The organism is Pararhizobium polonicum (assembly GCF_001687365.1).
Classification (GTDB): domain Bacteria; phylum Pseudomonadota; class Alphaproteobacteria; order Rhizobiales; family Rhizobiaceae; genus Pararhizobium; species Pararhizobium polonicum.
Window position 1 is genome coordinate 57,175 of the sequence record NZ_LGLV01000021.1, and the last position, 57,671, is coordinate 114,845.

General features: G+C 62.4%; 50 protein-coding genes (2 of these 50 only partly in view). 34 read left to right on the forward strand and 16 right to left on the reverse strand.

The genetic code is table 11. From position 1 onward, the window contains the following. From ADU59_RS27615 to ADU59_RS27635, 5 genes are all read left to right on the forward strand, one after another. A protein-coding gene (locus tag ADU59_RS27615) for an aldo/keto reductase (protein ID WP_068958729.1) crosses the window boundary here: on the forward strand, positions 1-551 show its 3' portion. The gene continues 445 nt to the left of window position 1, outside the view; only the last 551 of its 996 coding nucleotides appear in the window; its start codon lies beyond the left edge, outside the window; its stop codon occupies positions 549-551. A gap of 12 nt (positions 552-563) precedes the next feature. After that, positions 564-2,312, forward strand: a complete 1,749-nt coding sequence (locus ADU59_RS27620) for a glycerol-3-phosphate dehydrogenase/oxidase (RefSeq protein ID WP_068958731.1) — start codon at positions 564-566, stop codon at positions 2,310-2,312. Next, positions 2,285-3,127: a class I fructose-bisphosphate aldolase gene (locus ADU59_RS27625; RefSeq protein WP_068958733.1), complete on the forward strand. Its 843-nt coding sequence runs from the start codon at positions 2,285-2,287 to the stop codon at positions 3,125-3,127. The genes ADU59_RS27620 and ADU59_RS27625 overlap by 28 nt, the downstream gene beginning before the upstream one ends. A 152-nt stretch (positions 3,128-3,279) precedes the next feature. Next, a complete protein-coding gene (locus tag ADU59_RS27630) occupies positions 3,280-4,809 on the forward strand; it encodes an FGGY-family carbohydrate kinase (protein ID WP_068958735.1) in 1,530 nt (509 codons plus the stop codon). Positions 4,810-4,925: 116 nt separating this feature from the next. Further along, positions 4,926-5,408: an anthrone oxygenase family protein gene (locus ADU59_RS27635; RefSeq protein ID WP_068958737.1), complete on the forward strand. Its 483-nt coding sequence runs from the start codon at positions 4,926-4,928 to the stop codon at positions 5,406-5,408. 9 nt (positions 5,409-5,417) lie between these two features. On the opposite strand, the gene ADU59_RS27640 is transcribed toward ADU59_RS27635, so the two are convergent. After that, entirely contained in the window at positions 5,418-6,644 is a 1,227-nt protein-coding gene (locus ADU59_RS27640) for an ROK family transcriptional regulator (protein WP_068958740.1), read from the reverse strand. Between the two features lie 234 nt (positions 6,645-6,878). Here ADU59_RS27640 and ADU59_RS27645 point away from each other — a divergent pair, with 234 nt between their 5' ends. From ADU59_RS27645 to ADU59_RS27680, 8 genes are all read left to right on the forward strand, one after another. Continuing rightward, complete coding sequence (locus tag ADU59_RS27645; protein ID WP_068958742.1) at positions 6,879-8,117, forward strand: extracellular solute-binding protein; 1,239 nt, start codon at positions 6,879-6,881, stop codon at positions 8,115-8,117. Between the two features lie 102 nt (positions 8,118-8,219). Next, on the forward strand, positions 8,220-9,104 hold the full coding sequence (locus ADU59_RS27650) for a carbohydrate ABC transporter permease (RefSeq protein ID WP_068958744.1): 885 nt from the start codon (positions 8,220-8,222) through the stop codon (positions 9,102-9,104). After that, positions 9,104-9,949, forward strand: coding sequence for a carbohydrate ABC transporter permease (locus ADU59_RS27655; RefSeq protein ID WP_068958746.1), 846 nt, complete (start codon positions 9,104-9,106; stop codon positions 9,947-9,949). Before ADU59_RS27650 ends, ADU59_RS27655 begins: the two co-directional genes overlap by 1 nt. 2 nt (positions 9,950-9,951) lie before the next feature. Beyond that, positions 9,952-10,971, forward strand: coding sequence for an SIS domain-containing protein (locus ADU59_RS27660; protein ID WP_425332063.1), 1,020 nt, complete (start codon positions 9,952-9,954; stop codon positions 10,969-10,971). Between the two features lies 1 nt (position 10,972). Then, positions 10,973-11,908 (forward strand): PfkB family carbohydrate kinase, encoded by a 936-nt coding sequence (locus tag ADU59_RS27665; RefSeq protein WP_068958749.1) that lies wholly within the window; start codon positions 10,973-10,975, stop codon positions 11,906-11,908. Then, positions 11,905-12,984: an ABC transporter ATP-binding protein gene (locus tag ADU59_RS27670; protein WP_068958751.1), complete on the forward strand. Its 1,080-nt coding sequence runs from the start codon at positions 11,905-11,907 to the stop codon at positions 12,982-12,984. Before ADU59_RS27665 ends, ADU59_RS27670 begins: the two co-directional genes overlap by 4 nt. A 69-nt stretch (positions 12,985-13,053) precedes the next feature. Continuing rightward, positions 13,054-14,148, forward strand: a complete 1,095-nt coding sequence (locus ADU59_RS27675) for a glycosyltransferase family 4 protein (RefSeq protein WP_068958753.1) — start codon at positions 13,054-13,056, stop codon at positions 14,146-14,148. Between the two features lies 1 nt (position 14,149). Beyond that, positions 14,150-14,905 carry a polysaccharide deacetylase family protein gene (locus ADU59_RS27680; protein ID WP_068958755.1) on the forward strand — a complete coding sequence of 252 codons (756 nt, stop codon included), beginning with the start codon at positions 14,150-14,152 and terminating at the stop codon, positions 14,903-14,905. A gap of 22 nt (positions 14,906-14,927) precedes the next feature. Here the strand turns inward: ADU59_RS27680 and ADU59_RS27685 are convergent, their stop codons facing one another. Beyond that, a complete protein-coding gene (locus ADU59_RS27685) occupies positions 14,928-15,758 on the reverse strand; it encodes an MBL fold metallo-hydrolase (protein WP_068958757.1) in 831 nt (276 codons plus the stop codon). Positions 15,759-15,987: 229 nt separating this feature from the next. On the opposite strand from ADU59_RS27685, the gene ADU59_RS27690 reads away from it, so the two are divergent. Further along, positions 15,988-17,778, forward strand: a complete 1,791-nt coding sequence (locus ADU59_RS27690; RefSeq protein WP_158515774.1) for a metallophosphoesterase family protein — start codon at positions 15,988-15,990, stop codon at positions 17,776-17,778. A gap of 36 nt (positions 17,779-17,814) precedes the next feature. Here the strand turns inward: ADU59_RS27690 and ADU59_RS27695 are convergent, their stop codons facing one another. From ADU59_RS27695 to ADU59_RS27705, 3 genes are all read right to left on the reverse strand, one after another. Further along, complete coding sequence (locus ADU59_RS27695) at positions 17,815-18,276, reverse strand: cyclic nucleotide-binding domain-containing protein (protein WP_068958839.1); 462 nt, start codon at positions 18,274-18,276, stop codon at positions 17,815-17,817. Between the two features lie 123 nt (positions 18,277-18,399). Next, a complete protein-coding gene (locus ADU59_RS27700) occupies positions 18,400-21,117 on the reverse strand; it encodes an ABC transporter transmembrane domain-containing protein (RefSeq protein WP_068958761.1) in 2,718 nt (905 codons plus the stop codon). Positions 21,118-21,125: 8 nt separating this feature from the next. Next, a complete protein-coding gene (locus ADU59_RS27705; RefSeq protein ID WP_068958763.1) occupies positions 21,126-21,725 on the reverse strand; it encodes a hypothetical protein in 600 nt (199 codons plus the stop codon). Between the two features lie 38 nt (positions 21,726-21,763). Between ADU59_RS27705 and ADU59_RS27710 the strand changes: the two genes are divergently transcribed. Then, on the forward strand, positions 21,764-22,441 hold the full coding sequence (locus ADU59_RS27710; protein ID WP_068958765.1) for a hypothetical protein: 678 nt from the start codon (positions 21,764-21,766) through the stop codon (positions 22,439-22,441). 7 nt (positions 22,442-22,448) lie between these two features. Here the strand turns inward: ADU59_RS27710 and ADU59_RS27715 are convergent, their stop codons facing one another. The 8 genes from ADU59_RS27715 to ADU59_RS27750 form a co-directional block, all read right to left on the reverse strand. Beyond that, complete coding sequence (locus ADU59_RS27715; protein WP_068958841.1) at positions 22,449-23,591, reverse strand: glycosyltransferase family protein; 1,143 nt, start codon at positions 23,589-23,591, stop codon at positions 22,449-22,451. Continuing rightward, positions 23,588-24,835: a glycosyltransferase gene (locus ADU59_RS27720; protein WP_068958767.1), complete on the reverse strand. Its 1,248-nt coding sequence runs from the start codon at positions 24,833-24,835 to the stop codon at positions 23,588-23,590. Before ADU59_RS27720 ends, ADU59_RS27715 begins: the two co-directional genes overlap by 4 nt. Positions 24,836-24,842: 7 nt before the next feature. Further along, the gene (locus ADU59_RS27725) at positions 24,843-26,051 is read right to left on the reverse strand and encodes a glycosyltransferase family protein (RefSeq protein ID WP_068958769.1); all 1,209 of its coding nucleotides are present in this window, start codon (positions 26,049-26,051) and stop codon (positions 24,843-24,845) included. Between the two features lie 72 nt (positions 26,052-26,123). Then, positions 26,124-27,299: an ABC transporter permease gene (locus tag ADU59_RS27730; RefSeq protein WP_068958771.1), complete on the reverse strand. Its 1,176-nt coding sequence runs from the start codon at positions 27,297-27,299 to the stop codon at positions 26,124-26,126. Next, on the reverse strand, positions 27,296-28,294 hold the full coding sequence (locus tag ADU59_RS27735) for an ABC transporter permease (RefSeq protein ID WP_068958773.1): 999 nt from the start codon (positions 28,292-28,294) through the stop codon (positions 27,296-27,298). The genes ADU59_RS27730 and ADU59_RS27735 overlap by 4 nt, the downstream gene beginning before the upstream one ends. A gap of 2 nt (positions 28,295-28,296) precedes the next feature. Next, on the reverse strand, positions 28,297-30,198 hold the full coding sequence (locus ADU59_RS27740) for an ABC transporter substrate-binding protein (RefSeq protein ID WP_068958775.1): 1,902 nt from the start codon (positions 30,196-30,198) through the stop codon (positions 28,297-28,299). Next, positions 30,195-32,096: an ABC transporter ATP-binding protein gene (locus ADU59_RS27745; protein WP_068958777.1), complete on the reverse strand. Its 1,902-nt coding sequence runs from the start codon at positions 32,094-32,096 to the stop codon at positions 30,195-30,197. Before ADU59_RS27745 ends, ADU59_RS27740 begins: the two co-directional genes overlap by 4 nt. A 259-nt stretch (positions 32,097-32,355) precedes the next feature. Continuing rightward, positions 32,356-33,705 (reverse strand): adenylate/guanylate cyclase domain-containing protein, encoded by a 1,350-nt coding sequence (locus ADU59_RS27750; RefSeq protein WP_068958779.1) that lies wholly within the window; start codon positions 33,703-33,705, stop codon positions 32,356-32,358. Between the two features lie 266 nt (positions 33,706-33,971). Between ADU59_RS27750 and ADU59_RS27755 the strand changes: the two genes are divergently transcribed. Next, positions 33,972-35,315, forward strand: a complete 1,344-nt coding sequence (locus ADU59_RS27755; protein WP_099050958.1) for a nucleotide sugar dehydrogenase — start codon at positions 33,972-33,974, stop codon at positions 35,313-35,315. On the opposite strand, the gene ADU59_RS27760 is transcribed toward ADU59_RS27755, so the two are convergent. Continuing rightward, on the reverse strand, positions 35,305-36,471 hold the full coding sequence (locus ADU59_RS27760; protein WP_068958784.1) for a DUF3095 domain-containing protein: 1,167 nt from the start codon (positions 36,469-36,471) through the stop codon (positions 35,305-35,307). The genes ADU59_RS27755 and ADU59_RS27760 overlap by 11 nt on opposite strands. 220 nt (positions 36,472-36,691) lie before the next feature. Here ADU59_RS27760 and ADU59_RS27765 point away from each other — a divergent pair, with 220 nt between their 5' ends. Next, complete coding sequence (locus tag ADU59_RS27765) at positions 36,692-37,174, forward strand: class I SAM-dependent methyltransferase (RefSeq protein ID WP_068958786.1); 483 nt, start codon at positions 36,692-36,694, stop codon at positions 37,172-37,174. Positions 37,175-37,214: 40 nt separating this feature from the next. Here the strand turns inward: ADU59_RS27765 and ADU59_RS27770 are convergent, their stop codons facing one another. Then, complete coding sequence (locus tag ADU59_RS27770; protein WP_068958788.1) at positions 37,215-38,078, reverse strand: FkbM family methyltransferase; 864 nt, start codon at positions 38,076-38,078, stop codon at positions 37,215-37,217. Between the two features lie 300 nt (positions 38,079-38,378). Here ADU59_RS27770 and ADU59_RS27775 point away from each other — a divergent pair, with 300 nt between their 5' ends. From ADU59_RS27775 to ADU59_RS27830, 12 genes are all read left to right on the forward strand, one after another. Beyond that, positions 38,379-39,344: a sugar-binding transcriptional regulator gene (locus ADU59_RS27775; RefSeq protein ID WP_068958790.1), complete on the forward strand. Its 966-nt coding sequence runs from the start codon at positions 38,379-38,381 to the stop codon at positions 39,342-39,344. A gap of 200 nt (positions 39,345-39,544) precedes the next feature. Continuing rightward, positions 39,545-40,981, forward strand: a complete 1,437-nt coding sequence (locus ADU59_RS27780) for an extracellular solute-binding protein (RefSeq protein ID WP_068958793.1) — start codon at positions 39,545-39,547, stop codon at positions 40,979-40,981. 164 nt (positions 40,982-41,145) lie between these two features. Then, positions 41,146-42,069, forward strand: a complete 924-nt coding sequence (locus ADU59_RS27785; protein WP_068958795.1) for a carbohydrate ABC transporter permease — start codon at positions 41,146-41,148, stop codon at positions 42,067-42,069. Positions 42,070-42,080: 11 nt separating this feature from the next. Then, positions 42,081-42,938 carry a carbohydrate ABC transporter permease gene (locus ADU59_RS27790; RefSeq protein ID WP_068958797.1) on the forward strand — a complete coding sequence of 286 codons (858 nt, stop codon included), beginning with the start codon at positions 42,081-42,083 and terminating at the stop codon, positions 42,936-42,938. Between the two features lie 3 nt (positions 42,939-42,941). Continuing rightward, positions 42,942-44,060, forward strand: a complete 1,119-nt coding sequence (locus tag ADU59_RS27795) for an ABC transporter ATP-binding protein (RefSeq protein WP_068958799.1) — start codon at positions 42,942-42,944, stop codon at positions 44,058-44,060. Beyond that, a complete protein-coding gene (locus ADU59_RS27800) occupies positions 44,057-45,181 on the forward strand; it encodes an ABC transporter ATP-binding protein (RefSeq protein ID WP_068958801.1) in 1,125 nt (374 codons plus the stop codon). Before ADU59_RS27795 ends, ADU59_RS27800 begins: the two co-directional genes overlap by 4 nt. Then, positions 45,181-46,743 carry an FGGY-family carbohydrate kinase gene (locus ADU59_RS27805; protein WP_068958803.1) on the forward strand — a complete coding sequence of 521 codons (1,563 nt, stop codon included), beginning with the start codon at positions 45,181-45,183 and terminating at the stop codon, positions 46,741-46,743. The genes ADU59_RS27800 and ADU59_RS27805 overlap by 1 nt, the downstream gene beginning before the upstream one ends. Positions 46,744-46,753: 10 nt before the next feature. Then, positions 46,754-47,791: a 2-hydroxyacid dehydrogenase gene (locus ADU59_RS27810; protein WP_068958805.1), complete on the forward strand. Its 1,038-nt coding sequence runs from the start codon at positions 46,754-46,756 to the stop codon at positions 47,789-47,791. 10 nt (positions 47,792-47,801) lie between these two features. Next, a complete protein-coding gene (locus tag ADU59_RS27815) occupies positions 47,802-48,458 on the forward strand; it encodes a class II aldolase/adducin family protein (RefSeq protein WP_068958807.1) in 657 nt (218 codons plus the stop codon). 40 nt (positions 48,459-48,498) lie between these two features. Beyond that, positions 48,499-49,554: a class II aldolase/adducin family protein gene (locus ADU59_RS27820; protein WP_068958809.1), complete on the forward strand. Its 1,056-nt coding sequence runs from the start codon at positions 48,499-48,501 to the stop codon at positions 49,552-49,554. Continuing rightward, the gene (locus ADU59_RS27825) at positions 49,551-50,840 is read left to right on the forward strand and encodes an FGGY-family carbohydrate kinase (protein WP_068958811.1); all 1,290 of its coding nucleotides are present in this window, start codon (positions 49,551-49,553) and stop codon (positions 50,838-50,840) included. Before ADU59_RS27820 ends, ADU59_RS27825 begins: the two co-directional genes overlap by 4 nt. 26 nt (positions 50,841-50,866) lie before the next feature. After that, positions 50,867-51,715, forward strand: a complete 849-nt coding sequence (locus ADU59_RS27830; protein WP_068958843.1) for a TIGR01459 family HAD-type hydrolase — start codon at positions 50,867-50,869, stop codon at positions 51,713-51,715. Here ADU59_RS27830 and ADU59_RS27835 read toward each other — a convergent pair whose 3' ends face one another. Further along, positions 51,716-53,458 (reverse strand): chemotaxis protein, encoded by a 1,743-nt coding sequence (locus ADU59_RS27835; RefSeq protein WP_068958813.1) that lies wholly within the window; start codon positions 53,456-53,458, stop codon positions 51,716-51,718. Positions 53,459-53,806: 348 nt separating this feature from the next. On the opposite strand from ADU59_RS27835, the gene ADU59_RS27840 reads away from it, so the two are divergent. The 5 genes from ADU59_RS27840 to ADU59_RS27860 form a co-directional block, all read left to right on the forward strand. Then, positions 53,807-54,136, forward strand: a complete 330-nt coding sequence (locus tag ADU59_RS27840) for a hypothetical protein (protein WP_068958815.1) — start codon at positions 53,807-53,809, stop codon at positions 54,134-54,136. Continuing rightward, a complete protein-coding gene (locus ADU59_RS27845) occupies positions 54,133-54,501 on the forward strand; it encodes a response regulator (protein WP_068958818.1) in 369 nt (122 codons plus the stop codon). The genes ADU59_RS27840 and ADU59_RS27845 overlap by 4 nt, the downstream gene beginning before the upstream one ends. Then, on the forward strand, positions 54,498-56,555 hold the full coding sequence (locus ADU59_RS27850; protein WP_068958820.1) for a chemotaxis protein CheA: 2,058 nt from the start codon (positions 54,498-54,500) through the stop codon (positions 56,553-56,555). The genes ADU59_RS27845 and ADU59_RS27850 overlap by 4 nt, the downstream gene beginning before the upstream one ends. Beyond that, the gene (locus ADU59_RS27855; RefSeq protein WP_068958822.1) at positions 56,552-57,058 is read left to right on the forward strand and encodes a chemotaxis protein CheW; all 507 of its coding nucleotides are present in this window, start codon (positions 56,552-56,554) and stop codon (positions 57,056-57,058) included. The genes ADU59_RS27850 and ADU59_RS27855 overlap by 4 nt, the downstream gene beginning before the upstream one ends. 58 nt (positions 57,059-57,116) lie before the next feature. Continuing rightward, positions 57,117-57,671, forward strand: part of the annotated coding region (locus ADU59_RS27860; protein ID WP_139093236.1) for an MCP four helix bundle domain-containing protein (this coding region is incomplete at its 3' end). The annotated region continues 371 nt past the right edge of the window; 555 of its 926 annotated nt are in view.

The following is a 57,671-nucleotide window of genomic DNA, read 5'->3' on the forward strand; positions in this document are numbered from 1 at the left end:
CGATGCGGGCGCTGGAAGACCTGCGCACATCCGGCAAGATCCGGGCGATCGGGGCGAGCAATGTCAGCCGCGAGGAGCTTGATGCCTATATTGCGGTTGGTGGTCTCGATGCGATCCAGGAGCGGTTTAGCATGATCGACCGGGAGATCGAGGTGGATCTCCTGCCGCTGACCCGAGCCAACGGCATTGCGACGCTCAGCTATTCGTCGCTGGCGCTGGGGCTTCTGTCCGGCACGATCGGTCCGGACCGGGTGTTTTCCGGCGACGACCAGCGCAAGGATAACCCGCGCTTTTCTGTGGGGAACCGGGAGAAGGCCACGGCCCTTGCCGACGCCATCCGGCCGGTCGCGGACAAACACGGTGCCAGCATTGCCCAGACCGTGATTGCCTGGACGCTGGCCCAGCCCGGCGTCACCTTTGCGCTCTGCGGCGCGCGCAATCCGGCACAGGCGATCGACAATGCGCGGGCCGGAACCATCCGGCTGGATGCGGCCGACCTTGCCGCCATCGATACGGCCATAGCGGCGAAACTGACTGATATGGACAGGTAGCGGATCGCCATCATGAAACGTGAAGAGATATTGGACGGGCTCCGCCAGAGCCCGAAGGTGGATGTGTGCGTCATCGGCGGCGGCATCAACGGCATCAGCGTCTTTCGGGAGCTGGCGCTGCAGGGGCTGAAGGTGCTGCTGGTCGAGAAGCACGACTATTGCTCCGGTGCCAGCTCGGCCCTGTCGCGCATGGTGCATGGCGGGCTTCGCTACCTGGAAAACGGCGAGTTCAAGCTGGTGCAGGAATCGCTGGTCGAGCGCGACCGGCTGTTGCGCAACGCGCCGCATTATGTCGCGCCGCTGCCGACGACGGTGCCGGTCTTCGATATCTTCACCGGCCTTGGCAATGGCATCGTCCGGTTCTTAGGGCTCAGCCGCCGCCCGAGCCGGCGCGGTGCTGTCGCCATCAAGGTGGGGCTCAGCATCTACGATTTCCTGACGCGCACGCGGGCACTGATGCCGCGCCACCAGTTTCGCGGCCGACGCACGACGCTGACCAAATGGCCGGCGCTCAATCCGGATATCAAGAGTTCCGCCACTTATTTCGACGCCTGGGTGAGCCATCCGGAGCGGCTCGGCATCGAACTCTTGCAGGATGGTCTTGCCGCGACCTTGGGGGCCGCGGCGCTGAATTATGCGGAACTGCACCGGATGGACGACGGCCGGTATCGCATCGAGGATCGCATCGGCGGCACCGTGGTTTTCGTCGAGCCGAAGCTGATCATCAATGCCACCGGCGGCTGGATCGACATTGCCAACGAAACCCTGTTTGCGCCGGAGATGCGGCCGGCACCGCTGATGGGCGGCACCAAGGGATCGCATCTGATCATCGACAATGACGCGCTGCGCGCGGCTCTCGCCGATCACATGATCTATTACGAGAACGAGGACGGGCGGATCTGTATCCTCTTTCCCTATCTCGGCAAGGTGCTGGTCGGCTCCACCGATATCCGCGTCGACGATCCCGAAAGCGTGCGCTGCGAGGCGGATGAACGCGATTACATCCTGCAATCGCTGGCCTTCGTGCTGCCGGATATCGCCATCCGGCCAGAGGACATTGTCTTTCAGTTTTCCGGTGTGCGGCCGCTGCCTGCCAGCACCGACAGTTTTACCGGCCGCATTCCGCGTGATCATTTCTGCACGGTCGTGGAGTCCAGGGACGGCGGGCCGCCGGTGCTGTGCATGATCGGCGGCAAGTGGACGACATTCCGGTCCTTCGGGGAAATGGCAGCGGATATGGCGCTGGAACGGCTTGGCAGGTCGCGCCGTGTCGGGACCGCGGAGCGGCCGATCGGCGGCGGGCGGGCGTTTCCCTCTGATCGGGCCGCATGGATATCGCATCTGGCCGCTGCGATCGGTCTGTCCACCGGGCGCGTGGCCACGCTTTTCGGTCGCTACGGCACGGATGCCGAAGCCGTTGCCGGCTTCATCACCGCGGGCCTTGATGCATCGATGCCGCATGCCGGTTACTCGGCGCGCGAATTGCAGTTCCTGATCCGGGTCGAAGCCGTCGAACATCTCGATGACCTGCTGTTGCGGCGCACGACGCTGGCCGTCTCGGGCGAACTCTCGCTCGATATGATGGACGCGGTGCTCGACCTTCTGGCGCAGGAAAAGCACTGGACACCGGCGCAGCGCGCCGGCGAGCGCGACCGTTTCCTCACCCTTCTCAACGAACGCCACGGCGTCGATGAACACATGCTTTCCGCAAGGAACGAACCAAGGAGCACAGAATGCGACACAACAGCAAAGTCCGGATGAACCGGCTGTTCGGCAATGGCCGCTGCCTCGACGTGGCGATCGATCACGGCGTCTGCAACGAGCCGTCTTTCCTCAACGGCCTGGAGGATATTCAGGCAGTGGTCAGATCGCTGGTTTCTGCCGGACCGGATGCGATCCAGATGAATTACGGCCAGGCGGATCTCTTGCAGGACGTGCCCGGCAAGGACAAGCCGGCGCTGGTGATGCGCATCGATATGGGCAATCCCTATAACCGCATTCGCCACCGCGACATGTGGGCGGTGCTGCAGAACGAGGCCGAGCCGCTGATCGGCGCGCTCGAGATGGATGCGGCCTGCGTCGTCGTCAACCTGTTCATGCTGCCGGACGAGCCGGACCTGTTTCGCCAGTGCGTGCAGAACATTTCCCGGGTGCGGGCCGATTGCGACAAATATGGCATGCCGCTGATGATCGAGCCGCTGGTGATGCAGCCGGTGACAGAGAAGGGTGGTTATATGGTCGATGGCGATGCCGACAAGATCGTCACGCTGACGCGGCTTGCCCGCGAGATGGGCGCCGATATCGTCAAGGCCGATCCGACCGACAATGCGGAGGATTTCCACCGGGTCGTGGAAGCGGCGCGCTGCCCGGTTCTGGTGCGCGGCGGCGGCAAGGAGGATCTGCGCGCCGTGTTCGACAAATCCGCGGCCTTGATGGGGCAGGGCGCAATGGGCATGGTCTACGGGCGCAACATCTATCAGCATGCCAATCCGAGTGCCGTGGTGCGCGGGCTGATGGCGATCATCCATGAGAACGCAAGCGGCGAAGAGGCTTTTGCGATTTATCAGCAGGGCTGATCGAGGCGAGGAGCGGGCGGCAAATTCAGAGCTCGCCGCCCCCTCATCCGGCCCCGCGGGCCACCTTCTCCCCGGCGGGGAGAAGAGGACATAAGGCCTGGGCTTTCTGCCCGAACCGCGCAAAACTGTCAGAACCTTGGGAGGGGTTCAGAATGAAGCAATATCTTTTGGGGCTCGATGCCGGAAACACCGTCATCAAGGCGGTGATTTTCGATCGGGCGGGCAACGAAATCGCCTATGCCTGCGAGGAGGGACACAGCCGCATGCCGAGCCCGGGGCATGTCGAGCGCGGGCTCGACGAGTTGTGGGCGAATGCGCGGCAGGTTATCCGCGCCTGCATCGAAAAGGCCAAGATCCAGCCGGAGGAGATCGCGGCGATCGGTTGCGCCGGGCATGGCAACGGCCTCTATGCGCTCGACCGCGACGGCGCTCCGCTGCTCGGCATTCAGTCGCTCGATACACGGGCGTCCGGGCTGGTGGATGAATGGCGGGAGCAGGGCGTCGGCGAGCGGACCTATCCGATTGCCCGCCAGCGTCCGTGGCCATCGCAGACGCCGACCTTGCTCGCCTGGCTGAAACGTCACCGGCCGGAGCAGTTCAGCCGCATCGGCACAGTGTTCTTCTCCAAGGATTTCATCGTCAACCGCCTGACCGGCGAGCGTGTCAGCGAAGTGTCCGACATGTCGGGTGCCGGTCTGCTGGATCTTGCAACCCGCCGCTACGACAGGGCGTTGATGGAGGCTTATGGTCTTGGCGATTGCATGGACCTCCTGCCACCGCTGATCGAAAGCGCCGATATCGCCGGCACAGTCACGGAAGAGGTGGCGGCGCAAACCGGGCTTGCCGCCGGTACGCCCGTGGTCGGCGGGCTGTTCGACGTCGTCGCCTCGGCGCTCGGCTCTGGCGTCACGCGCACCGGCAGCGCCTCGGTCATTGCCGGTACCTGGAGCATCAATCAGGTCATCATCGACAGTCCCGACCTCGAGGGACCGGTCTTCATGGCCTCGACTTTCGACCGCAGCCGCTACATGGCGATGGAAAACAGCGCTACCTCGGCTGCCAATCTCGAATGGCTAGTCAAGGAGTTCTTCGAAGGCGAGCATGCGGAGGGCGTCTCGCCCTTCGATGCCTGCTGTGCACTGGCAGGCGCAATCGAGCCTGCGGCGGACGATCCGCTCTACCATCCGTATCTCTACGGCGCCCAGCAGGACGGCCATGCGCGGGCCGGTTTCTACGGTATTGCCGGTTGGCACACCAAGGGGCATCTGGTTCGCGCGCTGCTCGAAGGCGTCGCCTTCGGCCACCGGGCGCATATCGAGACGATCCGCAATGCCGGTGCCGTCTTCAACGAAGCGGTGCTGTCGGGCGGCGGGTCGCGCAGCCTGATCTGGCCACAGATCTTCGCTGATGTGCTGGGGGTGCCGGTCTCCGTTGCACGGTCGCGTGAAACGGGCGCGCTGGGAGCAGCCATCGCGGCCGGGACCGGCGTCGGCATCTTCTCCGATTTCGGGGAGGGCGCGGCGGCGATGGTGCGCACGGAGCGGTTCTATCGCCCGGATATCTCGCTTGAGCGCCACTACGCCCGGCGATACGGTCTCTATCGGGATATCGCCGATGCCATGGCGCCGCTGTGGCGGCGTCTGACGGCGGAACCGGGAGCGGCCACTCATCACCAATCTTGACGGCCGCGATGAAAGTCTGACGAATGGCGGTTTCCAGATGCGCAGCGGGTCGCTGCGCGTCTTGTCAGACGATCTGTACGAAACGGCTGCGGCCGGTACCCGGAGGGATTGACAGGATGGCTACGCTTTTTCCCTTGCTGATCTTTTCGGCGGCGCTCGGTGCCGGCATCAATGCCGGCCTGTTCTTCATCTTCTCCGTCTGCATCATGGGCGCGCTCGGACGTCTACCCGCCGAGCAGGGCATCGCCGCCATGCAGGCGATCAACGTGGTGATCCTCAATCCGCTGTTCCTGCTGGTCTTCATGGGAACGGCGGTTCTGTCGCTGGTTCTTGTGGCCGGCGGGTTCGTCTATGGCGGCCCGGCGCGTCTGTATCTGATCGCCGGCGGGCTGCTTTTCCTTGCCGGCACGATGCTGGTGACGATGGTGTTCAACGTGCCGATGAACAATGCGCTTGAGGCGCTGCAACCCGGCAGCGAAGAGGCCACCCGCCTGTGGTCATCGACCTATCTTGTCGACTGGGTGCGGTGGAATCATCTGCGGACGCTGTCGTCCATCGGCGCGCTCGGCTGTTTCATCATGGCGTTTCGCGCAGCCTGACCGGCTGTATTAACCGATGGCGTTGGCCCGGGTCTTCAGGATGGCGGAAAACCGCGGGTCGAAGGCGCGGCTGATCGGTTCGGCGGCGGCTCCGAGCGCAACGGACCATGGATCGGTCATTCCCAGCTGCAGGCGCGGCGCGGACCGGTCCGGGCGGTCGGCGATCGACGGCAGCAGTGGAGGAATGGCCTCGAACAGCTTGCGGGTGAGGATCTCCGGCCCGCTGGAACACAGGATGACGGTCTGCGGATCGAAGATCGTCTCGATCAGCTGTACGCCCCAGCGCAATTCTTCAGCGGCGTCATCGATCCATGACGCAACCGCCGGATCGTCCTTGTTCACCAATACATTCAGCCGCTCATGCAGGCCCGGCTCGGCCGGATCGGCGCCGAGGTGCTGGTAGAGCGAGGCGAGCGAGGCGCGGTGTTCGAGCGACGCCTGCGCCGGGCGCCGGGCGCTGGGCGGCAAAAGCACCATGCCGATTTCGCCGGCATTGCCGTTGCCACCTGCGTAGAGTTCACCGTTGAGGATCAGCCCGGCGCCGATGCCGTAGCCGATATAGAGGCAGACGGCGTGATCGATGCCATGGGCGGCGCCGACCATGCGCTCGGCGGTGGCGCAGGCAGAGGCGTCGTTCTGCAGGGCGACTTCCAGTCCGGTTCCGGCGGCGAGCGTTTCCAGCAGGGGAAAATTCTGCCAGGCGGCCATCATCCACGGATCGTCATGATCGATGGCAAGGCCGAACGGCCCTGGCATGGCGACGCCGAGGCCGACAAGCCGCTTTTCCGCTTGGTCGGCGATGCCGGCAAGTTCGGTCCGGGTGTGTTCGATGAGGTCGAGAATGACCTTGGCGCCATGGGCGGGGCCACCCGGCGGCAGGTTCGCCTGGGCGCGCACCAAAACGGTGCCGACGAGATCGACAGCGATTGCGCGGGTGACGTGCCGGTCGATTTGCAGGCCGATGGCAAAGGCGCCGTCCGGGACCAGCCGGTAGGGGGTCGAGGGCTGGCCGCGGCCGTTGCGCACGGCTGCCAGCGACACCACCAGCCCATCCTGTTCCAGATCTTCGATGATGTTGGATACCGTCTGCTTGGTGAGCTTCGTCGCCCGGGCGAGATCGGCGCGCGACAGCTGTCCGTTCAGCCGCAGCGCATCGATCATGACGCGGCGGTTGTGGGCGCTCGTGCCTTCCTGATTGGTGCCGCTCTTGGCCCGGATCGGCCGCATCTCGTTCATCCCGCAAATTCCTCTTGACACTATTAGAATATTGAAGAAGAAATAAGTCAATGCAATTGACTTAATGAAGGAGCCGCAGAGCTCCAAGGGAACGAAACGGCCGGAGATCACTCCTAGTGGCCGTGCGAGACTTCGACAAGGCATGCCGGACACCGCTCTTGCGCGGTGTGCGGAACGGTGTGTGTCGCTGCACGCCGACTAGACGATCGCTGTCCATCACTGAGAGGGAAAGACATGTTGAAATCCAGACGCAATGCGCTGATCGGCGCCACCTTGATCGGTGCCTTCTTTGCCACCAACGCCTATGCCGAAACGACGCTCAACGCGTTGTTCATGGCGCAGGCCGCCTATAGCGAGGCGGATGTCCGCGCCATGACGGAGGCCTTTTCCAAGGCCAATCCGGACGTCAAGGTCAATCTCGAATTCGTGCCTTACGAAGGCCTGCACGACAAGACCGTGCTGGCGCAGGGATCGGGCGGGGGCTACGATGTGGTTCTGTTCGACGTGATCTGGCCGGCCGAATATGCCAGCAACAAGGTTCTGGTCGATGTTACCCCGCGCATCACCGAGGATATGAAGAAGGGTGTTCTGCCCGGCGCCTGGACGACGGTTCAGTATGACGGCGCCTCTTATGGCATGCCGTGGATCCTCGACACGAAATACCTGTTCTACAACAAGGAAATCCTCGAGAAGGCCGGCATCAAGACGCCGCCGAAGACCTGGGACGAGCTGGCCGAACAGGCCAAGACCATCAAGGACAAGGGCCTGCTCGCCACGCCGATCGCCTGGAGCTGGTCGCAGGCGGAAGCCGCGGTCTGCGATTACACCACGCTGGTCAGTGCCTATGGCGGCGATTTCCTCAAGGACGGCAAGCCCGACTTCCAGACCGGGGGCGGCCTCGATGCGCTGAAATACATGGTGTCGAGCTACACCTCCGGCATCTCCAACCCGAACTCCAAGGAATTCCTCGAAGAGGACGTCCGCAAGCTGTTCGAGAATGGCGAGGCCGCCTTCGCGCTGAACTGGACCTATATGTACAATCTCGCCAATGCCGGCCCGGACAGCAAGGTTGCCGGCAAGGTCGGTGTCGTGCCGGCGCCGGGCGTTGCCGGCAAGAGCGAGGTTTCGGCTGTGAACGGCTCGATGGGCCTCGGCATCACCGCGACCAGCAAGCATCCGGACGAAGCGTGGAACTACATCACCTTCATGACCTCGCAGGCGGTACAGAACCAGTATGCCAAGCTCAGCCTGCCGATCTGGGCATCGTCCTACGAGGACCCGGCCGTCAGCAAGGATCAGGAAGAGCTGATCGGTGCCGCCAAGCAATCGTTGGCAGCCATGTATCCGCGCCCGACGACGCCGAAATATCAGGAGCTTTCGGTGGCCTTGCAGCAGGCGATCCAGGAAGCGCTGCTCGGCCAGACCAGCCCGGAAGACGCGCTGAAGACCGCCGCCGAGAACAGCGGTCTCTAAAGCGCCGGGGTTCGCCCCTTCGCCTCCTATCCACCGATCTCCGGGCGGCGCCCTGCTGCCCGGACCCTTGCATCCCAGTTTGTTTTCAGGAAAAGTGACCCCATGTCCGGGACCTCGATGACCACACGCGCATGGCTCCTGATGCTGCCATTGCTCGCCGTCATGATCGCGGTCATCGGCTGGCCGCTTGCCGATACGATCGGGCTTTCGTTCACCGATGCCAAGCTTGTCGGCACGGCCGGGAACTTCGTCGGCATCGACAATTACGTGAAGACGATTTCCGGATCGAATTTCCAGCGCACGCTCATCACCACCACGCAATTTGCCGTCATCTCCGTCTTTGCCGAAATGGTCCTCGGCGTGCTCGCCGCCCTTCTTCTCAATCAGAAATTTTACGGCCGCACCCTGCTGCGCGGGCTGATGATCCTGCCCTGGGCGCTGCCGACCGTGGTCAATGCGACGCTCTGGCGGCTGATCTACAATCCGGAATATGGCGCGCTGAACGCGGCGCTGACGCAGATCGGCATGCTCGATGCCTACCGCTCGTGGCTGGGAGAACCCGGCACGGCGCTGGCCTCGCTGATCGTTGCCGATTGCTGGAAGAATTTTCCGCTGGTGGCGCTGATCGCGCTTGCCGCGTTGCAGGCCGTGCCGCGCGATATCACCGCCGCGTCGCTGGTCGATGGTGCCGGTCCGTTCGCGCGCTTTCGCTTTGTCATCCTGCCCTATCTTGCTGGTCCGCTGGTGGTGGCGCTGGTGCTGCGCACGATCGAGGCGTTCAAGGTGTTCGATATCATCTGGGTGATGACCCGGGGCGGGCCGGCCAACAGCACGCGCACCTTGTCGATCCTCGTCTATCAGGAGGCGTTCTCCTTCCAGAGAGCCGGATCGGGCGCATCGCTCGCGCTGATCGTCACGCTTCTGGTGGCCGTGCTGGCCGCCGCCTATGCGGCGCTCGTGCGGCGGAGCGCGGGGAGTACGGCCTGATGGAACGCCGCAGTTTTGTCTTCTCGTTCTTCATCCACGCCTGCGCGCTGCTGCTTGCCGCCGTCATCCTGGCGCCGCTTCTGTGGCTGTTCGTCATGAGCATCTCGCCGGCGGCCGATCTAACGGCCAAGCCGCTGAGCTGGTGGCCGCGGACGATGGATTTCTCGCGCTATGGCGTGCTGCTTTCCAGTGTCGAGAACAGTGCGGGCGCGGCCTTCGTCGCGTCGCTGGTCAACAGCATCGTTGTTGCCGGTATGGCGACTGTCGCGGCGCTGGCCCTTGCCATTCCGGCGGCCTGGGCCGTGTCGCGCACGCCGTCGATCGGCTGGTCGCTCTATATGGTGATCGCCACCTACATGCTGCCGCCGGTGGCATTGGCGGTGCCGCTTTATTTCGGCCTGTCGCATCTTGGCCTGCTCAACAACGTCTTCGGGCTGGCGCTGGTCTATCTCACCATTCTGGCCCCCTTCACCACCTGGCTGATGAAATCCGGCTTCGATGCCATCCCCAGGGAGATCGAGGCGGCGGCGATGATGGACGGTGCCGGGCTGTTTGCGACGCTGCGGATCATTACCCTGCCGCTGGCAGCCCCCGTGATGGCGACTTCGGCGCTGTTTGCCTTCCTGCTGGCCTGGGATGAATTTTTCTATGCGCTGCTGTTTACCTCCGACCTGCGCGCCAAGACGCTGACCGTCGCCATCGCCGATCTCGCCGGTGGCCGTGTTTCCGATTATGGACTGATCGCAACCGCGGGCGTGCTTGCCGCCCTGCCGCCCGTGGTGATCGGCCTTGTCATGCAACGAGCCCTGATTTCCGGGCTCACCAGCGGCGGCGTCAAGGGGTGACCATGACTGTTTCACAAGACAACCGACCGGCCGGGCTTCTGGCCATCGATCGCGAAATGGCGCGGCAGAATGCCGATGCCATCGCTTCCTTCCATGACAATGCCGAACGGGCGGCAGTCGTTGCCGCCTCGCTGCGGGAAAACGGACAGGTGCTGCTGCTCGGCATGGGCGGCTCGCACGCGGTCAACCGGGCGGTCGAACCGCTGTACCGGGATCTTGGCATAGAGGCGATCGCGGTGACCTTGTCCGAGCAACTCAGCGCGCCGCTTTCGATCCATGGGCGTACTGTTCTCATCACGTCGCAATCCGGCGAAAGCGCCGAGGTGATCCGCTGGTTTTCCGAAACCGGCGGCACGGAGGACACGTTTGGCCTGACGCTGGAGGGTGGCTCGTCTCTGGCGCGGTCCGCTCCCTCCCTGGTCGGGGCAGGCGGCACGGAGCTGGCTTTTGCGGCAACGCGCAGCCTGACCGTGAGCTTCGCGTTGCATCTGGCGATCTTGTCGGCGCTTGGCGCGGCGCCCGAGCCGGCACTGGCTGTCCTGAAGACGCCGGTCTCCACCGATATTGCCCCGTCGCTGGCCGCCTTCGCGGATGTTGCAACCATCGTCACCTCGGGCCGCCGCCTGCAGGGGCTTGCCGAAGCGCTGGCGCTCGGGCTGACGGAGCTGTCGCGCTATCCCTGCTTTTCGCTGGAAGGGGGTCAGCTTCGGCATGGGCCGATGGAGATGCTGGGGCCGAAGATCGGGGTGGTTCTATTTCGCGGGGATGATGCGACGGCTGGTCTCGTCACGGTGATGGCGGAGTCGGTAGTGGAGACGGGGGCTCCCGTGGTCATTTTCGACGCATCGGGCAAGGCGCCCGTCGCGGGGGCGACGACGCTGACTTTTTCGCCCGCGACGGGTCTTGCCGCTGTTTTTTCGATGCTGCCGGTTGCCCAGCGCTTGATGATCGCCTTTGCCGAGGCCCGCGTCGAGAATGCCGGTACGCCGGTGCGTTCCACCAAGATCACCCGGAGCGAATGAGATGCGTCCGCTTGCGGTGATCGGAAACGTCAATGTCGACCTGATCCTCGGGCCGGCGGAGCCCTGGCCGAAGGCCGGCACGGAGATCATTGTCGATCACGACGAATTGCGGGTCGGTGGCTCGGCGGGAAACGCGGCCCTTGCCTGGGGCGCGCTCGGCGTCGATTTCGCCATCGCCGCCAATACCGGTACCGACGAGTTCGGCCGCTGGCTGCGCGAATCCTTCGCTCACCGCGCTGAAAAATGGCCGATCCGCCCCGAGGGAACGACGCTCTCGGTCGGCATCACCCATCCGGACGGCGAGCGGACATTCTTCACCACGCGCGGACATCTGCCGCGTTTGTCGCTGGCCGATGTGCTTGCGGTTCTGGACGGTTCGCGCCTTTCGGGTGGCTTTGCATTGCTTTGCGGCTCTTTCCTCACCGACGATCTGGTGCGCGATTATCCCGCCCTGTTCGACTGGGCCGATAGTCACGGCATCACGCTGGCGCTCGATACCGGCTGGCCGCTCGATGGCTGGACGGAGGCGAACCGGCAGGCGACGCGCGGCTGGCTGTCGCGCTGTGGCTGCGCGCTTTTGAACGAGGTGGAATCAACAACGCTTTCCGGCCTGTCCGATCCGGTCGAGGCGGCGCGCGACATTCGGCGCCACATGCCGGATGGCGCTGTCGTCGTCGTCAAGCGCGGTCCCGAGGGGGCAATCGCCATTGGCGCCGATGGCACGCTGGTTTCCGCAGCCGCGCCTGCCGTGGAGGTTGTCGATACGATTGGCGCCGGTGACGTCTTCAACGCTGCATTTCTGGCAGCACTTGCCGATGGCAAGCCGCTTGCCGATTGCCTCAACGCGGGTACCGCTGTCGCCTCGCGGGCCATTTCCACACTTCCCCGCAGCTATGGCGGCCTGCTATCGGCCGCAACCGGAGAGGCCGCATCGTGAGCGCGCTCGAGATTGAGAATATCCGCAAGACCTATGGCACGGTCGAAACGCTGAAGGGCATCGACATCTCGCTGGAGAGCGGCGAATTCCTGGTCCTGCTCGGGTCGTCTGGCTGCGGCAAGTCGACCCTGCTCAATATCATTGCCGGGCTGGCCGAGGCATCGGGCGGCGACATCAGGATCGGCGGGCGTTCGATCCTCGGCGTGCATCCCAAGGACCGCGACATCGCCATGGTCTTCCAGTCCTATGCGCTCTATCCGAACCTGTCGGTTCACCGCAACATCGGCTTCGGGCTGGAAATGCGTAAGGTTCCGGCCGCCGAGCGGGAAAGGGCGGTGCTGGAGACGGCGAAACTGCTGCAGATCGAGAACCTGCTGGATCGCAAGCCGGGCCAGCTTTCCGGCGGCCAGCGCCAGCGTGTGGCAATCGGCCGGGCGCTGGTCCGCAAGCCGCAGGTCTTCCTTTTCGACGAGCCGCTGTCCAATCTGGACGCCAAGCTGCGCATGGAGACGCGCACAGAACTGAAACGCCTGCACCAGATGCTCGGCACGACGATCGTCTATGTCACCCACGACCAGATCGAGGCGATGACGCTGGCAACCCGCATCGCGGTGATGCGCAACGGCCGGATCGAGCAGCTCGGCACGCCGGAAGAGGTCTATGACCATCCGGCCACGCTCTATGTCGCCGGTTTCGTCGGCTCGCCGCCGATGAACGTGCTGGATGGGGTGGTAACGGGCGAGGGGCTGCGGCTGGACGGATCCGGCCAGATCATCGCCTTGCCCGCACGTTTGAACGGCGCGGCCTTGCCGGGCCGGCGCGTCAAGATCGGTGTCCGCCCGGAAGCGTTGCGGCTTGCCGCAGGCGAGACGGGACAGCCGGCGCTTGAGGTCGAGATCGAGGTTGTCGAATTGACCGGGCCGGAGCTGGTGGTGACGGGCCGGGTGAGCGGACAGCGGGTGACCGCCTGCCTGCCGCCGCGCACGAAGCTGACGGTCGGCATGAAGCAGGTCTTTTCGTTCGACGAGGATGCGCTGCATCTGTTCGATGCCGAAACGGAACTGGCGCTGGGTTGACGGTCTTTCGACAAATCGCGTCTTCCAGCCGTTTCCATCGCCGGTTCGATGCTTTAAAACCACGTCTTCATGAAGATCGCTTTCTATTCGCCATTGAAATCCCCCAACCATCCCGTTCCTTCCGGAGACCGGCTGATGGCGCGTCTGCTCATGACGGCGCTGGCGCGGGCAGGGCATCAGGTGGAGATTGCGTCGGAGCTGCGGGCCTTCCTGCCTGACGCTTCGGCCTCCGCGGTCGAGGCAGTGTCGGCTGCGGCCGAAGCGGAGAGGGGGCGGCTATCGGCGCTCTGGAGGGAGACCGGCAGGCCGGATGCCTGGTTCTGCTATCATCCCTATTACAAGGCGCCGGATCTGATCGGGCCGCCGCTCGCCCGCGCATTCGGCATGGATTATGTCACCGCCGAAGCATCCTACTCCGCCCGGCGCAACACCGGGCTGTGGGTAGAATTGCAGCAGCATGTGCTGGACGCGGTGACGTTGGCCGCGGTGAATATCTGCCTGACGCGGCGGGATCTGGACGGACTTGCGGCCGCGGCGCCCGATGCGCAACTGGCCTTGCTCGCCCCCTTCATCGACCCCACCCTGATGCTTGCGCGACAACCCGCGCCGGAGCCCGGGCGGCTGATCGCCGTGGCGATGATGCGCTCCGGCGACAAGATGCAGAGCTATGTGATGCTGGCCGAGGCCCTGTCACGATTGACGCATCTGCCCTGGCAGTTGTCGGTGGTCGGCGATGGTCCGCGCGCTGCCGAGGTGAGGGCGCTGTTTGCCGGCTTCGACGAGGGCCGGATCATCTGGCATGGCGAAAAATCCGCGGATGACATCGCCGGTCTCCTGTCGCGTTCGGCGCTCTATGTCTGGCCCGGCTGCGGCGAGGCCTATGGTCTTGCCTATCTCGAGGCGCAGGCCGCAGGCTTGCCGGTGGTGGCGCAGGCGATTGCCGGGGTGCCGGAAGTGGTGGCGCAGGGGCGAACGGGCCTGCTGACGCCGCCCGGCGATATCGATGCCTATGCGCAGGCGATCGAGCGGCTTTTGACGCAACATGAGGAGCGTACAGCCCTTGCCCGCGCGGCAAGACCCTTTGCAAGCGAGGAACGTTCGCTCGACCGGGCGGCGGAACGGCTGGGCGCCATCCTCGATGAACATCTGAAACGGGCACGATAACATGGACGATTTCGAACGGACGATTGTCGAAGCGCTGGATCGCTGGCAGCGGGCGGGCAAGGTCGCGCGCTTCTGGCTGCGCGACGACGATGCTGTCGAGCCGAGCGTACCGCTCGACCGGTTGCTGGAGATAACGGGCGCATTTTCCGTGCCGCTGACGCTGGCGGTCATTCCGGCCCATACGGGCGAAGCGCTTGCGCAGAGACTGCGGCCGGAGCCCTTGTGCGCGGTTGCCGTTCATGGCTGGTCACATACGAACCATGCGGGCGCCGACGGGAAGAAGCAGGAGCTTGGCCGGCACCGGCCGGCTGACGCGGTGCTGGGCGAATTGCGCGCCGGTTTTACGCATCTGGCCGGACTGTACACGCAACAGTTCGTGCCGATGCTCGTGCCGCCGTGGAACCGGATCGATGCAGGGCTTGTGCCGCATCTGGCAGGGCTCGGCTATCAGGCCCTGTCGGTCTACGGCCCGGAAAAGCAGGCGGCGCTGCCGCTGGTCAATACGCATGTGGATGTGATGGACTGGCACGGGACGCGGGGCGGGCGGGATCGCCAGGCCCTGGCCGTCGAGATCGCGGCGCGGCTGGAGCAGATGTTCGAACAGGGCGGAGCGATGGGGTTGTTGACCCACCATCTGGTGCATGACGCCGCCGTCTGGGATTTCATGAAGGCTCTGTTCGCGGTCACCGCGCGCCATCCCGCATGCCGCTGGAGCCCGGTTGCCGATATCCTGCGGGAGCAGTTCGTTCAGGTTTAAAGCTGAAGAAGAATGCCGGCCTTCAGAGGTCGATCACCTGGCCGTCGCGGGCGGTGAAGGCGCCGCCGAATTCGCGGGATGCCAGCTGCTGGATGGTGTCGAGCTCGGCGTCGGTGCGCAGCGGCGAATGGTGGATGAAGGCCACCTGCTTGGCTTTGGCGGTTTTGGCGAGGCGGATGGCCTGCTGCCAGGAGGAGTGGCCGTAGCCGACATGGCGATGCATTTCGGCGTCGGTATACATACAATCGTAGAGAAAAAGATCAGCACCCTCGATGAGGTCGAGCACCGCGGGATCGAGCGTGCCCGGCTTGTGCTCGGTATCCGTGACCAGCGCGACCGCGCGGCCGCCCCATTCGACCCGGTAGCCGATCGCTCCGCCCGGATGGTTGAGGCTGCCGGTCCTGACGGCCACGTCCGGATAGGGAACGAGCACGTCGCCGGAGCGGAAATCGCGACAGTTGATCGAGGCCCGGCAGATGTCCGCCTCGACGGGAAACCACGGCGGGCGCATGAATTCGCCGATCATCTGGCGCGTGGACATGCGGCCGGCGAGATGCCCGGACCACAGCGTCACCGATGCATGCGGATCGAACAGCGCCGGCAGATAGGGCAGGCCGACGATATGGTCATAGTGGCAGTGGGTGAAGAACAGGTTGAAATCGGAGACGCCTTCGGACTTGAGCGCCTGACCGGCCGGCAGCAGTCCGGAGCCGGCATCGAACAACAGCCTATGGGATCCGCATTGCATCTCGATGCAGATGGTGTTGCCGCCATAGCTCTGGAATTCGGCCCCCGAGACCGGGAGGCTGCCACGCACTCCCCATAACCGTACCCGAAACACGTTATCGTTCACTCTCTCGCCTCAGTCACGGATCGCAATCCCCGCTTTCCGTCTGCAACTGTCCCACTTGATCATTAAGGTCGTCTTTTAAGGCAGGCTTGGTTAACCAAGTCCCATTTCAGCCATGTTAGCCAAACTGCCTGGGTTAAGCGAGACTCGAATTCGCTTTTTCTTTTCATCTGTGCCAGAGACGAAAGGAAACGAATCCGGTTTGAACGTGCAGACGGAAAACATTGACAGTATGCCTTCCTCCCAGCATCCGCGCATTGCGGTCATCGCCGATGCGCATTTTCATGATCTCTACGCCGATTACGGCTTTGCCGGTATCGCGCAAGGTGATCACCGGCTGACGTTCCGGCTGCTGGCCGATACGGCCCGTTCGACGCGTGTCTTCAACGAAAGCTACTTCGCCTTCCATCATGCGCTCGACGAGATCGCTGACAGCGGTATCCGCCATGTGGTGCTGCTCGGCGATTATTCCGATGACGGGCAGGTGGAAACGGTCATCGGCGTGAAGCGGGTGCTGGACGACTACGCGGCACGCTTCGGCATGCGGTTTTATGCCACCGTCGGCAATCACGACATTTTCGGTGCTGCCGGCCGGCATCGGGCCAAGCGGTTCCTGAACGAAGATGGCAGCTACAGCATTCTCAGCAGCGATCCGCATGTGCGCGACCGTGGTGCCCATGCGGTTGTCGCCAGCGAACGGATGTATTGCCAGGGATATCCGGATGGGCTCGATGCCATGGCGGACTTCGGCTTTTACCCGCGCCCAGATGACCTTCACTGGGAAACGCCATTCGGCATGGATGGCGATCCGGCGGCGCGGTTATATGAGGTGCGCTCGCCGGACGGGTTGATCACGCGGACGTTGATGGATGCTTCCTACCTGGTCGAGCCTTTTCTCGGCGTCTGGCTGCTGATGATCGATGCCAATGTCTTTGTGCCCGTCGATGGTGTGGTGCCGGGCGAGGCCGGTGATCTCACTGACAGCACCAGCGCCGGCTGGAACGCGATGCTGACACACAAGCGGTTCGTTCTCGACTGGATGAAGGACGTCGCCGGGCGTGCCCGACGGGACGGCAAGACCTTGCTGGCATTTTCGCATTATCCCGTTCTCGATCCGCTCGACGCGACGGTCGATGACGAGATTACCTTGCTGGGCCGCACGGGCATGGCCGAGCGCATCCCCGGCACAGGCGTTGCCGAGGCGTTGATCGAGGCGGGGATCGATGTTCATTTCAGCGGGCATCTTCATGTCAACGATACCGCGCGGTATGGCCGCGGCGGCCGTTTCCTCATCAATGTCGCCATGCCGTCGCTCGTTGCCTTTCCCGGTGCCTACAAGGTGATCACCATCGGCGAGCAGCACCTCGCTATCGAGACTGTCGGGATCGATGCCATGCCGCTCCATGCCGATTTGCGGCAGGGCTATGACCGGGAGATCGTGCCGTCGCGGCTGGACGCCGGAGGCATGCTGGATGTCGATGACTACGGCGGTTTCCTGTTCGAGCATCTTGGCCATCTGGTCGGGCGGCGCTACCTCAAGCGCGAGTGGCCGAAGGACATCACGGCGATGATCCGCAGCTTCGATCTTGCCGATCTGGCCGCACTGGCGCTGATGGACGAACCGGTGGCGACCATGGATGCGATCGACGCGGTTGCCGCCGCCCGCAACGATGCGGATCTGCAGCAACGGCTGGCGCGTGTGGGGGTTGAGGCTACACGGCTCTCCGGCACCTCTGCGCTGGCGTTCCTGGCCGACTGGTACCGGTTGCGGATGGGAAGCGAACTGGCATTCGACTGGATCGATCAGGAGCGGATGGCGGCGTACCGGACGGTCGGGCAGCTTTTCGCGGCTGGCGACTGGAGCAATGCGGCATCGGCGCAGGCGCAGTTTGCCCTGATCTTCCGGATGTTCGAGAAATACGCTTCCGGTCTGCCGTCCGGCAATTTCAGCATCGATCGGACGACGGGGACGATCCGGCGGATTGATCCGGGTTCGGACGTGACAAACAGCGCGCAGCCGTGAGTTGATCTAAAGCGGCTGGCGTTTTACCGCCGCAGGCTATTCGGCCTTGCGCGCGCGGCTGCGGGCTTCGGACAGCTCGCTGGTCGTGTGACTCAGTCGGTCGGCCAGCACGCGCATGATCTCGATGGTGATCTCCGGGAAATCGGTCAGCAGCTTGAGGAAATGTTCCTTACGGATGCGCAGGGCCTCCAGCGCCGTCGTCGTCTGCACGGTGGCGGTTCGCGAGACGTCGCAGAGGATGGCGATCTCGCCGACGATGGAATTGGTCTCGACTTCGGCGATCTTGATCGGGCCTGTCGAAGAATCGACCAGGATATCCGCCTTGCCGGCCAGGACGACATAAGCCGCATCGCCGATGTCTCCCTGATGGAAGAGGGCTTCGCCGGGATTGTAACTCACACGGTCGGACGTGAACGCGAGCAGCTTCAGCTTTCCCGGTTCGACATTCGAAAACAGCGGCACCCGCCGCAGCATTTGAACTTCATCCTTCAGAAGCATGTCCGTGCCCATTCCCCATTCTCCTCCTTCCTGGATCAGGCACCGGTGACGGTCACCGGTGCTCTCATCTGGAAGGGTGTCCCTGCCTGCATCCCGCCGCACGCATGGACTTTGCCTTTAACATTATGATGACACAAGCTCCTTAAAGATACCGTTATTCTCAACCAGTGCCTCATGGGTTCCTTCCTCCACCAGAAAGCCCCTGTCGAAGACCAGGACACGATCGAACAGGCTTGAAAGACCGGTGTTCGAAAGTACCCAGATGACAGCGGGATCGCGCCCGTCGCGGCGCACGAGCTTCAGGGCGTCGCGGACGATTTCTTCCTGAAGACGATGGTCGAGGCCAGGCAGCGGCCGGTTGAAGATATAATAATCCGAACGGCGCACCAGTGCACGCGCCAGATTGAGCTTCTGCCGCTGCACGGAGGTCAGGCGTTTGCCGCCGGCGCCGAGATTGAAATCCAGGCCGATATCGATCACCCGTTCCAGCAGACCGAGCGAGTTCAAAAGCGAGCTGACGATCGAGCGGATGCGCTTGGAGCCGTCCGAATGCTTGTGGCTGATGCGGCCGAACAGGATGTTGTCCATCAGGCTCGCCGACGCCAGATAGTGTTCGGGGTCGTAGCGTTCGATATCGCCGTGCATGCTCTCCGGCAGTCCGTCATGGAACTGGCGGCGGACATCGACGATCGTCGCCATCAGCTCGGGGGTCAGGAGGCCGAAACGATGCCGTGGCTCGATATAGCGGAAGCTCAGGCGGATGAAGGCGCCCCGGTCATCATCGGATGCGCCGTCGAAGCCCTTGCCTTTCAGTTTCTGCAGCAGCAGCTGATATTCGGGAATATCGTCCGCCGTCATGAAGGTGAGCTGCTGGAAGAACGGGTGATCCGGTGGCAGGTCGGCGAACAGCTCGACCGCGTTCTCGGCAATGCTGTAGCCCATGTCGAACATGATGCGGTCGAGGCCGGTGCGTCTGATCACCGAACGGAAATAGACGTTTTTGCCGATGGCCCTGCCGACGAGGGCGGGGCCGGTTGCCGTGCCGAACAACAGGTTTTCGCCGATCGTTGCCTCGGTGTTGTAGGCGCCGGGCTCGAAGGAGACGACGAGGTTGCTCAGGCCTGCCTCTTCCAGCTCGTCGCGCAGGGCGTGGCGCATCGCGACGAGACCTTCGGCAAGGCCGGGATGATCGTCGGGTGATACCGTGCTGCGCAGCGCCAGATCGAGGATATCCTTCGACAGCTGGACGGTATCGAGAACAGAGAGAATCGGGGCGAAAAGGTCGCCTGCATCGGTCGCATTGGCGGCTTCGTAGTCGATCCAGTCGCTGTTGACGTCATAGTCCGGATTGCCGGCCATCTTCGCTTCGTTGATCTGCCATTTGCGGTGGGTGGCACCGGCGCCCTGATAGACGGCACTCTTCAGCGGTGCATGCTTCAGGCCATAGAGCAGGTTGTCGCGCAGGCTTCCGTAGAAGAAGTAGGCATCGGACGAAACATAGGAAATCGCCCGCCCGGTCACGGATTCGGGCAGTTCCAAAAGATCCTCGCCGCCGGCCGTCACTTTTCCGCTTTCCGGCCAGGTGAGGCGCGCAAAGGCTTCGGCCAGCATGTCGCCGCCGCCGGCCGCACCACCGACGATGGCGACCGTCTCGCCCGGATGGATCTGCACGGACACGCGCTCCAGCAGCTTGGCGCCGCTGTCGTCGGCGAGCGACAGGTTGACCGCTGCCAGCGGATGTTTCAGCGAGCCGGCGTTCTTGATGGCGATGGCCTGGATGGCCGGATCGATCGTCTTGTCGACGCTGAACTGCTCGACCACCTGGACATATTTCACCTGGACGTCCTGACGGGTCTGGTCCCAGTCGATGAGGTCCTTCAGCGGGCCGGGCAGGTCCTTGTAGGCACTGATCACGGCAATCAGCTGACCGATGTCGAGACGGCCCTGCAGCGCCAAGTAGCCGCCGATGCAATAGAACAGGAAAGGCGTCAGCTGGGCGAGGAAATTGTTGATGAACTTGACCAGGAATTTCCACTGGTAGAGGTCGTAGCGGATCTTGAAGATATGGCCGAGGCGCGAGGCGATATCCGCGCGCTCGTAGTTGGAGGTGTCATAGGCGTGGATGGTGCCGATGCCGTCGACGATTTCGCTGACGCGTCCGGCAAGCTCGCGGGCGGTGATCTGGCGTTCGCGGCCGAGCACGAGCAGGCGCCGGCGCATGCGCGGAATGATAATGGCCTGAACGCCGACCATGACCGCCGCGATCAGGCCGAGCCAGGCATTCTGCATGAAGATGAAGAACAGGGCCGTCAGCGCCTGTCCGCCGAGCAGCGCCGGCTGGACGAAGGCATCGCCGGTGAAGCCGCCCAACGGCTCGACCTCGTCCTTCACCATGCTGGAGACTTCGGCACCCTTCATGCGTTTGAACTGGCCGGGCGGAAAACGCAGGATCCGGTCGACGAGTTCGAAGCGGATGCGCCGCAGCAGCCGTTCGCCGAGCCGGCCCTTGTAGGTGTTGATGTAGAACTTGAAGAGGCCGTTGATGATCACCAGGACGAGGAACACCATGCTGAGCGCAAACAGCGTCTGCATGCGCGTCAGCTGGACGCCGTCGAAGAGGGAGACGGTGCCCAGCCACGGCAGGTCGAAACTGATGTTCATGAAGGTCTGGGTGGCGCCCGGCTGGTCGAATCCCTGTCCCTGGATCGGTCCGTTGACGATCTGCTTGGGCAGGTCGAAGGACAGGAAATAGGGTATCATCGAGACGGCGACGACCAGCAGAATCCAGAGCTGATGGCCTCGGGTATGGGTCCAGATGTAACGGGCGATGCTTTTTTCCATGGGCGGATTCAACTAGCCGAATAGCGGGTGTCGAGGACGTAGAACTGCCTGGCGGCATAGGGCGTGCCGGCGATCTCCGGGTCGTGCAGATGAAGATCGAACTGTCCCCTGACCGTCACTGACGGGCGGCTGATGATATGGGGAACCTGTGACGCGGCACGCTCCAGCTCGGGCGCATATTCGATGACGACGGTCTTCGCATTGTCGATCAGCGAAAACAGCAGATCGCCGAGAGGGTCCTTGCGGCCGAAGGGTTTCAGCGAATAGCCGAGCAGTACGAGGCCGTAGCTTCCCGGCTGATAGTGATAGTCGATCTGCTGGAACTTGGCGGTTATATGCCGCACATGGCACGGACGGCCGTTCAGCTCGGCCGCTTCGTAAGCCTCGGTCTTCGGATCGACGGATGTCACCGAGAGCGGATGGTGGGTGAGGTAAGGGGTGATGGGCCGGATATGGCCGCCGATTTCCAGGATATGCGGGCAGTCGCGCATGAAATGGGCGGCGAAGACCTGCCGCATGGTCGCGCCAAGTCCTGCAAGATGCGGGATATCCTTCCCGGCCTCCTGTGGCGGCGCAACGGAGGCGGCATCCTTCAGATTGACTTGCATTCCTTGCACTCCAGAAAAGTCCAGACTACAACACGCGCATGATGAAAACCACCCGAGCAGACGAAGCAAACACAACAGATTGGCACGAGAGCGCCTTCGATATTATCCGCGGTCTGTCCGCCTATACGGGAAGCTCTCTGATAGAAGGCCTTGCGAAAGTTGTCGCCAAATATCCGGACGCGGACCTTGGCACGGCCTTCAACCACAAGCAGGTTGGAAGCAAGATATGGGCACGCGACAAGCTGTTTGAAAGCCTCGGCGGAAAATTTAAACACATCGTCCTGCTCGGCGGCTGGTACGGCGTGCTGCCGGCCATGTTGTTCGACGACAGCCGCTTCGACATCGCACTGTTCGAGAGTATCGACATCGATCCCGACGTTGCCCAGGTGGCAGAAACGCTGAATGCCAAGGCGGGCGGGCGCTTCCGCACGACAACGCAGGATATGTACGCGCTCGATTACAAGGCACTCGGGGCGGATCTGGTGATCAACACCAGTTGCGAGCACATCGCCGATCTTCCGGCATGGCTTTCGCTTCTGCCGCGCGGCACGCAGGTCATGCTGCAGTCGAACGATTATTTCAGCGAGCCGACCCACATCAACTGCGTGCCCTCGCTTGAGGCTTTCCAGGCGCAGACATCGCTCAGCCATGTGGCGTTTGCCGGCTCGCTGGCGATGAAGAAATACACCCGCTTCATGGTGATCGGCACCGTCTGATCGCCGATCAGAGCAGTCCGCGCAGGATTTCGGCGGTGCGTTGCGCGCCGTCGAGATCGAGACTGTGTGGCGGCCGGCCGGAAGCGGCGAGAGCGGCTTCGATCGCCTGCGTCATGCTTTCCGGCGACAGAGCTTCTTCGGTCAGGATATGGGCAAGTCCCAGCTTCTCCAGACGTTCGGCCCTGACCGTCTGCTCGGTTTCGCCGCCGGCAGTGAACGGAATCAGCAAGGCGTGGCATCCGGCCCGCAAAATGTCGCAGACCGTGTTGTAGCCCGCTTGTGACACCGACAATCTGGCGCCGGCCAGCAGGCTGGCGAAGTCCGGGCGGAAGCGGTAGACGCTGACATGCGCGGGCGCATCGGCCAGGATGGCATCGAAATCGGATTGGGGCAGATTGGGGCCGGTGATCAGCGCCCAGGACAGGGCCGCGCCGAGGGATTTGGCGGTTTCGAGCGCCGCGCGGATCAGAGCATTGCCGACGGCGCCACCACCGGCCGAGACGATCACGTCAAAACGTTCGGCCGGCTGGGCGGGCGGCGGCGCGGCCACAAGTCCGGTGTAGATAACCTTGTCGACGATATCCACCGCCAGCGGGAAGGTATCTTCCAGCCGGGCGAAAGCGGGATCGCCATGGACCAGGACCCGGTCGAAATACTGCTTCACCGTTGCAACGGTTTCCTCGTCGCGGCCGGGCTTGGAGCGTTCCTGCAGGATATCGCGCAGCGAGGTGACGACCAGGGGCTTGGGATCCGTGGCGGCGATCGCGTCGAGCAGCGGCAGCAGTTCGAAGCGGACCTGCCGGCGGCCGAAGGGGAAGGCCTCGATGATGACGATATCGGGCTGGCTCTGGCGGAAAGCGGTCAGCAGCCGATCGCGGCGGTTGTTCTTGAAGGCATCGTCGACCGGATTGCCGTCGATATCGGCCAGCCCGGAAAAGCCTGCATCCCCGGCCGTGATCGGCGGCAGGGCGACATGATGGACGAGTGGCCCCGGAAAGCCCGTGACCGGTGTGCCGCCAGTGACCACCGTGACGTCGAAACCGTCTTCGGCGAGAGCCCGGGCAATGCGGCTGGCGCGGGCGAGGTGGCCGATGCCGAGCAGGTGCTGGACGTAGAAAAAGGCACGGGGTGCCGTGCGGTCCTCGGTCATTGCGATGTCCGCCATTCTGTCTCGAACAGGTTTTTCAGCTGGCGGATGCTGGTTTGATGGTCGAATTCCCGCCGCACCGTTTGTTCCGCCGCATTGCCCAGCCGTTGGCGCAAGGCCGGATCGCGGATGGCTTTTTCGATGGCTCCGGCCAGCGCTTGCGGATCTTCCGGCGGCACGACAAAGCCGTTTTCGCCGTCGACGAGGAGTTCCGGCACGCCGGAGATGTTCGTCGATACGCAGACCAGCGACTGGCTCGATGCTTCGACCAGCACATTCGGCAATCCGTCCCGATCGCCATCGGCGGTGATGCGGCAGGCAAGCGCGAAAATATCGGCGCTGCGGTAATGCTGCAGCACTTCCGTTTGCGACAGCGCGCCGTGCCAGGTGACGTTTCCGGCAATGCCAAGCTCGGCCGCCAGGGCCTGCAGCTTTGTCAGCAGTTCGCCGCCGCCGATATGTTCGAATTTCCAATGGAGATCCGCAGGCAGCAGGCTGAGGGCCCGCAGCAGGATATCGAAACCCTTTTTTTCGACGGCGCGGCCAACGCTGACAATCGTCACCGGAGCGTCCGGCTGTGAACCGTCAAGCGGTGGCCGGGTGCCGTCAAACGTGGCGAAGCGGGTGAGGTCAAGGCCGTGATAGCTCAGATGCACATGCGGCTTGCCGCCGGCCAGATGGCGCAGGTGCTCAAATCCCGTCTGCGTGCAGGTCACGGTCCAGCGGGTGCTGGCGAGCTTGCCGGCAAGCTCCCATTCGGGCGACGTCCAGATGTCCTTGGCATGGGCCGAACAGGTCCAGGGCGTGCCCCCGATCATGCTGGCGTAGCGGGCGACGGAGGCGGGGGTGTGGATGAAATGGGCATGCAGCCACGCGCCATTCTCTGGCCATTCGGCGCAGAGCACCATTGCCTGGCCGAAACGGCGAAGCCGGTTGCGTGTGCGGTCACGCCAAAAGTCGGCCACGAGCGACGGCAGCGCGCGCCAGAAGCCGGGCTTCGGCAGGCATATGGCGAGCGCCCGCAGGACCCTGGGAAATTCCTCGTGCAGATATTCCGGCAGGTAGTGAACCGGGGCGCGGATTTCGTCGTGAACGGGGTGGCGCTTCTTGTCGGTCGGGCGGCGCAGCGCCACCAGCGCGAGTTCGAAACCGGCCCTTTCCAGTCCGAGCAGTTCCTGGGCGATGAAGGTTTCCGACAGGCGCGGATATCCCTTCAGCACCACGACGATCTTGCGGCTTTCCGTCAACGTGCCGTCACCCTTTCACGACCGTCAGATGCTCGCGGTCGCGGCGGCCGAGCCATTCTCCAACGATCTGCGATATGTTCGCAAGGCCTTCGAGCGTCATGCCTTTGGCACTTTTCGAGGGCGGGTTGCGGTCCGGCAGCGCCTTGAGCGCGGCGGCGAAGCGTAGCGGATCGGCGGCTTCTTCGGGCAGGAGCATGTCGATCAGGCCAAGCTCGGCGGCCCGGCTTGCCCGAATGAGCTGCTCTTCGCGCGGCATGACCCTGGGCACGATCAGCGCCGGCTTGTCGAAGGAGAGAATTTCACAATAGGTGTTGTAGCCGCCCATCGCGACGACACCCTTGGCGCCGGCAATCAGCTCCTCCATCCGGTTGTCGAATTCGATGACCTCGATATAGGGAATCTTGGCACATTTGGTGATCAGCTTGTGGCGCTGCTTTGCCGGCATATAGGGGCCGAGCACGATCAGCGCCTTGTGCGTGAGCGTCGAATCCTCCTGATAGGCGTCGATGACGTCATGGATCAGGTCGGAGCCGTCTCCACCCCCACCGGTGGTCACCAGGATATAGTCGCCCTTCGGCTTGTGCTCGGACTCCACGTCCTGCGAGACGCTTCTCTGCAGGAAACCGACGAAATCCATTTTGGCGCGGACAAGCGGCGGAACTTCCAGGCCGACCAGCGGGTCGTAGAAATCCGGAGGGCCATAGACCCAGACGCTGTCGTAGAACTGGCCGATCTTGCGCATTACGTCGTTGCGCTTCCATTCGGCATCGAGCAGATGCGGTGCGTCCATGACCTCGCGCAGGCCGAGGACTAGGGTCGTTCCCTGCTTCTTCAGATAGGCTAGCGTGTCCTCGACTTCGCCTTGCAGGCCCATCGGCTCCTTGTCGACGATGAAGATATCCGGCTGGAAGGTTTCGGCCGTGTGGCGGATGATCGACTTGCGCATCTTCAGCGTCTCGTGCAGGTCGATATGCTGGTCCATCGAAGTGTATTCGCCGTTGCGCAGCTTGATGACGCTGGGAATCTTCACGAAATCGACGCGGGCGCGATAGTCGAAGGCACCGGCGATGGTGGCGCCTGAAATGATCAGGATGTTGACGCCGCGATAATCCTCCACCAGCGAATGCGCAATCGTCCGACAGCGTCTGAGGTGACCGAGGCCGAACGTGTCATGGCTGTACATCAGGATGCGGGCATCTTCGATCCGGCGCGTCATGAGCGGAGCCTCTTGTCTCCCCTGGCGCTGCCGATCGTCTTGCTGCGTGTCCTTAGCATATCAGTATCCACTTCACTTATACGGATCGGCAGCATCGCGCAGACCGTCGCCCAGGAAATTGAACGCCAGAATCACGAGAATGACCGGAATGGTTGGAAACAGCAGCCAAGGATAAAAAGCAATGACGCTGACGCTGCGGGCTTCCGTCAGAAGAATACCCCAGCTGGTGATCGGCGGACGAAGACCGAGGCCAAGGAAGCTCAATGCCGTCTCGCCGAGGATCATGCCGGGGACGGCAAGCGTTGCGGTGGCGATCAGATGCGACATGAAACCGGGCACGAGGTGGCGGCCGATGATGCGGCCGGAGCCGGCCCCCATCAGCTGGGCGGCCGTTACATAATCCTCTTCGCGCAGGGCCAGCAGTTTCGAGCGCACGGCACGCGCCAGCCCGGTCCAGTCGAGCAGGCCGAGAATGGCGGTGATGCCGAGATAGATCAGGATCGGACTCCATGTGACCGGCATGATCGCCGCCAGCGCCATCCAGAGCGGGATGCTCGGTATGGATTGCAGTACCTCGATGACGCGCTGGACGATCAGGTCGAAGACGCCGCCGTGATAGCCGGCCAGCCCGCCGATGGTGATGCCCAGCACGAAGCTCATGGTGATGCCGAGCAGGCCGATGGTCAACGATATCCGGGCTCCGTAAAGGATACGTGACAACACGTCGCGACCGAGACGGTCGCTTCCCAGCAGGAACAGCTGTCCGTCCTTGGCCGGGCAGACCAGATGGACATTGGTATCGACGAGGCCCCAGAACCTGTAGCCGTCGCCGCGGCAGAAGAAGCGGATCGGCTCGACCTGATCCGGCTTGTCCGTGTAGATCCGGCGCAGCGTGTCCATGTCGAGCGTCATCGTGCGGCCATAGACGAACGGTCCGACGAACTTGCCGTCATGGAACAGATGGACACGCTGCGGCGGCGAATGGATGAAATCGACGTTGCGGGTATGCAGATTGTAGGGCGCCAGGAACTCGACGATGGCGATGGTCGCATAGAGAAAACCGAGGAAAAACAGCGAGTACAGCGCCAGGCGGTGTTTTTTGAATTTCCACCACATCAGCCGGAGCTGGGAGGCCTGATAGACCCGCGATTGTTCTTCCGACATCGCATCGACGGAATGCGGATCGAAGGGCGCCGTCGAGACGTAATGCGCCAGCGGTGCACCGGATTCAGGGAGGGACACAGTCACTTGGTGCTACCGCCTTGCAGTCTGATGCGCGGGTCGAGGAAGGCGAGGGCGATGTCCGATATCAGCACTCCGATTACGGTGAGGAAGGCCAGGAACATCAGGAATGAGCCGGCGAGATACATGTCCTGACTTTGCAACGCTTTTATCAGCATCGGCCCCGTTGTTTCGAGAGATAGCACGATGGCGGTGATTTCTGCGCCGGAAATGATCGCCGGCAGGATCGAGCCGATATCCGAGATGAAGAAGTTAAGTGCCATGCGCAGCGGATATTTGACCAGTGCGCGGAACGGATGCAAGCCCTTGGCATGCGCAGTCACGACATATTGTTTTTGCAGCTCGTCGAGCAGATTGGCGCGCAGCCGCCGGATCATGCCGGCGGTACCGGCGGTACCGACGATCAGCACCGGTATCCAGAGATGTTCGAGGATCGACTTTGCCTTTTCCCAGCTCATCGGCTCTGCCAGGTATTTTTGATCCATCAGGTGGCCGATGGAGGTGCCAAACCAGATATTGGCGAAATACATCAGGATCAGCGCGAACATGAAATTCGGAATGGCGATGCCGATCAGGCCGACGAACGTCAGCCCGTAGTCGCCCCAGCTGTATTGATGGGTGGCCGAATAGATGCCGATCGGGAAGGCGATGAGCCAGGTGAACAGGATGGTGACGAAGGAGACCAGAACCGTCAGCCAGAGCCGGTCGCCGACCACCTCGTTGACCGGCAGCTGATATTCGAAGGAATAGCCGTAGTCGCCGTGCAACAGGCCCGTTGCCCAATGGAAATAGCGTATTACCGGCGGCTGGTCGAAGCCGTATTCCTTGCGCAACGCGTCGATCTCGGCGGTGTCCACGGCTTCGCCCTGGGCGCGCAGTTCGGCAATGTAGCTCTCGAAGTAATCGCCCGGCGGCAGTTCGATGATCGTGAAAACCAGCGCGGAAATGATGACGAGGGTCGGGATCATCGCCAGGATACGCCAGAAAATGTAACGCAACATGGTCAGCTAACCTCTTCGCTGTACCAGAACGTGTCTGGCATATAGACCCCGAGATAACAGGTCGGGACGAAGCCGTAGAGGCCTTGTTGGGGAATGTTGCGGATATAGGCGGAATGCATGACCGGCTGCAGCGTTGCGTTGACGATGCCGATCGAAAAGACGCTCTGCGTATAGATTTCCAGCATTTCATGCCAGATGCGCGTGCGTTCTTCGGTGTTGGCCGTCTTGCGCCATTGCTTCACGAGATCGATCAGCCGGATGGCTTCCGGCAATTCCGGCGCTGTTCCGTTTTGCTCGATGGAGAGATAGTACATGCCCCAGGAGGGCCATTGAAACTGGTCGTCTCTGCTGGGCGCCAGATCGCCCGGGTTCATATCGGCGGTGGGCACGCCGTTTTCGAGGCCCGACCACATCGACATCATGATCTCGCCGCTCATCGTGCGGCTGCTGAAAACGTCGCGTTGCGAGGTCTTGATAAAGAGGGCGAGACCGACTTTCGCCCAATGGTCCTTGATGAGTTCCAGGACATCGGTCTCAAGCGTGCTCTCGCCGGATGTTTCGACGATGATCTGCGCCTCGCGCCCGTCGGGAAGGAGGCGGATGCCGTCGCCGTTGCGTTGGGTCAGTCCCACCTCGTCGAGCAGCGCATTGGCCTGATCGGGATCGTGGCTGGCCCAGGCGGAAGCATATTCAGGCTTGAAAAGCGGGCTCTCCGGCAGGATCGTGTCCGAGCTTTCCCTGGCGAGGCCATAGAAGCTCACCATGTTGATCTCACGCCGGTCGATGGCCAGCGAAAGCGCACGCCGCACACGCTTATCCCAGAACAGGTCGCGCCAGACCTTGTCGGCACAATTCAGGTTCGGCAGCAGGGCGAGGCGAGACCCTTGCGTTCTCTTCCAGAGCTTGACCTTTACCGGATAGCGTTTTTCGGCATCCTTGAAAAACGCGTAATCGGAAAAATCGACGCCGGTGGACTGAAGATCCGTTTCTCCCGCGCCGGTCTTGGCTGCGATGATTTCGGACGAGCTTATATTGAGCAGGAAGCGGTCGATATACGGCAGCTGCAGCCCGTTTTCATCGACCCGGTGGAAGAACGGATTGCGCTCGAAGACGAACTGTTCGGCTGGCGGGGCCGTGCGGGGGATCCAGGGGTCGAGCGACGGCAGCTCGGGATTTTCCGGCCGGTATTGCCGCGACATCTTGATGTGCAGATCGGCCCATTTCTTGACGCGGTAGCGCTTCATCAAGGCCGAGAGGCGGAAATCATCCTGATACTTCTTATGAAAATGCCGCATATAGGCTGACGGCATCAGGATGACGACCGGCGACGCGGCCGCAAGGCCGGGCAGGAAGTCCGGGTTCGGGGTGGCCCAGGTGTAGCGAACCGTCAGGTTGTCGATCACCTCGAAAACAGGCCCCTCGCCATTGGCCAGAAGCTCGCGCTGAATGCCGCCCTTGCGCAGATCCTTGTTGAGGATGACGTCTTCCCACGTATAGCGGAAATCCTCAGACGTCAGATAGCTGCCATTCGACCATCGGTGGCCATCGCGGATCTTGAACGTGAAAATCCGGCCTTCCTGGACGTCGAAGCTTTCGAGAATGTCGGGCTGGAATTTCAGGTCCTCGGTGTAGCCGACCAGACGGGCATAGCCGTTGATCGTCATCATCCGGATGTCTTTCTGACTGCCGATCAGCATGCGGACCGTGCCGCCGTATTTGCCGGGTTGCCGGCCCATGGCGGCAAGGTTGATACGGCGCGGGTTTTTCGGGAGGCGATCCTTGAGGTCGGGAAGCGCCTGGGCGCGCAGGTAAGGCCGCAGAAACGGTGGCTCCGGGGCCGCGCGCGCAAGGCCGGGCAACAGCGCGGAGGCCATAAGGCCAAGGGTGGTTCGCCGGGTGATCACGATACGAGCTCCCTGACATCGGCGGTTTTTCGCGCCAGAACAAGATGGCCGTTGCCGAGGTCCGCCGTCGTGAGAACGCCGACATCGCCGTCATCGGAAAACTGCTTGCCCCAGCTGCGCTTGTCGGACGCGCCGCTCGGATTGAGCATGGAAAAGTTGAGCGGCCGGTCGAGATCGGGGAAGGGCACGGCGGCCAGCAGCGATTTCGTATAGGGGTGAACCGGCGCTTCCATCAGTGTCTCGCGCGGGGCGATCTCGACGATGCGGCCGCCGCACATCACCGCGATCCGGTCGGCCATGTAATCGACGACGGCAAGGTTGTGCGAGATGAACAGGTAGGTCAGCCCCAGTTCCTTCTGCAGATCCTTCAACAGGTTGAGGATCTGCGCCTGAACCGAAACATCGAGTGCCGAGACCGGCTCGTCGCAGATCAACAGGTCGGGCCCGAGCGCCAGCGCCCTGGCGATGCCGATGCGCTGGCGCTGGCCGCCGGAAAAGCTGTGGGGATAACGATTGAGATGGCGTTCGTTGAGGCCGATGGCCTTGAGCAGCGCCTTGACCGTCTCGAGGCGCGACTTGCCGCTGCCGCGTCCATGGATTTCGAGCGGTTCGCTGAGGATGTTCTGCACGGTCATGCGCGGCGACAGCGAGGAGACCGGATCCTGGAAAACCATCTGCATCTTGGTGCGCAGCGCCTGCAGCCCGGGGCCATCCGCTTTCAGCACATCGATCGGGCCGTCGCTGCTGTCGAGCATGATCGCGCCTTCGTCCGGCGTTATGGCCCGCATCAGGATCTTGCTGAGCGTGGTCTTGCCGCAGCCGCTTTCGCCCACCAGCCCGAGACATTCGCCGCGCATGATATCGAAGCTGACGCCATCGACCGCCTTGGTTGCCGGCGCGGTCTCCTTGGCCAGCCAGTTCGATTTGCGGGTGGTGAAGGTCTTGCTGACGTTGCGCACCGACAGCAGGATTTCCGGCTTCAGGGCTTCGTCGGCCGCGACGATCTTGTTCTTTCCCAGCAGATTGCTCGTGTTCACCGGAACCTCGCGCAGCGCCTTCAGGCGCTCGCCCGGTTTCATGTCGAAATGCGGCACGGCGGCCATCAGGCCCTTGAGATAGGGATGCGACGGCCGTCGGAAAATCGCCTCGACCGGTCCGGCCTCCATGATCTCGCCGTGGTAGATCACCACCACTTCGTCGGCCACATTGGCGACCACGCCGAGATCGTGGGTGATCAGCAGCATGGCCATGTTCAGCTTGGTCTGCAGCCCGCGCAACAGCTGCAGGATCTGCGCCTGGATGGTGACGTCGAGCGCGGTCGTCGGCTCGTCGGCGATCAGGAGCGAGGGATTGCAGATCAGCGCCATGGCGATCATGGCGCGCTGGCGCATGCCGCCCGACAATTCGAACGGGTACATGTCGAAGGCCCGCGCCGGCTTGGAGAAACCGACCAGCCCGAGCATTTCCTCGGTGCGCTCGCGCCGTTCGCGCCCGGACATGTCCGTGTGGATTTTCAGGGATTCGCTGATCTGGTTGCCGATCGTATGCAGCGGCGACAGCGAGGTCATCGGCTCCTGGAAGATCTTGCCGATGCGATTGCCGCGCAGGTTGCGGATTTCCCGTCCGTCGCGCGGCATCGCGAGCAGGTCGGCCGGCCGTTCCTGGGTCGCCGGATCGCAGAAGAGGATACGGCCGCTGCATGTGGCGGACTTCGGCAGGATGCCCATCACGGCCTGGCTGATGACGGATTTGCCTGATCCGGACTCGCCGACAAGCGCTGTTACCTTGCCCGGCAGCACGCGCAGGCTGGCTTTGCGCACGGCATCGAGCTGTCCGCCGAGCATCGCGAACGAGATACTCAGATCCTCGATCCGCAACAAGTCCGCGCCTGAATTCATGCCAGCAGGTGTCCTTGTTTCATGCGGCTCGCGTTCAGGCGGAGCTCGCTTCCGGGTAGAAGCCCGGCTTCCTCAAGAGGAGACTAGCGCACGGAAATTGGCGTGTCCATGACCTGCGGCTGCTAAAGTGCGCGCGCAGATATGGCCGCGGCGGCGAAGCCACCACGGACACAGAAAATATAGTCATTCGAACGGGATGCTTCCGTTTCGCGTCCCGTGGCGGCAATCGGCGCGGATTGTGCGCCGGCTGCCTCGATCTTTACTGCAGCAGCTTGTTCCAGATGAGGTCGCGCGGCTGCGGTTTCTTGCTGTTGCGATAGAGCAGCATGAGCTGCTCTGCCTCCGACCGGGTCTCCAGCGACCGGTTCGGCATGGCCTCGCCATTGTCCAGCTTCATGTTCTCCTCGCCGGGCAGAAGCACGGTCACCTTCTGACGCACGCCGCGCAGTTTTTCCTGGCCGAGCTTCACCCAGTCGCCGCCGCAATAGGTGGCGAAAGCCTGGCTGGCAACGATCGGCTGGGCATATTTCTTCGTCAGCCCCTGCAGGCGTTCCACTTCGTTGACCGCCGCGCCGAAGGCGGAAAACGTCAGGCGGTCCTTGAGGCCGACATTGCCGAACATGACGTTGCCGACATGCAGCCCGATGCCGTAGTTGACATCGCCAAGCCCCTGCCGCCGGCGATCGGCATTGAGTTCCGCCATATGGGCCGTTGCCTGACGAACCGCGGCCATGGCGGCTAGAGCCGCGACCTGGGACGGCTCCCGGTGACGGCCGCAGGGATAGACGGCGAGAAATCCGTCGCCGACGAAACTGAGGATTTCGCCGCCGTTGCGGCTGAACGGGCTGGCGATCGCGTCGAAGAACTGGTTGAGCGTATCGATATAGACCTGCCGGCCCTCCTTTTCCGCAAGCACCGTCGATTGCCGCATGTCCACCATCACCAAAGCGGCCCGGATGGTTTCGCCATCGCCGCGCCGGGTCTGGCCGGACAGCACGCGCTTGCCGGCATTTTCGCCCAGATAGGTGGTGAGCATGTTGTCGGCCAGCTTGCCGAGAACGGCCATCTTGGCCGCCACGGCCAGGTTGTTCTGGATGCGCAGCAGCGCCTCGATGACATTGTCGCTGAAGCCGCCATAGGCATCGGTGGACCAGGAGCCGATCATGCCCTGGCCGGAGGTGACGCCAAAGGACTGGACGAAGGCGATATAATCGGTGGTGCCGATTTCCTTCAGGTCGTCGAAGATCGGAAATTCGGAAGGCGCCGTGGGATCGATCTGCCGGCGCAGGTGATCGAGGTTGTTGCTCAGCAGGTAATAATAGGGGCTTTGCAGAAAACGGTCCGGCTTGTCGTCGGTGGGCTCGGCGCGATAGCCTTCGACGGTGACACCCTGGCCACGCAGCCAGGTGAAGCCGAGCGCATCATAGAGCGGGTGCAGCATCGAAAAGCTCAGGTGGACGCGATTGAGCGGCAGGCCGGCGGCCGCCAGCCTTTCGCAAAACCCCGTGACGACAGTTTCGAGCGTTTCACCATTGAGGGCGGCCTGCTGCAGCCAGTTCGATACGCGGTCCAGCAGCTGGGTGGAAACATTCATCTTGTGGATGTTCATCGCGTGACGTGTCGCTTTCTCGCCGAAATTCCAGGGATCGAGGGAATATCCAGTCTGCTTCGTGGTGGACCGGGCGCTCGCACCTTGATGGATATAAGTGGTGATATCGGCAAAACCAGATTCAGCGCCGACAAAAATTGGAGAATTGTTCCGGCCGCAGCGGAATGCGCAATCGGGGCGGTCCTTGACACCCGGTCATTTTATCCTCAACTGACCTGCATCAGCAAAGGCGCCTGCGCGCGTCACGATCAGTCGAGACCATTCATTTGACCGTCCATTCTTCCCTGAGCGAGACCCTCCTTTCGAAGATCGCAGACCGCAGCGCCCATGCCGGTGTCATCGGGCTCGGCTACGTTGGCCTGCCGCTGGCGATCACCGTTGCCCGCAACGGGTTCACCGTGACCGGCTTCGATATCGACCCGCAGAAGATCGTCGCCATCGATGCGGGGCGCTCCTATATCGAGGCCGTGCCGGATGCGGTGCTGGCTACGGAGACGGCTGAAGGCCGCTTCCGGGCAACGACCGATTTCAGCCAGCTTGCGGCTTGCGATGTCATCGTCATCTGCGTGCCGACGCCGCTGACGAAGCATCGCGATCCGGATCTTTCCTTCATCACCAGGACCTGCGACCGTATTGCCCGAACGCTGAGGCCCGGCCAGTTGATCGTGCTGGAATCGACCACCTATCCCGGCACGACGGACGAGGTCGTGCGGCCGATCCTTGAAAAGACCGGCTTGAAATCGGGCCAGGATTTCTTCCTTGGCTTCTCGCCGGAGCGCGAGGACCCCGGCAACCGCGATTTCCATACGTCGAGCATCCCGAAGGTCGTGGCCGGCGACGGCGCTGATGCGGCCGGATTGATGCAAGCCTTCTACGGCGCCGTCGTCCAGACGGTCGTGCCGGTGTCGTCGCCGGCCACGGCCGAGGCGGTGAAGCTGACGGAGAACATTTTCCGCGCGGTCAACATCGCCCTCGTCAACGAATTGAAGGTGGTTTACGAGGCGATGGGCATCGACATCTGGGAAGTGATCGACGCGGCCAAGACCAAGCCCTTCGGTTACATGCCGTTTTATCCCGGCCCCGGTCTCGGCGGCCACTGCATTCCGATCGATCCTTTTTACCTCACCTGGAAGTCACGGGAATTTGAATTGCCGACCCGCTTTATCGAGCTTGCCGGCGAAATCAATTCGGCGATGCCGCGCCATGTCGTCGGCCGGCTCGCCGAAGCGCTGGATATCCATCTCGGCAAGGCGCTCAGCCGGTCGCGCGTCCTGGTGATCGGCTTGGCCTACAAGAAGAACGTGCCGGATATCCGCGAAAGCCCGTCGCTGAAACTGATCGAACTGATCGAGGAACGCGGCGGCATTGCTGCCTATCACGATCCGCATGTCGCCGAAATTCCGAAGACCCGCGAATATATGGCGCTGAAGGGGCGGACGTCGGTGCCGCTGGACGAACAGTCGGTGCAAGCCTTCGATGCCGTCCTGATCGCCACCGACCACGATGCGGTTGATTATGCGGCACTGGCCCGCTGGGCACCACTCATCGTCGATACGCGCAATGCCTTTGCCCGCCGCAATATCGAAGGCGGCCTGATCCTCAAGGCGTAGGCGCGGCCGCCATCTGCTTTTTCAGCCGGCTGGCGGCCATGGCGTAGCCGCCGGCGGCGCCGTCGATGAAATGCATGTGATCGTGGCTGAGCGGCGTCGGCACGATGCAGGTCATCAGCGCCGAATCCTGGCGGTGCAGACCGAAGCGGCAAATGCCTGCCTTGGCCGCGTCCTCCAGCAGGGCTTCGATCTGGCGCAGCCTTTCCGGGTCGACGTCGATCGTCATTTTCAGGCCATCGTCGAATTTGCGGAAATCGGTGTTGCGCGAGACGCTGCGGCGGTATTCCTGCGGATCGAAATTGCCGAGCTTCAGCCCGAAGCGATAGAGGCCGGCGACGAGCAGATATTGCGCAAGAATGAAAAGCCGGTGGATAAAGCGTTTTCCCTTGGGCGCGGTTTTTGCCTCGGCCGACAGTCCGGCCGCCGACAGTCCGATCTGCGGTCCCTCGGCGGCGACCGGGTGACCGTCGCGCTCCTCGCCGGCAGCAAGCGCGACGACCTTCGAAATCAGCGACTGAAATGGCCTGTAGTTCAAAGGATCGGCCGGAACCGCGATGATCGAGACGATGTCGCCGTGCCGGGACGGGATCGGGTTCCATCGGCAGGAGAGGCCTGTGAGGTCGGGCCGTGCGCCCGGCGGTGCGGGGGGAACGGCAAACAGGCCTTCCTTCATGCGGGCTTCCGCCCAGCTGGAACCGCCGCCGGCAAACATGGCATAGGAGACATCCGGATTGACCTGGAAGCGCGCGACGCGCACCTCGAGGCCAGCAGCGATGACATCGGCGACGGGAACGAGTGCGGCGCGCAGCGTCAGCTGCAGCTCCTCGCCCACCCAGTTCTGGACGGCGGCGAGCGCGTCGCGGGCTTTTTCCACGCCCGATGGCGGGACGGCAACGAGGGCACCGTCCCCACCGAAGACGAAGGGAAGGTCGTTTTTGCCGAGCGCATTGAGAACAGCGGAGATGACGCTGGCGCCGGCCATGTTGACGGCCTTGTAACGCCCGGTCTCGATCGCGCCGGTCGAATCGACGATATCGGCGGTCGCCAGGGCCCAGTCGGCAGGCAATGCCCGATAGTTCCCGCTGTCGGCGACGCCTTCGAACTCGACGAAGACCGGAAGCGCGCTGAAAAATGTTTCGCTGGAAAGCTGGCTCATGCAACCAGGCTAACATATTCGCGCAGGGCAGGCGACGGCGGTTCGACAGCCGGGGATGGCGAAATACGGGCAGGGGAACATATCGGCCGCGCACCACGTGACGGTTGAATTCACCGCGAATTTACCGCTGTCATGGTCGACCCGTCGTGTTGCCGCGTGTTAAGCGGGGTGAACCCCTCTGATTTGGGCCATGTGATTTGGAATGGATGGATAGAGTTAGATGAGCCGCCTTGACAGTTTTATTTCCCGGATGCAATCGCAGCGCGAAATCATCAATCATGTGAAAGACAATGCGATGATTGCGCCCGATGGCGTGATCCTGGAGATCGGGCTGGGCAACGGGCGGACCTACGATCATATCCGCGAGTCCTTTCCGAACAACCGCATCATCGTCTTCGATCGCGCCGTCGGCTCGCATCCGGCCTCGACGCCGCCGGAGAAGGATCTCGTTCTCGGAGACATCAAGGATACGATCCAGCAGTTTGCCGGCACGAATGTCGCCTTGGCGCATGCCGATATCGGCACGGCCTATGCTGAAAAGGATGCGAGAACGCTGACCTGGCTGCCGCAGTCGGTGGCTGCCGCGCTTGCACCCGGCGGCATTGCCGTCAGCGGCCTGCCGCTCGACAATCCGGAACTCGAGCCGCTGCCGCTGCCCGTTGGCGTCGAGCCGGGGCGCTATTACTTCTACCGCAAACGCTGAGCGACCGCGCCCGCGCCCGGCTTGCCGGGCGGGTGGCGTGTCAGGGCAAAAGCAGGACGTCGAACTGTTGCTGTTCGATCGGCAAGGCGGTGACTTTCATCTCCACCTGCCGGTCCTCAAAGAAGACGATGCAGTCCTCATAGAAGCCTGCCAGATAATCGACGAAAGCTTTCGATCCCGCCGGTCCGTAGAAGATCGGTGAGAACTCCATGTAGAACGGCACGCGGCGCTGAAGAAGCGGCTGCATGGAGCGAGCCGCAACCGGCTCGTAGCCCTCGATGTCCATCCAGATCAGCCCAATGTCTTCCGCAGCTACCCCGGCTTCGGCAAGAAGGGTGGCGACGGACTTCACGGGAACCTTGATCTCGATATCCCGGTCGCTCTGGCGCAGGGCGCTGCTCTTGCCGTGATTGTCCTGGTGCAGGAAGAAATCGAGCGTGCCTTCGCTTTCGCCGGCGGCGCTGTTGATCGCGGTAATCCGCTCGCTGAGGTTATTCTGGTCGATATTGGTGCGCAGCAGCTGAAAATTGCGCGGGTCCGGCTCCACCGTGACGATATGGCGGAAGGCCTGGCTGAGCGCAAAATAGAGGGTCTGGGTGCCGATATTGCCGCCGAGTTCGAGAAGAACCTTGTCCTCCTGCAGCAGCGTTCTTTGCCGCAAAACGGTCAGCAGCCTGTCGACATGATCCCGTTCGAAATGGCCTTTGCGGTAAATCTTGCGGCCGATGTAGTCATGCGGCGAAAAGGTCATCAGATGGTCGCCGCAATCGGCGGTCATGGACAGAACCTTCGGGCTGATGGCACTGACGAGAATCTCCCGGCCGGTGCGGGTGCCGAGCGCGCGCCTTGCGACGCGATTGCGCCATTTGCGCAGCCGGCGTTTCCAGGATTTCATCGCAAACATGCCTTCGCCGTCTCCTGTCTGTCGTAACGTTCCTTCAACACGAGATTGACCGGAAAATGAAGGCGTTTCTGCGAAAACGCCGCCCGGTGCCGGAGAAACCGCATCGTTCCCTTGATGGTCTTCGCGTGCAGCCAACCGGTTTTCCCCGTTCGATGCCGGTATAGGGCAAGTGCAGGCGCATATCGAATTGGTGCGTTGCCGCATCGAACGTGCTTGACAAAATTTTCAGGTCATGAAAATTCTTTCAATAATCGATAAAAATATCATGCAGTGAAAAAAATAGCAGGGACGGGTGGAGACATGGTTCTGGGCGCAGGTTCTCTTCGGGACGACGAGTCGAGCATGGCGACCCGTGCGGCATGGCTGCACTACGCCGGCGGGCTCACCCAGTCCGAAGTTGCCAAGCGCCTCGGCCTTTCCTCTCTCAAGGCGCATCGTCTGATCACCAAGGCCAACCAGGACGGCCTGGTGAAGGTCTATATCGATGGCGAAGTGTCCGAATGCGTCGAGCTCGAGCAGAAGCTGTCGGCGCGCTACGGCCTCGACTATTGCGAGGTGGTGCCGGATTTCGATCCGGAGGACCTGCCGCTGAAGGCGCTGGGCATTTCGGGCGCGCAGTTTCTCAAGCGCGAAATCGAGAAGGAGGGCACGCTGTTGATCGGTATGGGGCATGGACGCACGCTGGCGGCCTGCGTCGATTACCTGCCGCGCACGACCAACAACGACGTGCGCTTTGTCTCGCTGCTCGGCGGCCTGACGCGCCGGTTTTCGGCCAATCCGCATGACGTGATCCACCGGCTGGCCGAGCGCACCGGGGCCGAGGCCTATGTCATGCCCGTGCCCTTCTTCGCCAATACGGTCGAGGATCGCGACGTGCTGTTCAACCAGCGTGGTGTGCGGGAAATCTTCGATCTGGCCAGCAGCGCCGATCTGCTGCTTGTCGGCATCGGAACCGTCGAGCGCGAGGCGTCGCTGGTGGCCACCGGCATGATCGAGAAGAGCGAGCTGGAGGAGATCAAGCGCGGTGGCGGCGCCGGCGAATTGCTCGGTCATTTCTTCGATGACAGGGGCCAGCCGATCGAGACGTCGTTGTCGAACCGCACGTTTACGCTGAGCCGCGAAGATCTGAAAAACCGCCGCACGGTCGCCGTTGCCGGCGGCAAGGTGAAGGCCCGCGCCATCCGTGCCGTGCTGGAAAGCCGCTTCCTGAGCGGCCTGATCACGGACGAGAAGACGGCGCGCACACTGATGGAGGATGCTGCCTGAGAACGCGCCGTTCCGGCATGTGAGACTGACGGCGGAGACGTGACCTGGGAGAGGTTTCGTCGATGTCTTTGCGCAGCGCAGGCATCCTGCCCGGTCATGGCCGCAGGGTGTGCGTTGCGGTCTGGAGGAGATACCGGTCGGGTAAGCCGGTACGGCTCAATGGATTGAGCATGTTTTGCCCGTGAAGGAGGAGAAGACCAATGCATGAGAAAGAAAAAGACCTCATCAGTGCATTCCTGCGCGGAGAGGTGGACCGCCGCGGAATGCTGAAAGGCCTTGGCGCCATGGGGATCACAGCCGGTACTGCCGGCACGCTGCTCAACATGATGTCCACCAGGGCGCTCGCTGCCGATTTCGACTGGAAGAAACATTCCGGCAAATCGCTGAAGCTGCTGTTGAACAAGCATCCCTATGCCGATGCGATGATTGCCAACCTGCAGTCCTTCAAGGATCTGACGGGTATCGACGTCAAGTATGATGTGTTCCCCGAAGACGTCTATTTCGACAAGGTGACGGCAGCCCTGTCGTCCGGCTCGACCGAATATGATGCGTTCATGACCGGTGCCTACATGACGTGGACCTATGGTCCGGCCGGCTGGATCACCGATCTGAAGGAATGGATCAACGATCCGGAAAAAACCAACCCCAATTATGCCTGGGACGACTTCCTCCCCGGCGTGAAGAATTCCTGCGCCTGGAACGGCCAGCCCGGCGGCGCGCTGGGCTCCGACGATGCCAAGCAATGGTGCATTCCGTGGGCGTTCGAACAGAACAACATCACCTACAACAAGGCGATGTTCGACAAGGCCGGCGTTTCCGTTCCGAAGAACCTCGATGACATGATCCAGGTCGCTGCCAAGCTGCAGAAGGATGTCGGCGGCATCTACGGCATCGGCGTTCGCGGTTCGCGCTCCTGGGCGACGATCCATCCGGGCTTCCTGTCGGCCTATTCGAACTTCAACGAAAAGGACCTGAACGTCACCGACGGCAAGCTGTCGGCGGCGATGGGCACGGCGGGCTCCAAGGCCTTCCACGCCAAGTGGGTGGAGATGATCCAGCAAAGCGGCCCGAAGGACTGGTCGACCTATACCTGGTATCAGGTCGGCACCGATCTCGGCGCCGGCGCATCGGCGATGATCTTCGATGCCGATTGCCTGGGCTATTTCATGAACGGCGGCGACAACAAGATGGCCGGTCAGCTGTCCTATGCCGCCTTCACCGCCAACCCGGATGCAACGGCCTCGACGCCGAACATCTGGATCTGGTCGCTCGCCATGTCCAATTTCTCCAAGGACAAGGATGCCACCTGGTACTTCCTGCAATGGGCTTCCGGCCCGGAACACGCGATCTTCGGCGCCACCAAGATGGATTTCGTCGATCCGGTCCGCCAGTCGGTCTGGAAGGATGAAGCCTTCCGCACCAAGCTCGACAAATATCCGGGCTATGTCGACATGTTCGATGCTTCGGCTGCCGGCGCATCGATCAAGTTCACGCCGCAGCCGCTGTTCTTCGACGTCACCACCGAATGGGCGGCGACGCTGCAGAAGATGGTCGCCAAGGAAGTGCCCGTCGACGAAGGTCTCGACCAGCTGGTCGAGAGCATCGATCGCCAGCTGAAGGAAGCTGGTCTGGGCTGATCTGCCTCCCAAGCAGTGCCCGGCGCTTGAGAGAGCGCCGGGCAACCCGCCCACCGGCTGAATGCCGCCTTGAGACAACCTGAGATGCCGATGGACCGGCGCTTGAGCTTTGTGGCTTGTGCCCCCCGCGTGGTTTCTTCAAAAGACAAAGAACGGAGCTCGACATGGCTTCAACTGCAACCCTCCGCAAGCCGGCTTCAGGTTTCCGCATCAGCAGAAAGGTTCTGCCCTATGTGCTCAGCCTGCCGGCGCTGCTCGTCTGCATCGGCATCCTGATCCCTTTTTTCACGGCGGTGATCTATTCCTTCCAGCGCTACCGGCTCAGCCAGCCCTGGGCGCGGCAGTTCAACTGGGGTGAGAACTATCTCAATTTCTTCACCGATCCGGCCTTCTGGAACACGCTGAAAGTGTCGCTGCTCTATGCCGGCATCACCGTGACGCTGGAGCTGCTGCTGGGTCTCGGTATCGCGCTGCTTTTGCAGCGGCGCTCGACGGTCAACAACTTCATCTCGATCATGTTGCTTTTGCCGCTGATGATCGCGCCGGCGCTGGCCGCGTTGATGTGGAAGCTGATGACCAATCCGAGCTTCGGTATTCTCAGCTATCTGGCAAGCCTGATCGGGTTGCATGATTTCCGCTGGGCATCGTCCCCGAGCACGGCGCTGCTCACCGTCGTCCTCGTCGATATCTGGGTCTACACGCCCTTCATCATGATCCTGCTTTTGGCCGGCCTGCGCTCGCTGCCGACCCAGCCGTTCGAAGCGGCAGCGCTCGATGGCGTGCCGAGAACCTTCGTGTTCTTCCGCATCACCCTGCCGATGCTGACGCCCTATATCCTGACGGCGACGCTGTTCCGGCTGCTCGACAGTATCCAGCAGTTCGATATCATCTACGCGATGACGCAAGGGGGCCCGGGCAATACGCTGACGGTGTTTCAGGTGGAAGCCTATCTCAACTTCTTCCAGTCGACCAATGTCGGGCGCTCCGCTGCGCTGATGGTCATCCTCTGGGCGATCACCTACTTCCTGTCGAACATCTTCATCAAGAACTGGCTGCGGCTGCGCGAACGCGCCCGCGGCGAAGCGTGAGGCGAAGAACCATGGAAACCACATCCACGCTTGAAAAGACGCTGCGGCTGATTGCGCTGACGATCGTCGTCATCTTCTTCATGTTCCCGATCTTCTGGATCTTCCTGATGTCGTTCCAGACCAACGAGACGATCCTGACGATCCCGCCTTCGGTGATCTTCACGCCAACGCTGTCCAATTATGCGGCGCTGATCACCGGCAAGCTGACCTCGGCGGCCGGTACGCTCGATATCGCCTTCATGCGCAATCTCATGAACTCGGTCTTCCTGTCGGTGACATCGGTGGCGGTTGCGCTGGTTCTCGGCGTGCCGGCGGCCTACGCCTTTGCCCGCCACAAGTTCAAGGGCTCCGAAGACATCGCGTTCACGCTCCTGTCCTTCCGGTTTGCGCCGCCGCTGCTCGTTCTCCTGCCGCTGACGCAGTATTTTCAGTGGCTGGGTCTTGCCGATACCTATTTCGGCCTGATCTGGGTCTACCAGCTGATCTGCCTGCCGCTCATCCTCTGGATCGTGCGCGGCTATTTCGAGGATATTTCGGCCGATGTCGAATATGCCTATCGCATCGCCGGTCATTCCTGGTTTGCCACCTTCCGCAAGATCGCCCTGCCGCTGGCGGGACCTGGGATTGCGGCTGCGGGGCTGCTGGCCTTCATCTTCGCGTGGAACAACTTCGTTTTCGCGCTGGTGCTGGCCTCGGCCGACAAGCAGCCGGTGACGGTGGGCGCGCTTGCCTTCGTCACCTCGTCCGGCATCCAGTACGGCCAGATCGCCTCGGCGATCGTGCTCTCGGTGACGCCGACGCTTGCACTTGCACTCTACGCCCAGCGCTACCTCGTCGAAGGCCTGTCGCTCGGCGCGGTGAAGGGATAAATCATGACGACGCTTCAGCTTAAAAATATCGTCAAACGCTACAAGACCAACACGGTTCTCGACAACCTGTCGCTGGATGTGGCCGATGGCGAAACCCTGGTGCTGTTTGGTCCGTCCGGTGCGGGAAAGACCGTCCTGCTTCGGCTCGTTGCCGGTGTGATCGATCCGGAGGAGGGCCAGATCCTGATCGGCGGCGAGGATGTCGCAGATATCGATGCGGAGCATCGCGGCATCGGCATGGCCTTCCAGAATTTCGCCCTGTTTCCGCATATGAGCGCCTTCGACAATATCGCCAGCCCGCTGACGGCAACCAAGGCGACGAAGGATGCGATCTCGGCCGGTGTCCTCAAGGTCGCAAAGCTCCTGAAGATCGACCATGTGCTGACGCATCACCCGAAGGCCCTGTCGAACGGCCAGAAACAGCGCACGGCGCTTGCCCGCGCGCTTGCCGGATCGCCGCCGCTTCTGCTGCTCGATGATCCGCTGCGCAATGTCGATGCCAAGTTGCGTTTCGAGATGCGTCTGGAACTGCCGCGCCTCCTGGCCGCGCAGGGTGCAACGGTCGTCTATGTGACGCAGGACTACAAGGAAGCAATGGCGCTTGGCGACCGGATCGCTGTCATGTCGCAGGGGCGGATCCGCCAGATCGGCACGCCGGAGGATATCTACAATGCACCGGCGGATATCGAGATCGCCCGGCTGTTCGGTGATCCCACCATCAACCTTCTGGATGTAACGCCGCAGTCTGGGCCGGACGGGGCCTATGTGGAGCTTTCAAACGTCAAGGTGACGCTTCCCGGCATGCCGGCAAGTGTTCTTGGAAAGGCGTGCGTGATCGGGCTCAGGCCCGAAGCGATCGTCTTTACCGAGGCCGCGGCGCCCGGCGCCATTCCGGTGACCGTCGAGGCGGAAACGCCGCTTAACGAGAAGACGGTGACGCTGGTGCTGACCGCGCGCGGCCGGGAAATTCTAGTGTCGCGCCCGGCGGGAACCCCCGGCCCAATATCCGGCCCAGCCCATATCGCTGTCAGCGGCCAGACGGCCTTCCTGTTCGACAAGGAGAGTGGCGGGCTGATCCGGTCCGCTGCCACGCCGATGACACGCAATGGAGAAGCGGCATGAGCGAGACAGCGCTTTTTATCAACGGCGTCGATAAGTTCTATGGCCCGATCGACTACGGCGTCCACGCCGTCAAGCAGCTCACCATGGATGTGAAGAAGGGCGAGATCATCGCGCTTCTCGGCTCGTCCGGCTGCGGCAAGACCTCGACGCTGCGCATGGTCGCGGGCTTCGAGGCCGTATCGCGCGGCACGATTGCGCTGAAGGGCAGGGAGGTGCAGACCTTTGCGCCGGTCAAGCGCAATGTCGCCATGGCGTTCGAGGGCTATTCGCTCTATCCGCCGCTGACGGTGCGCGAAAACATTGCTTTTGCGCTGAAAGCCTCCAAGCTCGCCCAGAGCGTCGTTGATCAAAAGGTGGCCGATATCGCCAAGCTTCTGGAGATCGAGGATATCATGGGCCGCTATCCGAGCTCGATCTCCGGCGGCCAGCAGCAGCGCGCCTCGCTCGGACGCGCTCTGATCCGCGATGCGGACCTGCATCTGCTCGATGAGCCAATGGGGCAGCTGGAGCCGCAGTTGCGGGCGCTGTTGCGCGGCCGCATCAAGCATTTCATCAAGGAGCGCGGGCTGACCGCCATCCTCGTCACCCACGACCAGACGGAAGCAAACGCATTGGCCGACCGCATCGCCGTCATGGAAGGCGGCGTGTTGCAGCAATTCGATACGCCGCAGATGATCAAGGAACGTCCGGCCAACCTGTTCACCGGCACCTTCGTCGGCGAGCCGCCGATGAACGTATTTTCGGCCGGAATCTCCGGGACCGACGATACGGTGTCCTTCGGGCTGAACGAGGGCGTGAAGCTCGACTACAAGGCTTCGGATTTCTCGCATGCGGTGCGGGCCGAACTGATGAAGCGCAGCAAGGTCATGCTCGGTATCCGGCCCTATGCCGTTCGCCGCAGCGAGGGTGGTGTCGGCGCAAAGGTTGCGGTCAACCAGTGGCTCGGCGACCAGACGCATATCGCCGCCGATTTTGCCGGTGGGACGATGGTGCTGGTCGAACATGACCGGACCAATCTGGCGATTGGCGAGACCGTCGCCATCCGGCTCGATCCGGGTAGCCTGCATGTCTTTGACGGCGACAGCGGCAAGGCGATCAGCCACGGGCAGGAGCTGGCCTGATGCGCGATATCCTGATCGGGATCGATGCTGGAACCTCCGTCATCAAATCGGTCGCCTTCGATCTCGGCGGCCGGCAGATCGCGTTCTCAGCGATCGCCAACAGCTATGAAAGCCAGGGCGGCAAGGGCGTCGTCCAGGATCTTGACCGGACCTGGGCCGATACTGCCAGGACGCTCGCCGATCTCGCCGACAAGGTGGAGAACCTGGCAAGCCGCGTCGCGGCGATCTCGGTGACAGGCCAAGGCGACGGGACATGGCTGATCGACAAAAACGGTGACCCTGTCGGCAAGGGCTGGCTGTGGCTCGATGCCCGCGCCGGGGAAACGGTGGAGCGGTTGCGCGCCGACAGCGGCGATGCGGCCCGTTTTTCCCACACCGGCGCCGGCCTTGCCGCCTGCCAGATGGGCTCGCAGCTGAGATGGATTCTGGACACTGCGCCGGAGATGCTGAACGGCGCGACGACGGGGTTTCACTGCAAGGACTGGCTCTATTTCAAGCTCACCGGACAGCGCGCGACCGATCCGTCCGAGGCCAATTTCACCTTCGGCAACTTTCGCACCCGGCAATATTCCGAGGATGTGATCGATTTTCTCGATCTCAGAAAGCAGCGATATCTGTTGCCCGAGATTGTTGACGGCGCGGCCACCCGGCATGCGCTGAGCGACAGCGCCGCCGCCCTGACCGGGCTACTGGCCGGGACGCCGGTCGTGCTCGGTTATGTCGATGTCGTCTGCACCTCGCTTGGTGCCGGTCTCTATGAGCCGGGCACCGACACCGGCTGCTCGATCATCGGCTCGACCGGTATGCATATGCGGCTGGCCACAAGCGCAGATGACGTGCAGCTCAACACGGATCTGACCGGCTATACGATGTGCCTGCCGATTCCCGGCCACTACGCGCAGATGCAGTCGAACATGGCGGCAACGCTGAACATCGACTGGATCCTGTCGCTGGCGGCAAGCGTGCTCAAGGGTATGGGCATCGTGAAAAGCAAGTCCGAGCTTCTGGGCCATGTCGAGGAGTGGCTGGCCGAAGCCAAGGAGACGTCGCTTCTTTACCATCCCTATATCTCCGAAGCCGGCGAGCGCGGTCCGTTCGTCGATGCCTCGGCGCGGGCGTCCTTTATCGGGCTCGACATGAACCATGGCTTTGCCGATATGGTGCGGGCCGTGTTCAACGGCCTAGCGATGGCATCGCGCGATTGTTATGCGGAGATGGGGCCGCTGCCATCGCGGGTGCGGCTGACCGGCGGGGCCGCGCGCAGCGCGTCCTTGCGGCGCATTCTCGGCGGGGCGCTCGGCTGCCCGGTGCAAACCAGCGAACGCGAGGAAGCGGGTGCTGCCGGCACGGCGATGATCGCCGCCGTCTCGCTCGGCATCTACGGCTCGATGGACGATTGCGTCAAGGAATGGGTCACTCCCTATCAGCGGCAGGCGGAACCTGCCGATGCACTCATGGCGGCGCGTTTTGACGCGGCGTTTCCACTCTACAGGCAATCGCGCCTGTCCCTTCGTCCGGTCTGGCACGCCCTTTCCCACGGCTCGGCCCCGGCATCTGAATAGGAAGACTGAAATGAAGAAAATCGCCATCATCGGAGACCGTTTCATGCTGCCGACGGTCTTTCGCGACAAGGTCGTGGAAGCCTGTGGCGACGGCCATGATATCCGCCTCCTCGAACAGCCCTGGCCGGACGAGCCGATGGAGCACGGATATGCCGTCGAAGGCATGGACGGGTTGAAGGAATATATGGGCAAGGCCGACGATATCATCGATTTCGTCGGGGATGCCGAACTGGTCATCACCCAGCTTGCGCCGTTTTCGCGCGGCATGTTCTCGCGCCTGCCGGACCTGAAATTCGTTGCGGTCTCGCGCGGCGGTCCGGTCAACATCGACATGCAGGCGGCACGCGATGCCGGTGTGCTGGTCGTCAACACACCCGGCCGCAATGCCAGCGCCGTTGCCGAATTCACGCTTGGCGCCATCCTTGCCGAGACGCGGCTGATCCGCTCGGGCCACGAATCCCTGCGCAAGGGTGAGTGGCGCGGCGAATTGTACCGCGCCGACAAGACCGGCCGCGAGCTTTCCGAAATGACCGTCGGTGTCATCGGTTACGGCAATATCGGTACCAAGGTCGTGCGGCTGCTGCGTGCTTTCGGAACCAAGGTTCTGGTTCACGACCCCTATGTCCAGCTGTCGGCCGAAGACCGCAATGCCGGCGTCGAGCATGTTGCGCTGGATGATCTCCTGTCGCGCAGCGATGTGGTGACGCTGCATCCGCGGGTGACGGAGGAGACCCGCAACATCATGAACGCGGAAACGTTTGCAAAGATGAAGCCGGGTGCGATCTTCGTGAACACGGCGCGCGGACCGCTTTGCGATTACGATGCGCTTTATGAGGCCCTGGTGAACGGTCCGCTCGGTTCTGCCATGCTGGAGACGTTCGCGATCGAGCCGGTACCCGTCGACTGGCCGCTGCTGCAATTGCCGAACGTGACGCTGACGCCGCATATTGCCGGGGCTTCGGTGCGCACCGTCACCTATGCCGCCGAAATGGCCGCCGAAGAGGTGCGCCGCTACATTGCTGGCCTGCCGCCGGTCAATCCGTGCTGAGGGCGCCGCAATGACAGAGAATTACGTTCGCCAGTCGATCATCGATCATTGCCGCAAGATGAATGCGCTCGGCATCAATCAGGGCACATCCGGCAATATCAGCGCCCGTTACGAAGACCGGATGCTGATCACCCCGTCCGCTGCACCCTATGATGAGATGACGCCGGATATGATCGCCTCGCTGCCGCTGGAGGGCGAATACGGCGTCTGGGACGGCCCGCGCAAACCCTCGACCGAATGGCGCTTTCATCTCGATATCATGAGGAGCCGGCCCGAGGTTCAGGCGGTCATCCACACCCATGCGATCTATTCGACCATCCTTGCCATTGCCCACAAGCCGATCCCGGCCTGCCACTACATGATCGCCGCCTTTGGTGGTGACGATGTGAAGGTTTGTGATTATGCGCGCTACGGCACCAAGGAGCTTTCAGACAATATCCTCAAGGCGATGGAGGGCCGCACCGCCTGCTTGATGGCCAATCACGGCATGCTCGCGACCGGCGCCAGCCTCGAAAAAGCGATGTGGGCGGCCGTCGAGCTCGAGACCATCGCCAGGCAATATTACCATTCCCTCCTGATCGGTGGCCCGGTCATCCTGCCGGAGGCGGAGATCGCCGGTGTGCTGAAGGGATTTGCGAGTTATGGATTGCAGGAGAAGCGATCGTGAGCGGCGGCAATCGCAAGCGGCTTGAGGCATATCGGAGACAATGGTGAGAAGTTCGGAATTCGAAGCCCTTCTGGATGTGTCGGCGCGGGTCGGTGCCGATCCGGCGCTGGTGCAGGCGGCGGGCGGCAATACCTCGATCAAGGAGGGCGGTACGCTCTGGATCAAGGCATCCGGCCTCTGGCTGATGCAGGCCAGGCAACGCGATGTGATGGTGCCGGTGGCGCTCGACGCTCTTCTCGATGCCCTGGAGCGTGACGATCCATCGACAGAAAAGGCGCAGGATTTCGTCATTGCCGATCGCAATCCCTCTGGGCTGAGGCCATCGATCGAAACGACGGTGCATGCGCTGATGCCGCAGAAGGTGGTGATCCACGTGCATTGCGTCGAGACGATCGCGACCGCCGTGCAGGTCGACGGCGAGGCGATTGCCGCGTCGAAACTCGCCGGCATTGCGCATGTCTTCGTGCCCTATGCGCGTCCCGGCCTGCCGCTGGCAAAGGCCATCGCCGCGCGGATCAGGCCGGATACCAGCGTGCTTATTCTCGGCAATCACGGTCTTGCCGTCGCGGGTGAAACGGTGGCGGAAGCGGAAGCGCTGCTGGCGGTGGTTTCAAGGCGGCTGGCCTTGGCTCGCCGCAAGGCGCCGGAGGCTGATCTTTCGACCTTGTCCCGGCTGGCGGTCGGCAGTGGATACACCTTGCCGGACGATGGCCTGATCCATGATGCGGCAACAGACCTGACAAGCTGCCGGATCGCTGCCGGCGGCAGCCTCTATCCGGACCACGTCATCTTTCTCGGCCGTGGCTCGTTTGTCGCCGCACCCGGCGATACGGCGGTTTCCATCGAGGCCCAAGCCCAAGCCGAAGGTGTTGCATTGCCGCCGGCGCTGCTGTTTCCGGGCAAGGGCGCTCTGGTCTCCAGAGAGATCAACGCCGGGGCCGCCGCCATGGCGCGCTGCCTCTCCGATGTGCTTGGCCGTATCGATGAAGGGGCGCGTTTGCGTTATCTGACGGATGCCGAGAATGCCGAGCTTCTCGGCTGGGACGCGGAAAAATACCGGCAGGAACTGAACCGGGCCGGGAAGGCGCTGCAATGACCGATGCTGCAAACACGCCGCTGGTGATCGGCATCGATATCGGCACGTCCGGAGCTCGTGCCGTCGCGATGGACAGTGCCTTTGGCATCGTTGCCTCCGGATCGTCGAGGCTGGCGGATTTTTCCGCCGATCACCGCGATCCCGTCGTCTGGTGGAAAGCGGTTCAAACGGCGCTGGGGCAGGTGCTTGATGGAATTGACCGGGCGCAGGTCAGGGCGATTGCGATCGACGGCACCTCCGGCACCATGCTGCCCGTCGGCGCCGATGGTGCGCCGCTTGCCGTGCCAATGATGTACAACGATCCGGTCACGGATACCGATATCCTTGCCCGGATCGCGGCGCATGCCCCGCAGGACAGCGCCGCCCACGGCGCGACCTCCGGGCTTGCGAAAGTATTGACCTTTCAATCCACCCCGGATGTCTTTCGCGTCATCCATCAGGCCGACTGGCTGGCCGGTCATTTCACCGGGCTTTACGATGTTTCGGACGAAAACAATGCATTGAAGACGGGCTATGACCCGGTATCGCGCTGCTGGCCGAAGTGGATTGACAAGACCGGCGCGCGTGCCGATCTGTTGCCGGATGTGCTTGCGGCGGGTGCACCGGTTGCGGGAATTTCAAAGGACGCAGCGGAAGCATTCGGCCTTGCCGATGACGTCACCATCGTGGCCGGGACGACGGATGGCTGTGCCTCGTTTCTGGCCACCGGCGCCGATCAGCCGGGGGACGCGGTGTCGGCGCTCGGCACGACGCTGACCGTGAAGATGCTTTCCGACCGGCCGCTGTTTGCTCCGGAATACGGGTTGTACAGTCACCGGATCGGCGACATGTGGCTGGCGGGTGGCGCCTCGAATACCGGCGGGGTGGTGCTGTCGGCGCATTTCGACAATGACAGCATCGCCGCGCTATCGGCGGAGATCGATCCGGCGACCGATACGGGCCTCGATTATTATCCGCTGGTCAGGGATGGCGAGCGCTTTCCGGTGAACGATCCGGCGATGAAGCCGCGCATGAGCCCGCGGCCGGGCAGCGATGCCGATTTTCTCAAGGCGATCTTCGAGGGCATCGCCAGCGTCGAGGCGCTGGCCTACCAGCGGCTCGTATCGCTCGGCAGTCCGGCCCTTCGCTCCATTCGCACAGTCGGCGGGGGCGCCAAGAACCCGGTCTGGACGGCCATCCGCAATCGGAAACTGCCCGTTCCCTTCCTGCCGGTGGCATCGGAAGAGGCTGCGGCCGGAACGGCGCGGCTTGCGCTGATCGGCGCAAGATCGGCAGGTGTCCTGTGACGGGCGGTTCGCAGGCCGTGTCCGGCATGGGCGAACTGGTCGATCGTTTCGACGCCTTTCTGATCGATCAGTTCGGCGTCCTGCGGGACGGCAAGGGGCCTTACCCGGGGGCTGCGGAAACGCTTGTCCGCCTGAAACAATCGGGCAAGAGGATCATCATCCTGTCCAATTCCGGCAAGCGCTCGGCGGAAAATGACCGGCGTCTGGCGGCGCTTGGCTTCGATCCGGAAAGCTGGGACTGGTTTTTGACATCGGGCGAAGTGGCCTGGCGTCTCCTGTCTTTCGAAAGCCTGGAGGAAGGCGAGGGGATTGCGCGCCGATGCCTGCTGATCAGCCGCGACGGCGATACGTCGCCGCTGGATGGGCTCCCGCTGCAGCGGACCGAACGCGGCGACGACGCCGATTTCATCCTGCTTGCGGCAAGCGAGGGCGATGTGCATCCGTTGTCCCACTACGAAGCCCTGCTGGCGCCCGCGGCAAGGCGCGGTGTGCCGTGCCTGTGCACCAATCCGGACAAGATCATGCTGACGCGGGACGGCACCGCCTTCGGGGCAGGGCGGATCGCGGAGCTTTACGAAGCGCTGGGTGGCCCGGTGCGCTGGATCGGCAAGCCGTTTCCCGACATCTATGCGACGGCGCTCGACTTTCTCGGGGGGATCGATCCGGCGCGGATCTGCTGCATCGGCGACAGCATCGAGCACGATATTGCCGGTGCCGCCGGTGCGGGGCTGAAGTCGATCCTGGTGACGACCGGCATTCTCGCAGCGGCTTCGGACGCGCAACGGCAGGCGCTCTTTGCCGAGCACCGCGCCATCCCGGATTTCATCCTGCCAGAATTCGTCTGGTCGGCGCCGGAGAGATCCGGCGCTGAATGATCAGAACAGCGCGTCGGCGAAAAGCTCGTCGTCGTTCGCCATCGCCACCGGGGCTGCGGCAATGGTTCCCGCTGGGATGATGGCCTGGTGGACCGTGCGCTCCTGCGCCATCGTATAGAGCTTGAAGATGCGGGGCCCGAGTTCGCCCAGTACGTCGCCAAGGCCGGAGACATCCGGCATGGAGTCGCCCGCGAGATCGCAGAGATTGTCGGCACAGGTGGCGAGGACTTCGCCGAGGTCGTTCTGGAAATCGAGCTTGCTGATCGACAGTCCGATCTTGCTGGCGACTTCGCGTCCGTGTTCGGAGAGCACGGCAAGCTCGGCCTCCATGGCATTGGCCGCTGAGCGGATGTTTTCAACGGCACTGCTGAGCCGTTCTGCAAGCCCCGTCCCGCCAATGCTGTCGGCGGCGGCGATCGCTGCGGCAGCATCTTCAAAGCCGGTCAGGCCGTTGACGATGGCATCGGCGGATTCGTCGAGCTTGGCTGCAAAGAAGCGCAGTTCGGCGGTGACGACGTTGATCGACCGGCCTTCCTCGCCCATGCGGCTGCAGCGCAGGTTGGTGTTGAGCGCCATATAATGGATGTCCATCTTGACGGCGCGGATATTCTCGATGCCCTTCAAGAGGTTGGCGGCGGTGGCGGTGGTCGACTGGCTGACATGATTGGCCTGCTGGCTGGCCGTTTCGACCTGCTTGACGATGGCGTGCGCGGCCGAGACGCTTTCTTCCAGCGTCCGCATGAAATTGCCGGCTTTGCTGCCGTCCTGGCTCTGCATCTCGGCGCGCAGGTCGAGGATGTCCTGCGTGTCATGGCTGAAGCTGGCAATGGTTTGGACGACGCTGCCGGAATCGCGCTGGAAATTCTGCACCATGTCGACCATCTGGGCGGCGGCAAGGTGGTGGACGAGGTTCTGCAGCCGGGCCTGCGAGTCGCGGTCAAGGCTGTTGCCTTCGCTACTCCCCAGAAACTCCTCCAGGATCGTCAGGGTCGATTGGACATGCTCGATGCGCTGGCGGGTGATGTCGCCGATCTGGAGCGCAGAGAGCGTGGTTGCGACCTTGCTCTGGACGCCGCGGGCAAGGAGGCCGACCTGCTTGGCGATCTCACTGAGCCTCTTGCGGTGTTCGCTGATCGTTTGCGCGTCGCGCTGCAGGGCGCCGACCACGGCCGGTACGGTCTGCTGATAGCGCTGGGCGATGCCGGAACCGAATGTCTGGGCGATCTTCAGCTCTTTTTCGAGCGCAGTGAGCTGGCCTGCGAAATTGTTGACTTCGCCGGTGCCCGAGCGGATGCGATCGAGGATTTCCTCGGCGAAGCCCGCGAATTCGGCGATGCCTGCCCCGGTGATCTTCACGGTGACCGCGAAGGTCTGGAGATAGCGCATGGTCTCCTGCATGTCGGCGACATGCGTCTGCAGGCCCGTGCCGGCGCCGGCGAGAACCTCGAGGTTCCCTTGGCGGGTGCTTTCCAGCTGCGGCAGATCGGACAGGTTCCTGACCGTGGCGAGCAGGTCGGCGGTGGTGTCATTGGCAGAGCCGGCATCGAGCGTCCGGGTGATGTTGTCGAGCGAGCCGAGCAGGCTGTTGAGAACATCCATCACGGCAAGCAGCACGCTGCCGCCTTCGAGAAAACGCTTCTCGACCTGGGTCCTGGCCGTTTCCAGCTTGTGGCCGATATCGGTGAGTCTGGTGGGGCCGGTCTGGTGGGCCAAAGCTGTGCTGTATGTCAAAATAGCCCTCAACGCGAAACATGTGCTGTCCTGCCGGTATCCATAGGGCAAGGATGGAAATGTCTGGTTAAACCCGGGACTCGCCTACGTTGCATCACAACCTGCGCCGTCCGGCCACAGCTTTTAGGCGAAGCGCCATCGAAGCTCTTTTTCACGACGTCAATATTTTCCGCAAGTGACTGATTATGCATCATTTTATTCCTGTAAAGTAATGTTTCTATAAAAACTTCAGGGTAAAAATTCATAGTGAACAGACTCGTAATAAGTGCATGTTTCTACAACCCGCATTTACGCCATGTTAAGGCTGTCATGAGATTCCATTGGAGGAGGCAATAGTATTCATCGTTTCAGAGGACTGAAATGGACACGATATTTCATGAATATGACCTGATCGATCTACCAGGTAAATTGAATATTAGAAATATAAATAATGTTCATGATGTGATCTATCAGAAATTAAAATCAGGAAAATCTATACTGATTTCCGTCCCCAAGAACGCAGAGGCTGATTTAAGCTTCGTTCAGATCATTGAATCCGCAAGAATACAGGCAAAATCGTCCGGTATACATATTCTTATGTCGAACCCGGCGGAAGGATCCGTTCTCGACGTCTTGGAGCGAGGTGGGTTCAAGGAAAGTTTCTCAGCCGAAGACAAGAAGTTCTGGCTCCATCAAGAGGCAATACAATGAACGCAAGAATATTGACCGTCGATGACTCGGCCAGCATCCGTCTGACAACCAAGGTTACCCTGTCCAACGCAGGCTATGAGATCACCGAAGCCGTCCACGGCGCCGAAGGGCTGGAAAAAGCCAAATCGGGACAATTCGACCTGATCGTCACCGATCTCAACATGCCGGTCATGGACGGGCTGACCATGATCGAGGAGCTGCGCAAATTGCCGGCGCATACCGGCGTGCCGATCATCTTTTTGACGACGGAGTCCGACGCCGATCTCAAGGCCCGGGCCAAGGCTGCGGGCGCGACCGGCTGGCTGACCAAGCCGTTCGATCCCGAACATCTCGTCAAGATCGTCAAGAAGGTACTCGGCCGATGAGTATGCCCGATCCCGTTGCAGTGTTTCGAACGGAAGCGGCGGAACTTTTCGAGCAGATCGAATCCGGTCTGCTCGATCTGACCCACCGCCTGAACGACAAGGACCAGATCGACGCGGTTTTTCGCGGCCTTCACACACTCAAGGGGTCGGGCGCTATGTTCGGCTTCGATGCGCTCGCAGCCTTCACCCATCATTGCGAGACCGCCTTCGACCGGGTCCGCAAGGGTGAAAAACCGGCGACGAGCGAACTGATCGTCGCCGTTCTCGCGGCGCAGGATCATATGCGCGCTTTGGTCGAAAGGCCGACCGATGATCATGGCGATATCGGGGACATCCTGCTGGCCCAGTTGCAGCGTGCTGTCGAAGGCGGTGCTCCACCGGTGGCGACCGTGCAGCAGGCACCGGTAGAGCCAGTCATTCTTCTTGCAAAGAGCGGCCTCAACAGCTGGCGCATTCGCTTCAGCCTGCCGGTCAATTCCATGGTCAACGGCACCAATCCGCTCGGATTGCTGGACGAATTGCGCGATCTCGGCGAATGCCGCATCGCCGTCAATACCACGGCGATCCCGTCGCTGGAGGCCCTTGTGCCTACGGACCTGCATCTCTCCTGGGATGTGACGCTGATAACCGACCAGCCGCGTTCGGCCATCGATGATGTCTTCATCTTCGTGCTCGACGATATGCAGCTCGAGGTCGAGACGCTGACGGACGCGGCACCCGTTGAAACCACGGCTGCCGTTCCGGCTGAATCGCCTGCGCCGGCGGCAGCGCCGGTCGCGGCCGCTGTCCCTGTTGCCGCACCCCTTCCTGTTTCCGTTGCGGCTGTTGCCGCCATCGAACGCGAAGCGCCGAGCGCCAATGATGCGCGTCAGGCCAAGGCGGCGGAAAACGTCCGCGTTCCCGCCGAGCGGCTGGACGAGCTGATGGACCGGGTCGGTGAACTCGTCATTGCCCAGTCGCGCTTGCGGCAGCTTGCCAGCGCCAGCATGGATATCCAGCTTCGCTCGGTTTCGGAGGAGATCGAGCGTCTGTCCGGTGAGTTGCGCGATACGATGATGGTTCTGCGCATGGTGCCGGTCGGCAGCCTGTTCGGGCGCTTCCGGCGGCTGGTGCATGACCTCGCCCGCGAGACAGGCAAGGTCATCGAACTGGTCACCGAAGGCGAAACGACCGAAGTCGACAAGACCGTCATCGAGCGGCTGGCCGATCCGCTGGTGCATCTGGTGCGCAATTCGATCGACCACGGGCTCGAAACGCCCGAGGAGCGCCGTGCGGCCGGCAAGGAGGAAGCCGGCAAGATCATGCTATCGGCCCGCCAGGCCGGCGGCGAGGTGATCATCACCATCAAGGACGACGGTCGCGGCATCAACCGCGAGCGGGTTCGGGCCAAGGCGGAATCCTCCGGTCTCATCCAGCCGGGCGCCGCGCTGGCGGATCAGGACCTGCTGCAACTGATCTTCGCCCCCGGTTTCTCGACGGCGGCGCAGGTCACCAATCTGTCCGGACGCGGTGTCGGCATGGATGTGGTCAAGAAGACGGTCGAGGCCCTGCGCGGTGCGATCGACATCACCAGCCGCACCGGCGAAGGCTCCGACGTGTCGCTGCGCATCCCGCTGACACTGGCGATCATCGACGGGCTTCTGGTGCGGGTGGGGACCGGCCGCTACGTCATTCCGCTGTCGGCGGTCGAGGAATGCCTCGAACTGTCGCTCGAGGAGGATCTGCGCTCGCGCGGACGCAGCTTCATTTCCCTGCGCGACAGCCTGGTGCCGTTCCTGCGGCTGCGCGATCTGTTCCGTACCGGCACGAAGCCCGATCTGCATCAGAAGGTGGTGGTCATTTCGACCGGCACGGAACGGGTCGGCATGGTCGTCGACCAGATCATCGGAGACCACCAGACGGTGATCAAGTCCATGTCGAAGCTGCATCATGACGTCGCCACCTTCTCGGGCGCGACCATTCTCGGCGATGGCAGCGTCGCCCTCATTCTCGATGTCGCCCATCTGGTGGCGGCCGGTCAGCAACAGGAGGCGCAGGTGCGCGCGGCAGGATGATCGAAGCGGTTCAGACAAGCGAAACACAGCCGAAATCGAATACGCACTGGAACGGCGAGGGGGAGGTGGAAGTTCTGACCTTCGACCTGCACGGCGAGACCTTCGCGCTCGAAGCCACCATGGTTCAGGAAATCCTCGATCTCCTGCCGGAAACCATGGTTCCGGGCGCTATGCCCTTCGTCGGCAGCGTCATCAATTTCCGCGGCAAGGTCATCCCGCTGGCCGATATCCGCCTGGCTTTCGGCATGGAGGCGGCGGAAACGACGATCGACAGCCGCATCGTCGTCATCGAACTCGATCTCCAGGGCGAGCCGACGCTGGTCGGCCTGCGAACAGACAAGGTGAATGAAGTCACCACGCTTGCCAAGACATCCAGTGAGGCGCCCCCCAGCGTCGGGATGCGGTGGCGGCCCGACTACATCAACTGCCTGGTCAAGCGGGGAGGGCAATTCATCATCCTTCCCAATCTGCAGGCGATCTTCTCGTTCGGAAAAGAAACATAACGCCTATCGCGCCGTCAGCGGCGCGTTACAGAGGTTAAATTTTTTAAGGAATTCGACAATGCGATTTACGATCAAGCTCAAATTAGCGATCGCCTTCGGGTTTGTCATCGCCCTCCTGCTCGGAACGGCCGGATACGGCATTCTCAGCCTCAACAATCTCAACCAGACGATCGAGGGCGTGCTGCAGGGGCCGGCCGAGCGGCTGAAACTGGCGCAGCAGATCAATATCTACCAGCTGCAGGCGATCCGGCAGCAGAAGAACCTGCTGGCATCGTCATCCGAAAAGGAATCGGCCGCCGCGCGCACCATGGGTGACAAGAACCGGGCGTTGTTCGATCAGACACTGACCCAGGCCGAGGCCAAGGCGACGGAAGAGGGCAAGGCGCGCTGGGCACGGTTGCGCGCGCTCTCGGTCGAGGCGAACGAGGCGGAAAATCAGATCCGCCGGTTCCTCGACGCCGGCAATGCTTCGGCCGCCGAGAATATCTCGATCACCACCGCCCGCCAGAGCGCCAACGATATGGACGCACTTCTGGACGAAGTGGTCAGCCTTGAGGAAACGCGCCTCGCAGAAGCGCAGAAGGAAGCCAACGCGCTTTACGAGGATACGCGC

Bases quoted from the DNA above. Each gene is read 5' to 3' on its own strand.
- ADU59_RS27620 (WP_068958731.1), top strand. From the start codon at position 564: ATGAAACGTGAAGAGATATTGGACGGGCTCCGCCAGAGCCCGAAGGTG.
- ADU59_RS27625 (WP_068958733.1), top strand. From the start codon at position 2,285: ATGCGACACAACAGCAAAGTCCGGATGAACCGGCTGTTCGGCAATGGC.
- ADU59_RS27630 (WP_068958735.1), top strand. From the start codon at position 3,280: ATGAAGCAATATCTTTTGGGGCTCGATGCCGGAAACACCGTCATCAAG.
- ADU59_RS27635 (WP_068958737.1), top strand. From the start codon at position 4,926: ATGGCTACGCTTTTTCCCTTGCTGATCTTTTCGGCGGCGCTCGGTGCC.
- ADU59_RS27640 (WP_068958740.1), bottom strand. From the start codon at position 6,644: ATGAACGAGATGCGGCCGATCCGGGCCAAGAGCGGCACCAATCAGGAA.
- ADU59_RS27645 (WP_068958742.1), top strand. From the start codon at position 6,879: ATGTTGAAATCCAGACGCAATGCGCTGATCGGCGCCACCTTGATCGGT.
- ADU59_RS27650 (WP_068958744.1), top strand. From the start codon at position 8,220: ATGTCCGGGACCTCGATGACCACACGCGCATGGCTCCTGATGCTGCCA.
- ADU59_RS27655 (WP_068958746.1), top strand. From the start codon at position 9,104: ATGGAACGCCGCAGTTTTGTCTTCTCGTTCTTCATCCACGCCTGCGCG.
- ADU59_RS27660 (WP_425332063.1), top strand. From the start codon at position 9,952: ATGACTGTTTCACAAGACAACCGACCGGCCGGGCTTCTGGCCATCGAT.
- ADU59_RS27665 (WP_068958749.1), top strand. From the start codon at position 10,973: ATGCGTCCGCTTGCGGTGATCGGAAACGTCAATGTCGACCTGATCCTC.
- ADU59_RS27675 (WP_068958753.1), top strand. From the start codon at position 13,054: ATGAAGATCGCTTTCTATTCGCCATTGAAATCCCCCAACCATCCCGTT.
- ADU59_RS27680 (WP_068958755.1), top strand. From the start codon at position 14,150: ATGGACGATTTCGAACGGACGATTGTCGAAGCGCTGGATCGCTGGCAG.
- ADU59_RS27690 (WP_158515774.1), top strand. From the start codon at position 15,988: ATGCCTTCCTCCCAGCATCCGCGCATTGCGGTCATCGCCGATGCGCAT.
- ADU59_RS27695 (WP_068958839.1), bottom strand. From the start codon at position 18,276: ATGCTTCTGAAGGATGAAGTTCAAATGCTGCGGCGGGTGCCGCTGTTT.
- ADU59_RS27700 (WP_068958761.1), bottom strand. From the start codon at position 21,117: ATGGAAAAAAGCATCGCCCGTTACATCTGGACCCATACCCGAGGCCAT.
- ADU59_RS27705 (WP_068958763.1), bottom strand. From the start codon at position 21,725: ATGCAAGTCAATCTGAAGGATGCCGCCTCCGTTGCGCCGCCACAGGAG.
- ADU59_RS27710 (WP_068958765.1), top strand. From the start codon at position 21,764: ATGATGAAAACCACCCGAGCAGACGAAGCAAACACAACAGATTGGCAC.
- ADU59_RS27715 (WP_068958841.1), bottom strand. From the start codon at position 23,591: ATGACCGAGGACCGCACGGCACCCCGTGCCTTTTTCTACGTCCAGCAC.
- ADU59_RS27725 (WP_068958769.1), bottom strand. From the start codon at position 26,051: ATGACGCGCCGGATCGAAGATGCCCGCATCCTGATGTACAGCCATGAC.
- ADU59_RS27735 (WP_068958773.1), bottom strand. From the start codon at position 28,294: ATGTTGCGTTACATTTTCTGGCGTATCCTGGCGATGATCCCGACCCTC.
- ADU59_RS27745 (WP_068958777.1), bottom strand. From the start codon at position 32,096: ATGAATTCAGGCGCGGACTTGTTGCGGATCGAGGATCTGAGTATCTCG.
- ADU59_RS27750 (WP_068958779.1), bottom strand. From the start codon at position 33,705: ATGAACATCCACAAGATGAATGTTTCCACCCAGCTGCTGGACCGCGTA.
- ADU59_RS27760 (WP_068958784.1), bottom strand. From the start codon at position 36,471: ATGAGCCAGCTTTCCAGCGAAACATTTTTCAGCGCGCTTCCGGTCTTC.
- ADU59_RS27765 (WP_068958786.1), top strand. From the start codon at position 36,692: ATGAGCCGCCTTGACAGTTTTATTTCCCGGATGCAATCGCAGCGCGAA.
- ADU59_RS27770 (WP_068958788.1), bottom strand. From the start codon at position 38,078: ATGTTTGCGATGAAATCCTGGAAACGCCGGCTGCGCAAATGGCGCAAT.
- ADU59_RS27775 (WP_068958790.1), top strand. From the start codon at position 38,379: ATGGTTCTGGGCGCAGGTTCTCTTCGGGACGACGAGTCGAGCATGGCG.
- ADU59_RS27780 (WP_068958793.1), top strand. From the start codon at position 39,545: ATGCATGAGAAAGAAAAAGACCTCATCAGTGCATTCCTGCGCGGAGAG.
- ADU59_RS27785 (WP_068958795.1), top strand. From the start codon at position 41,146: ATGGCTTCAACTGCAACCCTCCGCAAGCCGGCTTCAGGTTTCCGCATC.
- ADU59_RS27790 (WP_068958797.1), top strand. From the start codon at position 42,081: ATGGAAACCACATCCACGCTTGAAAAGACGCTGCGGCTGATTGCGCTG.
- ADU59_RS27795 (WP_068958799.1), top strand. From the start codon at position 42,942: ATGACGACGCTTCAGCTTAAAAATATCGTCAAACGCTACAAGACCAAC.
- ADU59_RS27800 (WP_068958801.1), top strand. From the start codon at position 44,057: ATGAGCGAGACAGCGCTTTTTATCAACGGCGTCGATAAGTTCTATGGC.
- ADU59_RS27805 (WP_068958803.1), top strand. From the start codon at position 45,181: ATGCGCGATATCCTGATCGGGATCGATGCTGGAACCTCCGTCATCAAA.
- ADU59_RS27810 (WP_068958805.1), top strand. From the start codon at position 46,754: ATGAAGAAAATCGCCATCATCGGAGACCGTTTCATGCTGCCGACGGTC.
- ADU59_RS27815 (WP_068958807.1), top strand. From the start codon at position 47,802: ATGACAGAGAATTACGTTCGCCAGTCGATCATCGATCATTGCCGCAAG.
- ADU59_RS27820 (WP_068958809.1), top strand. From the start codon at position 48,499: ATGGTGAGAAGTTCGGAATTCGAAGCCCTTCTGGATGTGTCGGCGCGG.
- ADU59_RS27825 (WP_068958811.1), top strand. From the start codon at position 49,551: ATGACCGATGCTGCAAACACGCCGCTGGTGATCGGCATCGATATCGGC.
- ADU59_RS27830 (WP_068958843.1), top strand. From the start codon at position 50,867: ATGGGCGAACTGGTCGATCGTTTCGACGCCTTTCTGATCGATCAGTTC.
- ADU59_RS27840 (WP_068958815.1), top strand. From the start codon at position 53,807: ATGGACACGATATTTCATGAATATGACCTGATCGATCTACCAGGTAAA.
- ADU59_RS27845 (WP_068958818.1), top strand. From the start codon at position 54,133: ATGAACGCAAGAATATTGACCGTCGATGACTCGGCCAGCATCCGTCTG.
- ADU59_RS27850 (WP_068958820.1), top strand. From the start codon at position 54,498: ATGAGTATGCCCGATCCCGTTGCAGTGTTTCGAACGGAAGCGGCGGAA.
- ADU59_RS27855 (WP_068958822.1), top strand. From the start codon at position 56,552: ATGATCGAAGCGGTTCAGACAAGCGAAACACAGCCGAAATCGAATACG.